Here is a 57671-nt window from a genome sequence, read left to right on the forward strand (position 1 = left end):
ACGGATTTGACGGTTGCTGCTGATGGGTCGGCGTCCTCGGATGCTGATGGGACGGTCGCCTCGTACAGCTGGAACTTCGGGGACGACACCCCTGCGACGACGGGTGCGACGGCGTCGCACACGTATGCTGCGGCGGGGACGTACTCGGTGGTGCTGACGGTGACTGATGACAAGGGTGCGACGAATGCTGTGACGAAGTCGGTCACGGTCACGGCGCCTCCGGTGCCGAACAAGGCTCCTGTGGCTGCTGCGTCGGTGACGGCGACGGATCTGACGGTTGCTGCTGATGGGTCGGCGTCCTCGGATGCTGATGGGACGGTCGCCTCGTACAGCTGGAACTTCGGGGACGACACCCCTGCGACGACGGGTGCGACGGCGTCGCACACGTATGGTGCGGCGGGGACGTACTCGGTGGTGCTGACGGTGACTGATGACAAGGGTGCGACGAATGCTGTGACGAAGTCGGTCACGGTCACGGCGCCTCCGGTGCCGAACAAGGCTCCTGTGGCTGCTGCGTCGGTGACGGCGACGGATCTGACGGTTGCTGCTGATGGGTCGGCGTCCTCGGATGCTGATGGGACGGTCGCCTCGTACAGCTGGAACTTCGGGGACGGTTCTGCTGCGACCACGGGTGCGACGGCGTCGCACACGTATGGTGCGGCGGGGACGTACTCGGTGGTGCTGACGGTGACTGATGACAAGGGTGCGACGAATGCTGTGACGAAGTCGGTCACGGTCACTGCGCCTCCCGCTCAGACGGTTGCGGCCAGGGACCTGTTCGACAGGACCACCGCGAATGCCTGGGGCACCGCGGAGGTCGGCGGCGTCTGGACCATCTCCTCGTGGGCGGCCGCCAAGTATTCGGTCGCTGCAGGATCCGGAATCATGGCGACGTCGGCCGGTGCCACCCTCGCCGCGCAGCTCAACGCCGTGTCGGTCCTGAATTCCACCACCACGAGCGTGTTCTCTGTCGACAAGGTGGCGGATTCCGGCGGGCTTCAGGTGAGCGTCATCCCCCGCAGGGTCCCGAATGCCGGCGAGTACAGGGCGAAGGCCCTGCTCCAGAGGAATGGGGCAGTGACGATCGAGCTGAAGAAGAAGGTCGGCACCACGGAGACGCTCATGCTGGCTCGTGCAGTCTCCGGTCTGACCTATGCGGCAGGCGACGTCCTGACCATGAAGGTGGACACGTCGGGCGCCGGCAGCACGACGGTCGCCGCGAAGATCTGGAAGGCCGGGACCCCTGAACCCGCCGCCTGGCAGATCGTGTCGAGCGACTCCACCGCAGCCCTCCAGGCACGTGGAAGCGTGGGTGTCGAAACCTATCTGTCGGCTTCGTCGACGAACGGTCCGGTCGCGTTCCGGCTGCAGGATCTGGTGACAGTTCCTTCGCCGTAACTGCACGATCACGACAGGGACTTCATCCCGGATATCCGGGGTGGGGTCCCTGTCCTGTGACACGGGGACCCTTCCCCTATATTTGAAGAGCCCGGACCATCGCTGGCCGGCGGAGCCGACAGGGTGGGACATGATCCGCAGGGACGACGTAGGCCAGACGAGAACTGTACTCATCGCTCATCCGAGCGCCGATCTCTACGGCTCCGACCGAGTGCTTCTGGAGACGATCGCAGGATTGACTGCCGCCGGCCTGCACGTCGTGCTCACCGTGCCGCACCACGGCCCCCTCGTGCCGGAGGCCGAGCAGAGGGGCGCTACCGTGCGGCTCTGTCCCACCCCGGTACTGCGTAAGGCTTTCCTCAGCCCGTCCGGGCTCATCAGGCTCGCCGGGGAATCGCTGGCGTCGCTTCTCGCCAGCGTCCGCCTGGTCCGCGAGACGCGTCCGGTCGGGGTGTATGTGAACACGATCACCATCCCGCTCTGGTCCTTCGTCGCTTCCCTGACGCGCACGCCGCTCCTGGTGCACATCCACGAGGCCGAGGGCACGGCATCCACGGTCGTGCGGAAGCTCCTGGCCTCGCCGCTGTTCCTGGCCGACTCCCTCATCACGAACAGTCGTTTCAGCGTCGATGTTCTCGCCTCCTCCTTCCCCCGCCTGGCGCGCAAGTGCCGAGTCGTTGCGAACGGCGTGGCCGGTCCACCCTCCGTCGATGCCGCCCGACCGGACATATCGGGACCTGTCCGCCTCGTCTATGTGGGGCGACTGTCCCACCGCAAGGGCCCGGATCTTGTGATCGAATCGCTGGCCGACCTCCGGAGCCGGGACATCGATGCGGACCTGCAGGTCGTGGGTGCCGTCTTTCCCGGGAACGAAGTCTACGAGGCCGACCTGCGTCGGAGGATCGATGAGCTCGGAGTGGGCGACCGCGTTCACCTGCAAGGCTTCCAGCCGTCCGTGTGGCCGTTCATCGCGCAATCAGACATCGTGGTGGTCCCCTCTCGCGTCGACGAACCGTTCGGGAACACGGCCGTCGAGGCGATGCTGGCCGCACGCCCAGCCGTCGTCAGTGATACGTCCGGTCTGCGTGAAGCGTCGGCAGGATTCGGTTCGGTGCTGCGGGTCTCTCCCGACTCGGCAGCGGGCATCGCCGACGCGGTGGCGGACATGGTGGCGTCCTGGGCGACCTACCGCGAGGCCGCCCTCGCCGATTCGGGCGTGGCCGAGAGCCGGAACGGAATTGCCGCCTACCGCGCTGAGATCGTCCGTGAGGTGGAGGCGCTGAGCCGAGGGAGGAAGCCTTGACGAACTGGGCCGGGAGCAGAGCCTTCACGCCCTCCCACCTCAGGGACTTGACGACGCACGACGACGTCGCGCGACGACAGGCCTGGAAATTCCTCGAGCGTCTCGTCGCAGCCACGGTACTCATCCTTCTCGGGTACCGTTTCAACCTGCCCTACGGCCTCACCATCGGATACGTCGCCGCGCTAGCACTCCTGCCGGTGTGGATCCGCGTCACCACAGCGCAGCGGTCCGGCGCGCTGGTCTACTTCCTCGGCGCGGTCACCGCGATCAGTGGTGTACTCCTGAGCGTCTACTCGTCCCGGGACCACGTCATCAGTCCGAATGCCGGCATGATCTCCCTCATGCTGCTCGTGGGGATCCTGGCCGGCGCAGGTGTCCTGCTGTGGGCCAGGACCCTCATGCGAACCGGCTGGGCCGTGGCGTTCTTCGGTCTCGGCATGCTGTTGCACGTCACCCCGGGAAGCGAGAGCTTTGCCCTCAATCCCTGGAAGTTCGGCTTCGGTCCTCCCGCCATGGTGATTGCGCTCGGACTGGCATCGCTCACCGGCAGGCGCTGGGCGGAGGCGCTGGCGTTGATCGCTCTGTGTGCGACCTCCGCCCTCAACGATTCACGGTCGGCTTTCGCCATCCTGATGCTCAGTCTGCTGGCGGTCGTGTGGCAGGGCCGTCCGCGTTCAGCGACCGGGAAGACCTCGTCGTTGGCGACGGTGATCGCTGTGGGCGCGATGGGGTACATCGTCTACGCCTTCGGGCAGGCCCTGATCCTCGACGGCTACCTCGGTGAGGACACCCAGGAGAGATCCCTCCGCCAGGTCGAGACCTCGGGGTCCATCCTGCTCGGTTCGCGTCCGGAACTCGGCGCCACAGCCGGCCTGATGGGGGATCGGGTCCTGGGCTTCGGACTCGGCGCCGTACCGACGCCCGGGGACATCCTCGCCGCGAAGGAGGGGATGACCCGTCTGGGGTATGACCCGAACAACGGTTACGTGGAGAGATACATGTTCGGGAGCAGGTTCGAACTGCATTCCGTCGTGGGCGATCTCTGGGCCGATTTCGGTATCCCCGGGCTGATCTTCGCCGCAGTGCTGATCGGAGTCATCATCGCCACGTTCAGTCGCCTGCTGACCGACGGCCGTGCCAGCGCGCTCCTCGTCTTCGTCGTCGTGCAGTCCGCCTGGAACCTGTTCTTCGCCCCGCTCTACAGCGCTGTACCGACGTTCATGCTCCTGCTGGGGCTGCTCCTGGCGCGGCAGGACACCGTGAGCCGTGATCGAAACACCTGATCGGATCAGGTCTTCCGGTACGGCCGCGCGAGACCACCGCGAAGCTGTACCCGACTCCTAGCGCGCGGGCCCCTGCTGGTCCTTGCTGCCGTAGTAGGCCGTCCGACTCGCGGCTTTCCCGCCGGTCAGGATGACTCCGAGCGCATCCGAGCCCACGCCCTCGAGGGATTGCAGTGTCTTGGCCAGCTGACCTCTCCGGGTGCGGTGCTGACGCGTGACGATGACGGCACCATCGGTCAGCCGGGCGAGCGGAAGGGCGTCCGCCACCAGAAGGATCGGGGGTGAGTCGATGACGATGAAGTCGTACACGTCCGACAGTTCCTTCACCAGATGGGCCATGCTGTCGGAGCTCAGGAGCTGATTGGGGTTGGGGGGCACGACGCCGCAGGGCAGGACATCGATCGATTCCCAGGGCTCGATGACGCTGGACAGGCTCGCACGGCTCGACAGGACCGTCGTCAGTCCCACACCGCCCTCGATGCTGCAGTACTCAGCCACGGACGGACGGCGGAGGTCAGCGTCGATGAGCAGGACCTTGTGGTTCCGCTCGGCCGCAGCGAGAGCGAGATTGATCGCCGTCGTACTCTTCCCTTCACCGGGAAGCGGTGACGAGACGACGATCGACCGCAGTGACTTGTCCGGATTCAGGAATTCGAGGTTCGTCGCCAGCAGCCGGTACGCCTCGGCGACATTTCCGTTCGGGTCCGACGTCAGGACGATCGATCCGGAGTCCGCCCCGCGCGTGCGCGGGATCGTACCGAGGACAGGGAGATCCGTCAGCCGCGCGACGTCCCCTGCGTCGTGGATCCTGGTGTCGAGGAGCTGTCGGGCCAGGGCCACGACGATACCGGCCACCAGACCGACCAGGGCTCCGGCGGCGATGAGGAGACGGGTGTTCGGGGCGAAGGCGAAGGTCGGCGCCTGAGCCGTCGCAACGGTGCTGATGCTGATGGTGGGGCTGCCCGACTCCGTCTTCGGGCTCATGTCCGTCACCACCCGAGCAAGCGAATCAGCGACGCCGTTCGCGATGTTCGCGGCCCCGGCCGGCGACTCACTGACGGCCGTGATGTTGATCAGAACCGTGTTGAGGGGTGTCTCCGCGCTCACGGCATCCTCCAGTTGAGCAGCGGAGGAGTCGAGGTCGAGTTCCTCGATGACGGGGTCGAGGACGACCGGCTTGGTGGCCAGTTGAGTGAATGATGCGACCAGATTCTGCGTGTAGGTCGACCCCTGCACGAGTTCGCCCGTGGTCTCGCCACGATTCGAACTCACGAAGACGCTGCTGACCGCGCGGTACTGCGGCGCCGAAAGACTCGCATAGGCGAAGGCGGCAAGGGCGCCGAGCAGGCAGAGCGCCACGATCGTCAACCAACGTTTCCTGAGGGCTGCAACGTAATCCCTGAGCTCCATGTATGTCGTCTCCCCTTCAACACCCCGGTCCGCGGGTGCACACATGCTCCCTACGTTGTACAACGTTCGATTCAGCTTGTCATACTTACCTAGCCTGCGGCCGAGACGCGTCTGTCATCATCCCGAGAGGAGTGATTCCTGCGTCACGTCGCCGCCCATCGCCACCACGAGGAAACCCTTGTTCACGATCCTTGTCGCCTGCACGGCGAACATCTGCCGCTCGCCGCTCGCCGCGTTCTCCCTCGAGCAGCGGCTGCGCCCGGCGGGGCCGGACGGGCTATTCGCCGTGACGAGTGCCGGGACACGAGCGCGCCCGGGAGACCGGATCTGTCCCTGCGTCGGCGAGGAGTTGGCGTCCGATCATGCAGGACGTCGGTACGCGCACGGCCACACCTCCCGGCGTGTCACTGAAGCAATGATCGAAGCAGCCGATCTGATCCTCCTACCGGATTTCGAGAACAGGACCCGCATCGCCCTCCTGGATCCCGTTGCTCGCCACCGGTCCTTCACCCTCCGTGAGGCCGACAGGCTGCTCGCGTCGCTGGCAGCGGAGGGGCTTCCACCCCTGCGGGACGTGGTGCCGGTGATGCACGCGATCAGGAGCCGAGCCGCGATGTCCGCGGGCAGTCGCCGGTGGCTCCAGCTCCGGAGGCCGTCCGACGGCCTGGACATCCTGGACGGCCACAATCTCGGTTCCCGTCGGCACCGGCGGACCGTTCGGGACGTCGGGCTGACGTCGTCCTCGATCGCTGCCCGGCTGGAGGAGTCAGCGCTGGTCGATCGGGTCTGATCGTCGCTGCCGTCGTTGAGCCGTCCGCTCCCGCGCGTGCAGCGCGAGGCCCGCGCACGTCCCGGTGACAGCCGCCCGCAGCGGAGCGGCAGATCGGAGGAGTTGCCTGCGCCCGCCCTGCAGCAGGACGTCCCACGCCGCGAGGGGACTGTTCAGGATCCACCGTCGGCGGTCCTTCGCCTCGAGGTGCTGCGCCGCGAAGAGCAGTCGGTTGCGGATGTTGTAGAAGTAGTAGACGGAGGACTTGCCTCTGGCCGATCCCTGGTGTTCCTCCCCATGGGTGCCACCCTCGTCGTGCACCGCACGCGCCTCCTCGAGCAGGGTCAGCCTCCCGCCGTTCCGCACAGCCCGCATCGACAGGTCGATGTCCTCCCAGTACAGGAAGTAGCGTTCGTCGAAGCCGCCGACACGGCTCCAGAGGTCGAGGGTGACCAGAAGACAGGCGCCACTCAACCAGGGCTCGAAGCGTTCCCCGGGGAAGCCGGCCCGGTGTCGTGTTGCTCTGCTCCGGCCGAACCCGAGATGGAGGTCCGCACCCGCGAACCATACCGCGCCGGACGACGTGACGATCGTCGGAGCGACCAGGGCGAGCGGGTCCGCATCCACCGCCGACACCATCAGCCCGACGCTCCGAGGATCGATCGTCGCGTCGGGATTGAGAAGGAGGAATCGTGTGTTGCCCCGCCGGGTGGCTTCCTCGACACCGTGGTTCATCCCGGCTCCGAAACCGGCGTTCACAGGGCTCGCCACCAGGGTCCAGTCGTGGTCCGCGCAGAGGGCGGAAACCGCCGCCTGTTCTGTCGCTGACGTGTAGTTGTCGACGACGACGACGTCGGCTTCGGGAACGGACCGCGAGACCTGCACGAGGTTCGACGCGAGCAGGAGGTGCGACCCGTAGTTCACGACGACGATGGCCAGCGCTCCGCTCTCGGCTGGAGATGTCATGGCCCAACCCTATAGCGGACCATGATCGGCACCGACGTCCCCGGATCATGTGCTAGCGCGAAGAACGCCGGGCCATCCGACGGGCGACGTCGAGGATCGCGAGTGCATCGCGTCGGAAGGGCGGGAGCGCGGCACAGACGACGGCGCACGCAAGGCCGGCAGTGAGCAGGGCAGCCAGGATGGACACGATCGCCGCCGCGTCCTGCAGCCACACGGTGGTCAGCCACGATGCGGCGACGGCCACCCCGGACAGGGCGACGATCCGGAGCGCGCCCAGGTACAGCCCACGGGTGGGGATGGTGGTGAAGCGCGACAGCCACCAGAAGGTAGCGGGCCAGGTCAGCGCCGGGGCGAGCGCATAAGCCACTGCGACGCCGATCACGCCCCACTGGCTGCCGAGGAGGATGAGGGCGAGCCGGACCGACGACGAGAAGATGGAGTCCTGCAGGAGCCGGAACGTGAGGGCCCGTGTGACGTACACCCAGTAGCCCACGAACGCGAGGATCTGGAACACACCGGCCACGGCCAGGAGAGCGAGAAGTGGTGCGACGCCGCTCCATTCCTCACCGCCCAGGAAGAGGACCGTGATCGGTGCCGCCGCTCCTGCGGCGACGCCGAGCACGAATCCGAGGCTGTGCCCCATCGCCACCTGTCCGCGGAGAAGAAAGGCTCCGTAGGCGGCGTCGTCGTCCTGGATCTTGGCGAGCACAGGTATCGCGACACGCGTGATGGGTGAGCGGACCTGGTTCAGAGGATTCATCAGCAGCTGGAACGCACGGCTGTAGTTGCCGAGAGCGACGGCGCCGGAGCGGAGACCGATGATGAAATAGTCGGCGTTGTTGCTCACATAGTTGATGAGCTGTGTGACGACGATGTTCCAGCCGAACCGGAGCATGCCGTCCATCGGCACGGAGGTTCGGGGAAGCCCCGGCAACCACCGTGCACCCCAGGCGACGATGACCAGCATGACGCTGTACTGGATGAGCTGCTGGCCGACGAGCGCCCACAGCCCGGCGCCGCTCAGGGCCAGCCAGACGGCTCCGCCGAGTGCGACGATCGGGCTGGCCACGTCCGCGACGGCGAGAGTGGAGAAGGCGAGCTTCCGGTTCAGATCCGCCCGGTACTGCGTGGCGACACCATTCAGCACGAACGTGACGGACAGTACCTGTGCGATGTCGACGAGGGCAGGCTGCCGGTAGATCGAGGCGATGACAGGGGCCAGGGCGAAGACGGCGATGGCCAGGATCAGCCCGATCCCGGAATTGATCCAGAACAGGTTGGTGCGTTGTGCTCGGGACAGCGTCTTCGCCTGGATGGCGGCGGTGGAGAGACCGAAGTCGCGGAAGATGTCTGCGACCCCGATGACTGCTGCGACCATGGCCAGGAGCCCGTAGTCGGTGGGGGACAGCAACCTGGCGAGAATCGCCACCGACAGGACCTGGACGGCGATGCGCAGGACCTGTCCGGTCATGGTGACGAGAATGCCGCTCGCTGCGCTCTGTGCCAGCGACTTGCCCTGACCTTCTTCTCTGTCGGACACGTCTAGAAGAATCCCCTCAGACCTGGAAGAACCGACGGACAGCTCGTCGCGGGCGGGCTCGGAGACATGGACGCTGAACATCCCTTCCTGGCTTCGGGCACCCCCGAGCCGCGCTCGAAGGGTTCGTTGCGTGCAGGCGAAGGACGTATCGGGCCGGGGCCTGCGTCTGCCTGTGCTCCGATCAGACTAGCCGACCGGCCGTGCGGGACCGGCTCGGGCAGCGGGGTCGGACGATGGACGGCTTCCAACGATGAACGAGAGGCCGCCGTCGTCCCGTCCATCGGCCGCATCACATTCTGGTAGGGTTCTGTCCGATCACTGGCTCTTCATGCGGTAGGAGGAGCAGTTAGCGAGTCTCCAGGTCCGTCCGGGCGCGTCATCCGGGTTGGCCGCAGTCAGTGACAGTCCGTCGCGGGAAACGATCGGGCACACAGTCCTCCACAGCACCGCACCACGTCATCATCGTCGTAACTAAGAACTGGGCTTAGTTGCTGCACGCGCGCCCGTACTCCGATCAGGGGACGGCCGCGCGATCGCATCTACTAAAGGGTTCTTATGCACAAGACAGCCACTGGCTTCATCAGTACGGTGTCCGCTCTTCTCCTGCTACCTCTCGGCGTCCCCACTGCCTCGGCGGCCACCTCGGCCGAGGTGTGTTCGGCCATGACACAGGCCACCTACCGGAGCGTCAACCCGACGTCGGGCGTCACCCTGCTCACGACGTCCCCGCGCGAGATCACCAATGCCGCCGAGAGATACGGCTTCACGGAGGATCGGCAGGTCGAATTCGAGGCAGCCACCCGCGCGGGTGACGGGCTCGTGCCCGTCTACCGCCTCTACCGGGACGGAGCGTTCACCTGGATGGCGGACCGCGAGGGTGAAGGTGAGTTCGAAAGCGCCCAGAGCAAATACGGCTACACGAGCCAGCAGATCGACTTCTACGCTTCTCCGACGGCGCTCGAGTGCACCGTTCCCGTTCATCGTCTGCTCAAGGGTGACATCCACCGTTTCGTCGCCGATGACGCTGACCGCGCGGCATTGACGGCGAACGGCTGGACGGACGAGGGCGCGAAATTCTGGGTGACCGACGCCGATGCTACTGCGGCGCCTGCCCCGGCACCCGCTCCGGCACCCGCACCCGCTCCGGCGCCCGCCCCTGCTCCTGCCCCTGCTCCTGCCCCTGCTCCTGCGCCGATCCCGTCCAATCAGATCGCCTGGGCCAGTGTGGCGCGGGCCGGGGACGACATCAACGACGTCCTCGCGAAGCCCGAACTGACAGGCAAGGTGCTCAGGCTGCCTGCCGGCGTCTTCGAGGTGTCGAACTTCCTCAACGGATCGCAGGCCATCGTCGTCCCACCAACGGTGAAGGGCATCGTCGGCGCGGGTCGCGACACGATTATTCGCATTCGGCCCAACACCTCGAGCTATGGTTGGACTGTCCCGGCCACAGGCTCCGGCATGACGAACCAACTTTATGTACTACGGATGACGGACGGGCATAATCAGGTCCTCTCCGATTTCTGGTTGCAGGGCACTGAGCAGGGTCATCTCTACAACGGGATCATGGTCGGGCGCTCAGGCCCTGGAACGCGCGTCGAGAACCTGCTCATCAGTGGAATTCCCGGTAACTCCGGATTCCCGCCCGGGGAGACCTTCGGCCTCAATTGGTGGCGAGGTTCCGATTCGGTCACACGCAACGTCGAGATCGATGGATACCGGTGGTCGGGCAATACGTTCGCCAGCCGCATCCGGGAAGCTCAGGTCGGTGCTTCGCCGATCGGCTACAACAATCACGACAACGCCCGGCTTTATGACGTCTACACGCATGATGCGGCCTTCGGCATGCCGACGTTCTGGATCTCGAACAATGCGGAAACCTGGAACCTCCAGTCCATTCGCAACGTGATCGGCATCAATCACGAGGAGAGCTTCGGGATCGTCCATCACCAACCGGTCATGTACGGATCGAAGACGCGGCGCCATATCAACTTCATGTCCAACAGGTCCGACGGTCGCCTGACGATCATCGGTTCCACGAATGACGAGTGGATCAACACCACCCAGTCGGGCCCGGTGGGCAAGGGGAAGAAGATGCTCATCCAGACGCCGACGAACTACACCGGCTTGAACACGAATCGCATCTTCACTCCGCCGAAGATCGTGCTCGACGACGGCGTGACGTCCCACCCCTATCTCTGGGCACACTAGCTCCGGGTCGGATGATCGACCGGAGGGCTCCGACCGCACTGCAGTCGGGGCCCTTCCGCATTTCCCGGGCTTCTTAGGCTCCACTGGGATGCCCCGCACCACCCCCGAGTGGCAGGATTAACGCAGACAATCCTTGCGTAATTGCCGCGAGGGTGCAGCGCATCCGAGGAGACCGACGTGCCCGTGATCGAAACCCCCGTCACGCTCACCCCGTCCGACGCCGGGCTGACGGACGCCGAGGTGCATCGCATCCGGAACGACTTCCCGATCCTCGGTACGGCGGTGAACGGCAGGCCACTCGTCTACCTCGATTCGGGCGCCACGTCGCAGAATCCCGTGAGCGTCATGGAGGCGGAGCAGGAGTTCTACGAGCAGCGCAACGCCGCCGTGCACCGCGGTGCCCACTCCCTCGCCGTCGACGCCACCGACGCGTACGAGGACGCGCGCGCCGCCGTCGCCCGGTTCATCGGAGCGCGCACGAACGAGCTGGTGTGGACCTCGAATGCCACCGAGGGGATCAACCTGGTGGCCTATGCGATGTCCAACGCCTCGCTCGGGCGTGGGGGAGACGCCGCGCGCCGGTTCGCCGTCGGGCCCGGGGACAGCATCGTGGTGACGGAGTTGGAGCACCACGCCAACCTGATCCCCTGGCAGGAACTCGCCGCGCGCACCGGCGCCGAGCTCCGCTTCATCCCGGTCGACGACGACGGTGCGCTGCGCCTCGACGAGGCACGGCGGGTCATCACCTCCTCGACGAGGATGGTCGCCTTCTCGCACGCCTCGAACGTCCTGGGGACGATCAGCCCTGTGGCGGAGATCGTGGGGCTCGCGCGCGAGGTCGGTGCCTTGACGCTCCTCGACGCCTGCCAGTCGGTGCCGCACCTGCCCGTGGACGTGAAGGCCCTCGACGTCGATTTCCTGGTGTTCTCCGGTCACAAGATGCTGGGACCCACCGGCATCGGCGCGCTCTACGGACGCGCCGACCTCCTGAACTCGATGCCGCCCTTCCTCACGGGCGGCTCCATGATCACCACCGTCACCATGCAGGGCGCCGAGTACCTGCCCTCACCGAACCGGTTCGAGGCCGGGACGCAGCGCATCTCGCAGGCGGTCGCCCTCGGGGCAGCGGCCAACTACCTGGCGGAGACGGGCATGGAGCGGATCGAGGCCTGGGAAGCCACGCTGGGCAGGCGTCTCGTCGAGGGTCTCGAGGCGATCGACGGGGTGCGGGTCCTCGGACCGCGGGCTGATCAGCCACGGATCGGACTGGCGGCCTTCGATGTCGATGGCGTGCACGCCCACGACGTGGGCCAGTTCCTCGACGACAAGGGCATCGCCGTCCGCGTCGGTCACCACTGCGCGCAGCCGCTGCACCGCAGGTTGGGTCTCACCGCCACGACCCGCGCCAGCACGTACCTCTATACGACGACGGACGAGGTGGACGCCTTCCTGGCGGCCGTCGCCCAGGTCCGCCCCTTCTTTGGAGCAGAGTAGATGAGCACCGGACTCGAACAGCTGTACCAGCAGATCATCCTCGACCACGCGAAGGCGCGGCACGGTTCGCCGCTGGCGGACTACGACGGCGACGGCAGGGTGGGGGAGTCCCACCAGCTGAACCCGGTGTGCGGGGACGAGATCACCCTCCGCGCCGCTGTGCTGGACGGCAGCGTTGCGGCGGTCACGTGGGACGGCGCCGGATGTGCCATCTCGATGGCGTCGGCGTCGGTGCTCACGGACCTCGTGCAGGGCGTGCCGCGCGACGAGGCGATCACGCTCGTCGATGCCTTCCGCGAGGTCATGCGGTCCCGCGGCCGAATCGAGGCGGACGAGGAGGTGCTCGGGGATGCCGCGGCCTTCTCGGGTGTCTCCCGGTTCCCTGCGCGCGTGAAGTGCGCCATGCTCGCCTGGGTCGCGCTCGAGGAATCCCTGCTCGCCGCCAACGGCTAGGTCCCGACGAGCCGACCGACGGTCGTGCGGGCAGCGGTGCGCTCACCGCGTGGGCTGCGGGATCACGATGGTGAAGCACGACCCACGGCCCGGCTCGCTGGCCACCGAGATCGAGCCGCCGTGCTCGCTGACGATGCTCTTGGTGATCAGCAGGCCCAGCCCGACGCCCGGTACGGCCGAGGTGCGCACCGACGGGGAGCGGAAGAAGCGGTCGAAGACCTGGTGCAGTTCCTCGGCCTCGATGCCTATGCCTGTGTCCTCCACCTCGATGACGAGGCCGTCGTCCCCGAGGGAGGCGTCCAGCGTGATGCTGCCGCCGCGCCTGTTGTACTTCACGGCATTGGTCAGCAGGTTGTCGACCGCCTGGGCGAGGCGGGCAGGGTCCGCGACCGCGTTCAGGGATGACGGCGCCCGGTTCACGAGGTGGACCCCGGCCCGGACGGCCCGCAGATGGCCGGAGGATGCCGCATCGGCCAGGATGCGGCCGACGTCGGTGGCGACGGGGATGACCTCGAAGGTGCCGGCGTTGATCGCGAGCAGGTCCTCGACCAGCTGTTCGAGCCGAAGGGCGTTCCGCCTGGCGATCTCGAGGTAGCCCTCCACACGCTCGGGTAGCGCGTCCGCCAGCTCCAGCGTCACGTCGAGGTAGCCGAGGATCGACGTGAGCGGGGTGCGGAACTCGTGCGAGACGTTCGACAGGAAGTCGTCCTTCGCCTGCAGGGCGAGGAGCAGTTCGGTGACGTCGTTGAAGGACACGACCGTCCCCGCGAAGGCGCCGTCGTCGTCGTACATGGACTGCGAGAAGATGCTGAGCGCCCGCTGGGATCGTCCGGTGCCCACCCACACCTGTTCACCCTGCAGGTCCTCGCCCATGATGGCCCGGCGCACCGGTCGCATCGTGGGCGGGATCGGCGTGGTCCTGTCCGCGCCGAAGATCAGCAGCTCGCTCTCGTCGGGATCGGGCGTGCCCGGCGGCGCGGCTGCCGCATGGCCCTCACGCTGGCGGGCGTTCATCAGGATGTCGTTGCCGTCACGGTCCACGGCCAGAAGCCCCACGCTCACGGTGTCCAGGACGGTCCCGAGGAGCCGTTCGCGGTCGCGGCCGGCGTCGATGCTCTCCTGCAGCGCGGCCTGGGATGCCCGGAGGGCGTCCTGCCGGCGCCGGTTGTCCTTCGCCAGCGCGCTCACGAACCCGGCCAGACCGGCGAGCATGATGGGCAGGAGGATGGGATCGATGAGGCCGCGAAGCGTCAGTACCTCGGTCCGGAGGAGGAACGGCAGCCAGATGACGAGGAGGGAGGCGACGACGGCGATCGTCACGGCGGTCGCGGTGCGGACCCTCGACGCGGCGATCCAGACCATGGGGAAGGCGGCGAGGAGCCCGACGCCCGTGAGGCTGTCGCCCGCGGCCGCCCGGGTGAGCGCGATGGCGACGAAGTCGACGAGCGGGACGATGATGACCCAGCGGCTGGGGATGCGCGACCACGGCAGCGTGCAGCACAGTGCGAGGACGGCTAGGTTCAGGATCCACCCCGCGACGAAGACGGGAACGGAGTAGAGCTCCTCGCTCTGCAGTAGCCCGAGCACGACCGTCATGGAGAAGGTGCTGCTGAGGGCCAGTTCGCTCAGGATGATGCGGCGCCGGTGACGGGCCCGGCGGGGACCCCGCACAGCCTCGACCGGACCATGCCCTGCCTGCACTACCCCCGGTTCGGCCATGGATCAGTCCGTGCGGTTCTCGAACACGTCGGGGACGCCGTCCGCATCGGTGTCGACCTTCTCCTCCTCCTCGATGCGGCGGTAGTGCTTGTTGCGCAGGCGCAGGACCACGCTCGCCAGGAGCGCCGCCAGGAGGGATGCCGTGAGGATGGCGACCTTCGCATGATCGTCGTGCTCGCTGCCCGCCCCGAAGCTGAGGTCGTTGACGAGCAGGGACACGGTGAAGCCGACCCCGGCGAGGATGCCGACGCCCAGCAGGTCCCACCAGCTCAGTCCCGGATCGAGGTCGGCCTTCGTGGTCCTCGTGACGATGAACGTGGTCAGGAGCACGCCGATCGGCTTGCCGAGGACGAGCCCGAGCACGACCCCGATCAGGACCGGATCCGTGAGCGCGGACACGAAGCCCTTCGCGCCGCCGATCGCCACGCCCGCGGAGAAGAAGGCGAAGACCGGGACGGCGAAGCCCGTCGAGAGTGGGCGGAAGCGATGCTCGAGGACCTCGGCCAGTCCCGGCTTGTTCGGGCGGGGCAGCAGGGGCTTGCCCTCCGACCTCCGCAGGACGGGCACACAGAACCCGAGGAGCACGCCGGCGACCGTCGCGTGCACGCCCGACGCGTGCATGAGCGCCCAGGTGGCGACGCCCAGCGGCAGGAGGATGAGCCACGGACCCCGCGTGGTGCTGCCGAAGAACTTCGGCCGCCGCTGGGCGAGCAGGGCGAAGAGGCCCAGGGGGAGCAGCATCCAGAGGAGGAAGACGAGGCTGACGTCCTCCGAGTAGAAGAACGCGATGATCGCAATGGCGATGAGGTCGTCGACGACGGCGAGCGTCAGGAGGAAGACGCGCAGTGCGCCGGGCAGGTGTGAGCTGATGACTGCGAGGACGGCCAGGGCGAAGGCGATGTCCGTCGCGGTGGGAATGGCCCAGCCGCGGAGCGTCTCGGGGGAGGACAGGTTCACGGCCGTGTAGATGAGCGCGGGAACGAGGACACCGCCGAAGGCGGCCGCGACGGGGACGATTGCACGGCTGAGGCGCCGCAGGTCCCCCGCCACGAACTCACGCTTGAGTTCGAGGCCCGTGAGGAAGAAGAAGACCGCGAGCAGACCGTCGGAGGCCCAGGCGCCCACCGACAGCTTCAGGTGCCATGGTTCGTAGCCGAACTCGAAGTCCCGGATCGCGAAGTAGGACGCGGAGAACGGCGAGTTGGCCCAGAGGATGGCAAGGGCGGCCGCGATGAGGAGCAGGATCCCCCCGACCGTCTCCTTGCGCAGGATCTCCGTGATGCGGAGGTGCTCCGCATAGCTCGAACGCTGGAGGATCACGGGGTGGGCGCCTGCCGGCTTCGCTCGATCGTCCTGGGTCATCGGGTCTCCTCGGGGATGCAGCGTGCAGGGGTGGTCCGGTCTCAGGCGATGAGGGCTCGCACCCCGATGACGGCAGTCGCCGCGCCGAGGATCATCGAGGTGGAGATCAGCATGAGGTGGACCGTGAGGAACCTGGTCGCCGCACCCTTCTCGTCCCGGGCGCGCGGGTCCTTGAGGATGCGCCGCAGGAACGGCGGCCAGACGATCAGGGTCCAGACGCCGGACAGGATGAGGATCAGGGCAAGGGGTGTGGGCAGCTGCATGGTGGTCGCGGAACTCTCGGGTGGGGTGGTGAGGGGCTTGTCAGCGGTTCTCGAGCCAGGTGCGGGCCTCGGTCGCCTGCACGTTGAGGGCCTTGCCGATCATCGGCTCGGCGGCACCGGCGATCTTCCCGCCGAGGAACGGGATGGTCGAGGAGACGGTGCCCTGGAGGTCGACGACGGTCCCGCCGCCCTGGGCCGTGAGGCGTTGCACCGCCGCCACGGAGAGGGGGACGCCCGCGACGGTCATCTGCAGTGTCGCCTCGCGGGAGCCGTCGGCGGTCGGCGCCGCCCACTGCTCGGTCTGGGTGACGGACAGCGTCTCGCCGACGAACTTGCGGGCCATGTCGGGGAGGCGATCGGTCGGCATGGTGCGGACCGCCGTGAGCGTGAACGCGCCGGTGGTGTCCCCGTCCACCGTGAGCGACTCGAGGGTTCCACCGACGTGCTCGCTCATATGGCGGACGAAGCCTTCGTCGGTGAACACCCCGAGTACCGTCGCCGGGTCGTAGGGGAGCGTGGTCGATGCGTTCAGGGCCATGGGTTCTCCTGGGGTCGTCGAGATGCCGCGCGGGCGGGGTCTGCCAGCAATCCTACGGCCTGCCGGTCGGGAGCCGGGCGGATCAGGGGGCGCCGGACGGGCCCCGAAAGCGTCAGGACCCCTTGGTAGTGTGGGAGCATCCCCGGGAACGATTCGTCTTCCCGGGCTTTCGTGCTGTCCCAGCCCCCCGGCAGCCGCGTCGAGCCGGCGCGGACCGGGGGCCGGTGGCGGAGGAGACCACGCCTGAGGAGCCCCAGACAGATGAGCCTGAACGGATTGCGCGCGGCGCTCGCCGAGGACGCGTCCTACGCGCGTGTACGCACCAACGCCTCGCGCCCGGTCGACCAGCGCAGCGCCGACCTGCAGATCGGAGCGCCCGCGGGACTGCGCGCGCCCCTGATCGCGGAGATGGTCGACGGCCTGGCAGGCTTGTCGGCACCCGACGCGGACGCCGGCACCGGCACCGGCACAGTCCCCGATACCGGCGCAGCAGTGCCCGTGGTGCTCGCGATCACCGCGACCGGCCGGGAGGCCGAGGACCTGGCCCAGGCGCTCCGCAGCTACCTGCCCGAGAGTGCCATCGAGGAGTTCCCCAGCTGGGAGACCCTGCCGCACGAACGCCTGTCGCCACGTTCGGACACGGTGGGCCGCAGGCTCTCGGTCCTCCGGCGGCTCGCCCACCCGGGCGCGTCGCCGATCAGGGTCATCACCGCGCCCATCCGCGCGGTCGTGCAGCCGCTCGTCGCCGGTCTCGGCGACCTGGAGCCCGTTGCGCTGAAGGTGGGCGACGAGATCGCCTTCTCCGACGTGGTCAAGGCGCTGGCCGACGCAGCGTACGCGAGGGTCGACATGGTCACGCACCGGGGCGAATTCGCCGTGCGCGGGGGCATCATCGACGTCTTCCCACCGACCGAGGACCACCCGGTCCGCATCGACTTCTTCCGCGACGAGGTGGACCAGATGCGCTGGTTCGCGGTCGCCGACCAGCGCTCGCTGGCCACGGGGGAACCTCCGGTGGCGCTGTATGCGCCGCCCTGCCGCGAGATCCTCATCACGCCGTCGGTCATGTCCCGTGCGGCGAAGCTGCAGTTCGAGCTCCCTGCCGCGGCGGCGATGCTGGAGAAGATCGCCGGAGGCATCGCCGTCGAGGGCATGGAGTCCCTCGCCCCGGTGCTGGTGGACGCCATGGTGCCCTTCGCAGGCGAACTGCCCGCGGGGTCCATCGCCGTCGTGATCGAGCCGGAGAAGGTCCGCGCCCGCGCGCACGACCTCGCCGCCACGAACGAGGAGTTCCTCGCCGCCGCGTGGTCCACGGCATCCGAGGGCGGTGCCGCGCCGCTCGACCTCGGCGGCGGCCTCGGCACGGACCTGCAGGAGGCGAGCTTCCGCTCGCTGACGGAGACACGGTCGACGGCGCTCGCCCACGAGGTGGCCTGGTGGGGCATCACCTCCTTCGGTGCGGACGAGGAGCTCGCCGACGTCGACAGTTTCACGCTGCACGCACGCGAGCCGCGTGGGTACCAGGGCGATGTCGCCGAGATGATGGACTTCATCGGCGGTCGTGTCCGGGACCAGTGGCGCGTCGTGGTCGCGACCGAGGGACCCGGGCCCGCCCAGCGCCTCGCGGAGCTGTTCCATGACAACGACATCCCCACGAGCCGCGTCGAGTCCCTGGATGCCCCGCCCCAGGCCGGGATCATCGAGATCACGACGGCGTGCGCCGGGCGCGGGTTCGTGGTGGACGGCCTGAAGATCGGGCTGCTCACGGAGGCCGACCTCCTGGGCCGCACCAGTGCCTCGGGCACGCGCGACATGCGGAAGATGCCCTCACGCCGAAGGAATGCCGTCGACCCCCTGCAGCTGAAGGAGGGCGACTTCGTGGTGCATGAGCAGCACGGTGTGGCCCGCTTCGTCGAGCTGATGCAGCGCTCCACGGGCGCGGGCCCCACGCGGACCACCCGCGAGTACCTGGTCCTCGAGTACGCGCCGTCGAAGCGCGGCGCCCCGGGGGACCGGCTGTTCGTGCCGACGGACCAGCTGGACCAGGTGACGCGCTACGTCGGCGGTGACGCCCCGGCGCTGAGCAAGATGGGCGGCTCGGACTGGAGCAAGACCAAGAATCAGGCCCGGAAGGCCGTCAAGGAGATCGCGGGCGAGCTGATTCGCCTGTACTCGGCGCGCATGGCCTCCCGCGGTCATGCCTTCGGTGCCGACACGCCCTGGCAGCGCGAGCTCGAGGAGGCGTTCCCCTACGTCGAGACGCCGGACCAGCTGACCACCATCAACGAGGTCAAGGCGGACATGGAGCGGGAGGTGCCGATGGACCGGCTCGTCTCGGGGGACGTCGGCTACGGCAAGACCGAGATCGCCGTCCGTGCCGCGTTCAAGGCCGTGCAGGACGGCAAGCAGGTGGCCGTGCTCGTGCCGACCACCCTGCTGGTGCAGCAGCACTTCGAGACGTTCTCCGAGCGCTTCTCCGGCTTCCCGGTCCGTGTCCGCGCCCTGTCGCGCTTCCAGACGGCGAAGGAGTCGCGGGAGACCGCCGAGGGGCTCACCTCGGGCGCCGTCGACGTCGTCATCGGCACGCACCGCCTGCTGTCCAAGGAGATCACCTTCAAGGACCTCGGGCTCGTGATCGTCGACGAGGAGCAGCGCTTCGGCGTGGAGCACAAGGAGGCCCTCAAGAAGATGCGCACCAACGTGGACGTCCTCGCCATGAGTGCGACGCCGATCCCCAGGACGCTCGAGATGTCCCTCACGGGCATCCGGGAGACCTCGACGCTCGCGACCCCACCGGAGGAGCGCCACCCGGTGCTCACGTACGTGGGCCCGTACACGGACAAACAGGCCTCCGCCGCGATACGGCGTGAACTCATGCGCGAGGGCCAGGTGTTCTTCGTGCACAACCGGGTCTCGTCGATCGACCGGACCGCGGCGCACCTCAAGGAACTCGTGCCCGAGGCGCGGGTCGCGGTCGCGCACGGGCAGATGACGGAGTCCCGCCTGGAGCAGATCATCGTGGACTTCTGGGAGAAGCGGTTCGATGTCCTCGTGTGCACCACGATCATCGAGACGGGCCTCGACATCTCCAATGCCAACACGCTGATCGTGGACCGCGCGGACTCCTACGGTCTCTCGCAGCTGCACCAGCTGCGCGGGCGCGTGGGGCGGGGCAGGGAGCGGGCCTACGCCTACTTCCTCTACCCGTCGGAGAAACCGCTCGGGGAGGTGGCGCTCGAGCGACTGAAGGCCGTGGCGTCCCACAACGAACTCGGCGCGGGCATGCAGCTGGCCATGAAGGACCTCGAGATCCGGGGCGCCGGGAACCTGCTCGGCGGGGAGCAGTCGGGCCACATCCAGGGTGTGGGATTCGATCTGTACATTCGCCTGGTCGGTGAGGCGGTGGCGTCCTTCCGCGGCGAGGCCGAGGAGAAGGCGGCGGAGATGAAGATCGAGCTGCCGGTCAACGCCCATTTGCCGCACGAATACGTCCCGGGGGAGAGGCTCCGCCTCGAGGCCTACCGGAAGCTGGCTGCCGCCGTCACGGACGAGGCGATCGACGCAGTGGTCGCCGAACTCGAGGACCGCTACGGGGAGCAGCCCGCCGCGGTCGTGAACCTGATCTCGGTGGCCCGCTTCCGGGTCGCGGCACGGGCCCTCGGACTCACCGACGTGGCGCTGCAGGGCAACTTCATCAAGTTCGCCCCGGCCGAGCTGCCGGAGTCCAAGCAGATGCGGCTCACCCGCATGTACCCGGGTGCCACGGTGAAGCCCGCCATGAATGCGGTGCTGGTGCCCAAGCCGAAGACGGCGCGGATCGGCGGTCGGGACCTCGTGGATGCAGAGATCCTCGACTGGGCGAAGAACGTGCTGGAGGCGGTCTTCACGCCCTAGGTATCCGGACAGACGCGAACAGGCCGTCCCCCTCGGGGGACGGCCTCTTCGCGTCGTTCAGGTCGGTCGGGCCGCCGTCTGCGCGGCGTGACCGGAGGTCAGGAGCTGACGCCCGCCGACGTCTCCTTCTCGTCGGTCCGGTTGCCCTCTGCGAGGTTGTACCCGGTGTCCGCGCGGCCCAGGATGCCCTGCGGGATGAAGAAGACCAGGAACGCGACGACGACGATCACGGCCATGGGCCAGATGTCCTGCGGCGTGAACCAGGTCAGCAGGTACATGCTCAGCAGGAAGGCGCCGAAGATGACCACGAACCATACGATGTTGCTGACGAGGTGGCCCTTGCCCGCGTGGGCGGGCTGGCTCTCGGCGTTGACCTGGTGTGACATGAGTTCTCCTAGCGTGCTGTGACGGCCGGTTCCGCGCTGTCCTGGCTGGTTCGCCGTCAGTAGCCTGCGGCGCCCTGTTCTCCCTTAACGATAGCGACTCCGGAGCTCGCTCCGATACGGGTTGCGCCGGCGCCGATCATCGCGCGGGCGTCCTCGAGCGAGCGGACCCCGCCCGAGGCCTTCACGCCGAGGCCCGGGCCGACCGTCCTCCGCATGAGGGCGATGTCCTCAACTGTCGCCCCGCCGCCGTTGAACCCGGTGGAGGTCTTCACGAAGTCTGCTCCTGCCTCGACGGCGGCCTCGCAGGCCAGCACCTTCTGCTCGTCCGAGAGAAGGGCGGTCTCGATGATGACCTTGAGGATGGCACCGTTCTCGTGCACGGCGTCCGCGACGGCCCGGATGTCCTGGACCAGGACGTCGCGTTCACCGGCCCGTGCAGCGGCGATGTCGATGACCATGTCGATCTCGTCGGCGCCGTCGGCCACGGCGCCGCGGGCCTCGACGACCTTGACCTCGGTGGTGCTGGCCCCGAGGGGGAACCCTATGACCGAGCAGGTGAGGACGCCGGTGTCCTTCACTGCGGTGCGGACGGTACTGACCCAGAGGGGATTGACGCAGACGGACTTGAAGGAGTATTCGACCGCTTCCCGGCAGACGGTGAGGATCTGCTCACGGCTGGCTTCGGGCTTGAGCAGGGTGTGGTCGATGAAGGACGCGAGGGAGGCATCGGTAGACATGGCGTCCATCTTTCCATGCCGCCGCCCGGCCCGCGGACGGCTGCCGCCCTCGCGGCGGGAGAGGATCAGAGCCCGAGCGCCTCGCCGACATCGCGCCGTACGGCCTGCAGCCGGAGGCGGGCCGCCTCCTTGGCAGCCGAGAGCTCGGCCGCTGAGCCGACCGGCTCGACGACCTCGAGATAGCACTTGAGTTTCGGTTCGGTGCCGCTCGGCCGGATGATCACGCGCGTCTCGTCCTGCGTGACATAGAGCAGTCCGTCGGTGGGAGGCAGATGGGCCGAGCCCTGCGCGAGATCCTCGGCGGTGGTCACCGGCGATTCGGCGAAGGACGACGGCTGGTTCTCGCGCAGCCGGTTCATCATGGCACCCAGCAGTCCGAGGCTGCCGACGCGGACGGACAGCTGGTCCGAGGAATGTAGGCCGTGCACCAGGAAGGCGTCGTCGAGCAGGTCGAAGAGCGTGCGGCCGTCGGCCTTGGTGGCCGCGGCGAGTTCGGCGAGCAGGAGGCCGGCGGAGATGCCGTCCTTGTCCCGCACGAGTTCGGGAGCCACGCAGTAGCCCAGCGCCTCCTCGTAGCCGAAGGAGAGCCCGTGCACGCGCGCGATCCACTTGAAGCCGGTCAGCGTCTGGGCATGGTCGATCCCCGAGACGGCCGCGATCCGCCCGAGCAGGCGGGAGGACACGATCGAGTTCGCGAAGACCCCGCGTGCGCCGGCTCCGGCCGACGGGGTGTCCCGGCCGCCGGAGGTGAGGCGGGCGGCGAGATGCAGGCCGAGCAGGGACCCCACCTCGTCGCCGCGCAGCATGCGCCAGACACCGGTGGACGGCTCCCGTGCGGCGAGGGCCACGCGGTCGGCATCGGGGTCGTTGGCGATCACGAGGTCCGCCCCGGTCTCCTGGGCCAGCTCGAGGGCGAGATCCAGTGCGCCCGGCTCCTCGGGATTCGGGAACGCGACGGTGGGGAAGTCGGGGTCCGGCTCGGCCTGGCGGTGGACGACGGTGACGTCGTCGAACCCGGCTTCCGACAGGACGGCCTGCGCCGTGCGGCCACCCACGCCGTGCAGCGGCGTGAGGACGATCCTGAGCTTGCGCGCCGTCGACGCCGGATCGGCGAGGGCCGCGACGGCGGAGACGTAGTCGGCCTCGATGCTTCCGGGCAGGACCGTCCAGCCGGCCGGGGCCAGGGCGATGTCCGAGAGCGTGCCGACGGCTTCGATGTGCGCCGCGATACCGGAGTCGTGCGGTGCGACGATCTGGACGCCCCGGGCGTCCTCCTCCACGGCGCGTCCGCCGAGGTACACCTTGTAGCCGTTGTCCTGCGGCGGGTTGTGGCTCGCCGTGACCATGATGCCGACCTCGCACGCCAGCGTGCGGATCGCGTACGCGAGCACCGGCGTCGGCAGTTCGGTCGGCATGAGGAAGGTCTCGATCCCCGCCGCCGTGAGGATCGCAGCCGTCTCCTCGGCGAACACCCTGGAGTTGTGCCGGGCATCGAAGCCGACGACGGCGCGCGGGACGTAGGAGCCGGCCGCCAGGTCGAGGACGTGGGCGGCGACACCCGCGGCCGCACGGCGCACCACGACCCGGTTCATCCGGTTCGGACCCGCGCCGAGTGCTGCCCGCAGTCCGGCCGTGCCGAAGGCGAGCGGACCGGAGAAGCGGTCGCGGAGGTCCTGTTCGGCGGCTGCCGCCGCCGCTCCGCCGTCCCGCACCTGCCCCACCAGGGTCCGCAGCTCGTCCGCCGTCCGCGGATCGGGGTCGGCGGCGGCCCAGTCATCGGCCGTGCTGAGGAGGGTGTCCAATTCCGGGGTGGTCATGCGGGTCCCTAACGGTGGATCGTCGACGGCGGCCCGACGGGCGCCGGCCGTGCTGCGGTGGTCCGGCTGCCATACCCTCCAGCGGGCGGGCGGACGGGGAGCGGTCAGATGGTCGCGACGATGTCGGCGAGCAGGCGCGAGATCCGCGGGCCGGCCGCCTGGCCCGCTTCGAGGACCTCGGTGTGGCTGAGCGGGACGGGGCTGATGCCGGCGGCGAGGTTCGTGACCAGCGAGATGCCGAAGACCTCCATACCGGCATGCCGGGCGGCGATGGCCTCGAGGGCCGTGGACATGCCCACGAGATCGGCGCCGATGCGCTTGGCGTACTGCACCTCGGCCGGGGTCTCGTAGTGCGGTCCGGTGAACTGCGCGTAGACCCCCTCGTCGAGGGTCGGATCCACGGTGCGGGCGAGGTCACGCAGGCGGGTCGAGTAGAGGTCGGTGAGGTCCACGAAGGTGGCTCCCTCGAGGGGCGACGACGCCGTGAGGTTGATGTGGTCGCTGATCAGCACGGGGGTTCCGGGCTGCCACTGCTCCTGCAGACCGCCGCAGCCGTTGGTCAGGATCATCGTCGTCGCGCCCGTCGCCGCTGCCGTCCGCACGCCGTGGACGACGGCGCGGACGCCCTTGCCCTCGTAGTAGTGGGTGCGCGCACCCAGGACCAGTGCCCGCTTGCCGTTGGGGGTGAGGATGGAGCGGATGGTGCCGGTGTGGCCCACCACGGCGGGGGCGGAGAAGCCGGGGATGTCCGCGGCGTCCAGCGTGTGGGTGGTCTCACCGATGAGCTCGGCCGCCTCGCCCCAGCCGGAGCCGAGGACGAGGGCCGTGTCATGCCGGTCGATGCCGGTTGCTCGGGCGATGTGGCCGGCAGCGTCGCGGGCCAGGTCGAAAGGGTCGGGGGAGGAGTCGGAAGTCACCGCTACAACTTACCCTCTGCCCATCGGCCGCACTCACAGGCACAGGGTGTCGCCACCGGGCGGGGACACCGTTTGCTGTTCCGACGTGTCGGTGGCATGCGCGATGATTGATGTGTGACCAATCAACTCGATCTCAGCTCACTGCGCCTGGCGATCCTGGGCGGCGGACCCGGCGGTTACGAAGCGGCGATGGTGGCGTCCTCGCTCGGCGCACAGGTGACCATCGTCGAGAGCCAGGGACTCGGTGGTTCCGCTGTCCTGACAGACGTGGTCCCCTCGAAGACGCTCATCGCCACGGCCGACACCATGACCCGTTTCACGGACGCGAGCGGGCTCGGTGTGCGCTTCTCCGCCGACAGCGCGGTCTCGGCGGACCTGGACAAGGTCAACCAGCGCCTGCTCAAGCTCGCGGTCGAGCAGTCCTCGGACATCCGCGCGACGCTCGAGCGCCTCGGCGTGCGCGTCATCATCGGCACCGGGAAGCTGCTGGACAACCACCGCCTCGAGGTGGAGTCGGAGGGAGACACCCTGATCGTCGAGGCCGACGCCGTCCTCCTCGCGGTCGGTGCGACGCCCCGTGAGCTCCCCACCGCCATGCCCGACGGCGAGCGCATCTTCAACTGGACCCAGCTCTACAACCTCCGCGAGATCCCCGAGCACCTCATCGTCGTGGGTTCCGGAGTCACCGGGGCGGAGTTCGCCAGCGCCTACAACGGCCTGGGTTCGAAGGTCACGCTCATCTCGAGCCGCGACCGCGTGCTGCCCGGCGAGGACGCGGACGCCGCGGAGGTCCTCGAGGGAGTCTTCAAGGACCGCGGCATGACCGTCCTCTCGCAGTCACGCGCCAACGCCGTCGACAGGACGGACGACGGCGTGGTGGTCCACCTCGCGGACGGCCGGACGGTCGAGGGGAGCCACTGCCTCGTGGCGGTGGGGGCCGTTCCGCGGACGGCCGGGATCGGGCTCGAGGAGGCCGGCGTGGCGGTCAGCGAGTCCGGACACATCCAGGTGGACGGCGTCTCGCGCACCACGGCACCCAATGTCTATGCGGCCGGGGACTGCACGGGCGTGTTCGCCCTGGCGTCGGTCGCGGCGATGCAGGGCCGCATCGCCATCGCCCACCTCATGGGCGATTCGGTCAGTCCGATCAAGCTGAAGCAGGTCGCCTCCAACATCTTCACGTCACCCGAGATCGCCACGGTCGGCGTGACGGAGGAGGACATCGCCTCGGGCCGGTACCAGGGTGACGTCGTGAAGCTGTCCCTGCACACCAATGCGCGGGCGAAGATGATGAACGTCAAGGACGGGTTCGTGAAGGTGATCTCCCGCAAGGGCTCGGGCACCGTGATCGGCGGTGTCGTCGTCGGGCCCCGTGCCTCGGAGCTCATCTTCCCGCTGGCGCTCGCCGTGACGAAGAAGCTGCACGTGGACGACGTCGCCAATACCTTCACGGTCTACCCCTCGCTCACGGGGTCCATCTCGGAGGCCGCGCGCCGCCTGCACGTCCGCATCTAGGGCGCGCGGCGGCCCGCGATCGGAGCGCAGGGAATAGTTCCCTTGGTCCAGAGTGTGGACACACTTATCCACCACGTGGACACCGGTGGTCTGATGTCCGGGTACTCCTGAAGCACGGGCTCCGGGCTGCGCCGCCCCTCGGGGCGCCTGCGGTCCGGCGTCCAGCCCGAGAAAGCCGACTCCATGACCTCCTCCACAGCCGCTGACCGAAGCGGGACCACGAAGCCCCTGAACTCACGGGGGCGGGTGATCTTCGCCAGCCTCATCGGCACCACCATCGAGTTCTACGACTTCTACATCTATGCGACAGCCGCCGTCCTGGTGTTCCCGGCCCTGTTCTTCCCGAACCAGACGTCGGCGAACCAGCTGCTCAGCTCCTTCGCCGTCTTCGGTGTCGCGTTCGTCGCCCGGCCCCTCGGCTCCATCCTCTTCGGTCACTTCGGTGACAAGATCGGCAGAAAGGCGACGCTGGTCGCCTCACTGCTGACGATGGGTATCGCGACCTTCCTCATCGGTGTGCTGCCCACCGCCGAGGGTGCGGGCTGGATCTTCTGGGCGCCGTTCCTGCTCGTGGTGCTCCGCTTCCTGCAGGGCCTGGCGCTCGGTGGCGAGTGGAGCGGTGCCGCCCTCCTGGCCACCGAGAACGCGCCCGAGGGCAAGCGGGCCATCTTCGGTACCTTCCCGCAGCTGGGCGCACCGATCGGCTTCATCCTCGCCAACCTGCTGTTCGTGCTGCTGAGCACCACGCTCTCGGCGGAGGACTTCATGGCCTGGGGCTGGCGCGTACCGTTCCTGCTGAGTGCGGTCATGGTGATCATCGGCCTGTACGTCCGGTTGAAGCTCATCGAGAGCGCCTCGTTCCAGAAGGTCCAGACCGAGGGCAAGGTGGTCAAGCTCCCGCTCGGTACCGTGTTCCGCTCCCACTGGCGTCCGCTCCTGCTCGGCACCTTCATCATGTTCGCCACCTACGTGCTCTTCTACTTCATGACCGCCTTCACGCTGACGTACGGCACGGCGCCGTCCTCGCTCGAGCAGGCGCAGGCCCGCGCCGAGGCCGCCGGCAAGACGCTGACGCAGGCGCAGATCGACTCCTTCGTGCCCGGCCTCGGTATGAGCCGACCCGACTTCCTGTGGATGCTGATCATCGGCGTGGTGTTCTTCGGGATCTTCACCATCATCTCCGGCCCGCTGGCCGAGCGCTTCGGCCGCCGGAAGATGCTGCTCGCCACCACAGTGGGCATCGGGGTCTTCGGACTGCTCTGGGCGCCGCTGTTCGCCGCAGGCACTGCGGGCGCCATGGTGCTGCTGATCGTCGGCTTCACCCTCATGGGCCTGACCTTCGGGCCGATGGCCGCCGTCCTCCCCGAACTGTTCCCGGCCAACGTCCGGTACACGGGCTCCGCCGTCGCCTACAACGTCTCGAGCATGATCGGCGCAGCGCCGGCCTCGTTCATCGCCGTGGCACTCTGGCAGGCCGCGGGCGGCAGCACCGTACTCGTCGGCGCCTACCTCAGCGTGGCCGCCGTGGCCACGTTCATCGCCCTCTTCGTCTCCCGCGAGACCCGCGACCACGACTACGAGAACAACGTCGCCTAGCTCCCACCGCATCGCTTGACGGCGCCGTACCCACCCGGGTGCGGCGCCGTCGTCGTTCCGGGCTCGTGAGCCGACGGGTCGGCTTGCCCGTGGTGGCCGTGCTTGCGCGCCGCCGCCACGGCCCCCCTACACTGGAAGCACAGCAGGCTTAGCACCTGCCCGGACGCAGCCGATGCGCGCCCGGAGGCGGAAGACGGGGTAGTAGGAACGGGCGACATGGAACAGCAGGCTCTGGCCGGGCGGTACGCGCTGGGTAAGCGCGTCGGCACCGGCGGCATGGCGGACGTCTTCACGGCCCGGGACACGCGCCTCGGCCGGGACGTGGCCGTCAAGCTGTTCAGGCCCGGTACCGCCGACGGCCTGGAACGCGGATCAGCGGAGGCGCGCATGCTGGCGCGACTCGATCACCCCGGGCTGGTGCGGGTCCTCGACATGGACAACGGTGAGGACGCGCGGAACGGCGCCTACCTCGTGATGGAACTCGTGGACGGCCCGGATCTCGGCGTCCGGCTCCGGACCTCCGGCCCGCTCGGCCGTGAGGAGGTCCGCCGGATGGCCCTCGATCTTGCCCGGACGCTGCAATACATCCACGGCCAGGGCATCGTGCACCGCGACCTGAAGCCTTCCAACATCCTGACGCGCGAGGCCGATCCCCACAGCGGGCTCTTCGGCTACCTGCTCACGGATTTCGGGATCGCCCGGTTCTTCGACGGAGGGCGTATGACGGCGACCGGGCAGGTCATCGGCAGCGCCGCCTACTTCAGCCCGGAACAGGCACGCGGCGACGGCGTGGGCCGGCCCTCGGACATCTACTCGCTGGGGCTCGTGCTGATCGAGGCCCTCACGGGTGAACGTGCCTTCCCCGGCACCGGCATCGAGAGCGCCCTGGCCCGGCTCCAGCGGAGCCCGTCCATCCCGCACGCCGCCGGGCCCGCCCTCTCGGCCCTCCTCGTCTCGATGACCCTGGACGACCCCGACGATCGACCGGATGCCGCCGGCGTCGTCCGTGCACTCACCGTCATGGGCCCGCAGCGCGGATCCGGGGGGCCCGGCCCGTTGCAGGGGACGGGCGGCTCGTCGTCGACCGGAGCGCCCGCAGTGACCGGGACGGCGCACCGTCCGCGGGCCGAGGCCTCCCCGGAGCCGCACACCGCGGCGATGCCCGCCGCCGCCGAGTCCTCGGCGTGGCTCGACCCGCACACCGCGGTCCTCCCTCCTGCCGCCGAGCACGCGCCGTCGCCCGATCCGCACACCGCGGTGATGCCTGCTGCCGAGCGCCCGTCGTCACCACCCCTGCCGTCGATGGCGATCCCGGCACGGCCTGCAACGGCGGTGACAGCATCACGGGCGCCGTCGGACAGCGTCTCGGGCCCGCGTCGCGTCAGCGCTGCGGAGCGCCCCTTGAGCGACGGTGCCACCGACACCGCGCAGCAGGCGCCGGGTGTCGCCGCGACCACTGTGTCGGACGGCGTGGATCGGAACCACGACGACGGCGCCGGCAGAACCCGGGATCCACGTCCACGTCCACCGTCCCGTCCGGTCCGCCGTCGTTCCGCCCTGCCGTGGGTCCTCGGTCTCCTCGCCGTGGTGGCTCTGGCGGCCGCAGGACTCTGGATCATGATGACGATGGCCGCGAACGGATCCCCTCCCGGGATCGAGCCCCTGCCGGCGGTGCCGGGCGAACCGGGTGAACGGCTCGAGGAACTCTACGAAAGCGTGCAGTGATGACCCGCTACAGGATCCGCGCCCTTCCGGTGCTCGCTGCTGCGGCACTGCTTCTCAGCGGGTGCGGCGCCCAGCCGATCGACCCCGCGACGGCGGGAGATCTCCAGGCGGAGGTGCGCACGATCGCTGCCACGGCAGCCGGAGGCGACACCATCGGGGCGATCGCCCTGGCCGAACGCCTCCGGGCGGAGGTGGACGGCGCCCGCGAGGCGGGAACGGTGAACGAGGACCGTGCCTCGCTCATCGGCATACACATCGACGCCGTGATCGCCTCCCTCCGGGCCGCGGCGGAGCCGACCGACGGTGCTACCGCGGGGAACCCACCGCCCGAGCCGGCCCCGGCAGGGACTTCGGGCCCTCCGGCCCCGGCCGAGACGATTCCGACCCCGGCCGACGTAGCGCCGGAGTCACCGGAGCCGGCACCGGTCCCGGAGGTGCCGGCTGCACCTGCACCCGGCGAGGCGGACGAGAACGAAGCCGATGAGAACGAACCGGACGAGGATGCTGGGGGCGGGGGAGCGGCTGATCAGGGGGGAGTGACGCCGGGTAACGGCGGCCAAGGGGCTGACAAGGCCGCCGAGCAGCAGCGGAAGGCCGCGGAGAAGGCCGCCGAACAGGCCAGGAAGGAGGCCGAGAGGGCCGCCGAGAAAGCTGCGGACGACGCCGGAGGCAAGGGTAACGGCGGCTGACGGTCAGGGACGGACCGACTCAATCGCCGATGGTGGCGATCACCGATCCCGCCGAGACGGTGTCCCCGGGTACCGCGGAGAGACCGGACAGGGTGCCCGACTTGTGGGCGGTCAGGGGTTGCTCCATCTTCATGGCCTCGAGTACGACGATCAGGTCACCCTCGCGCACCGCATCACCGTCGCTGGCGGCGACCTTCACGATCGTCCCCTGCATGGGCGAGGTCAGCTCGTCCCCGCTGACGGCCGTCTTCCCGGCCCGGGCGCGGGCGGACTTCTTCGATTTGGCCGGCGTACCGGTCCGGCCGTTCGGGGATGCCCCGAGGCCGGAGGGAAGGACCACGTCGAGGCGACGACCGCCGACCTCGACGGTGACGCGCTGGCGGGTGTCCTCCTCCGGCGTCGGCTCCGCCGGGCCGGTCCAGGGCTCGATGGTGTTGGTGAAGCCCGTCTCGATCCAGCGGGTGTGCACGGAGAACGGCCCGCTCGCCGGGGCGAAGGCCGGATCGGCGACGACGGCGGCGTGGAAGGGGAGCACGGTCGGCATGCCCTCGATCACCATCTCGCCGATGGCCCGCCGTGCGCGCTGGAGCGCCTGCTCGCGGGTGGCGCCGGTGACGATGAGCTTGGCCAGCATGGAGTCGAAGTTGCCGCCGATGACCTCTCCGGCCTCGATCCCGGAGTCCACGCGGACACCCGGTCCGCTCGGGAGCGTGAACGTCTGGACCGTGCCGGGAGCCGGCATGAAGCCACGGCCGGCGTCCTCCCCGTTGATCCGGAACTCGAAGGAGTGGCCGCGGACGGCCGGATCCCCGTAGCCGAGTTCCTCACCGCGGGCGATCCTGAACTGTTCCCGCACGAGGTCGAGCCCGGTGACCTCCTCCGAGACGGGGTGCTCCACCTGCAGGCGGGTGTTGACCTCGAGGAAGGAGATGGTGCCGTCCTGTCCCACGAGGAACTCGCAGGTGCCGGCGCCCTGGTAGCCCGCCTCCCGGAGGATGGCCTTGGACGCCTCGTACAGTCGGGTATTCTGCTCATCCGACAGGAACGGAGCCGGGGCCTCCTCCACGAGCTTCTGGTTGCGGCGCTGGAGTGAGCAGTCACGCGTCGAGACGACGACGACCGAGCCGTACGCGTCGGCGAGGCACTGCGTCTCGACGTGCCGGGGTGCGTCCAGGAAACGCTCCACGAAGCACTCGCCACGGCCGAAGGCCGCTGTCGCCTCACGGACCGCGGAGTCGAACAGCTCGGGGATCTCCTCGTGACTGCGCACCACCTTGATGCCGCGTCCGCCGCCACCGAAGGCCGCCTTGATGGCCAGGGGCAGCCCGAACTCCTGCGCGAAGTCGACGACCTCCTGCACGGATTCGACCGGGTCCTTGGTTCCCGGGACCAGGGGGGCGCCCACGCGCTCGGCGATGTGCCGGGCCTGCACCTTGTCGCCGAGCTGCGAGATGGACTCGGGCGACGGCCCGATCCAGGTGATCCCGGCGTCGATCACACGCTGCGCGAACTCGGCGTTCTCGGAGAGGAAGCCGTACCCGGGATGAATGGCGTCGGCTCCGCTGCGCCGTGCGGCGTCGAGGATGCTGTCCATGACGAGGTACGACTCCGCCGCGGTCTCGCCGCCCAGAGCGAAGGCCTCGTCGGCCATCCGGACGTGGAGGGCGTCCCGATCCGGATCGGCGTAGACGGCGACCGAGGCGAGGCCCTCGTCCCGTGCCGCCCGGATCACGCGCACCGCGATCTCCCCGCGGTTGGCCACCAGCACCTTCGTCATGGGCCTGAGTTCCCGCGAGCGGCCGGCGGGGCTGCTCGGGGTACCGGCATCGGACGAGTCGGACGGGGCTGCGGGGGACTGGCTCATGGGGGGATGAACTCCTTCTTCTCAGATCGGAGCCTAGCCCGCCTTTGTCGCTTCTGCCCATGGATCGTGGTCCGAGGGAGTGTTGTGTGCCGATCCTTTGTAGGGAACCTACAACGCCGGCGTGTCGCGCCACAGGGCGGTGATGGACACGCCGGCAGAGTGGAGCAACGTTCGCAGGGTGGAGATGCTGAGCCCGACGACGGCGTGCGGGTCCCCGTCGACGCGGTCGATGAACGCACCTCCGAGGCCGTCGATGGTGAAGGATCCCGCGCACTGCAGCGGTTCCCCGCTGGCCACGTACTGCCGCACCTCGTCGTCGGTCATCGCCCCGAAGTGCACCGTTGCCGAGGACACCGCGCCGATGGTCGCACCCGAACCGCCGTCACGCGTGTCCACGAGCCAGTGGCCCGTGTGGAGGACGCCCGACCGTCCGCGCATGCGGCTGATGCGCTCGATGGCCACGGCGGGCTCGTAGGGCTTGCCGTGGGCCTCGCCGTCGAACTCGAAGACGGAATCGCAGCCGATCACGAGTGCGCCATCGGCGTCGGGCAGTGACGCGACCGCTTCCGCCTTCGCGCGGGCGAGGAGCAGTGATGTGTCGTGGGGGTCGAGCTCACCGTAGGCGGCGACGACGGCGGGTTCGTCGACGTCCGAGACGAGGACGCCGTGCTCGATACCCGCGTCGGCGAGGAGCTTGGTGCGGGCAGGCGATTTGGACGCGAGGATCAGGCGTGCGGTCATGCCCCAAGCCTAGGGCCGGGGACGCCGCAGCCGAGCGCCGTCCACGTCCCTGCCCGGTCCCGGCGCGATGCTGCGCCGGGACCGGCAGGAGTCCTCACCACTGGTGCGCGACGTCGACCACCACCCTCGAACCGGCGCCCGGGCCGGCCAGGACCATGACGCGGACGGGAAGCCGCGCCCGAACGCCGAGGCCGAGTGTCGTCTGGCCCTCGTAGCTGCCGGCCAGAGCCACCTGCCGGAACGTGGAGTAGCCCGACACGTTCGCGAGCTCCGTCCGGTTCGCGGGGGAGTAGGTGGCCCGTCCTGCCGCGTCGTAGGCCGGCGCGAGGACGGTGAGGGAGATGCGTGCACCACCCCTGAGGGGGACGGTGGCGCCCGAGCCCGGCTGGGCCACCTGGTCCACGTAGGCCACGCGGTACCCGGAGACGGGACCGCGGGCATCGATGACGAGCCGGTCGAAGCACGTGTGCCGGCCGGAGCGCACATCGGTGATGGGAGCGGAGGAGTAGGTGGGGGCGGTCTTGGCCGTCGAGCCCCACGTGATGCCGCAGTATGCGGCGGATGCCGGCGGCGCCCCCGCGAGGCCGAGGCCTGCGGTCAGGGCGAGGACGGCGAGTGCGGCGGGGATCTTCCCCGTCGTGCGCGATCGGTTCATGGCGCACCACCTTGTCGAGCTGGATAGGTGAGTCCATGGTCCGCCTACCGGGAGACGAAAGCGCCGCCGTGCCGTGGAACGGCGCCGAATCGTTAGCGGGGACGGCGACGGCCCGCCCCGGAGGACCGGGACGGGCCGCGTCAGCGCTCGGAGGGTATCCGCGGTCAGCGGGCCACCGAGATGCCGTCGTTCGAGGCGGAGGCGGCGGTCTCCGCGTCGACCTCGTCGATCGTGCTGTCGTCGGCGAAAGGATCACCGTTGCGCGGCGCGTCGTAGAGACGGGTGTCCAGGATGCCCTCGCGCTTGGCGACGAGCGTGGGGATGAGGGCCTGGCCCGCGACGTTGACGGCGGTGCGCCCCATGTCGAGGATCGGGTCGACGGCGAGGAGCAGGCCGACGCCGGCGAGGGGGAGTCCCAGGGTGGAGAGCGTGAGGGTCAGCATGACGACGGCGCCCGTGGTCCCGGCGGTCGCGGCCGAGCCGAGGACCGACACGAGGGCGATCAGCAGATACTGCGTGAGCGTCAGGTCGATGCCGAAGAACTGGGCCACGAAGATCGCCGAGATGGCGGGGTAGATGGCCGCGCAGCCGTCCATCTTCGTCGTCGCGCCGAGGGGGACGGCGAAGGATGCGTAGGCGCGGGGGACGCCCAGGTTGCGCTCCGTCACGCGTTGGGTCAGCGGGAGGGTGCCCACCGAGGAGCGCGACACGAAGGCGAGCTGGATGGCCGGCCAGGCGCCGGAGAAGTACTGGCGGACGGACAGCCCGTGTGTCTTGACCAGCACCGGGTACACAGCGAACAGCACGAGGGCCAGGCCCACGTAGATGGCGAGGGTGAACTTGCCCAGCGAGCCGATGGTGTCCCAGCCGTAGACCGCGACCGCGTTGCCGATGAGGCCCACCGTGCCGAGGGGTGCGATGCGGATGATCCACCAGAGCACCTTCTGGATGACGGCGAGGGCGGACGCATTGAAGGTCAGGAAGGGTTCGGCCTGCTTGCCGACCTTCAGCGCGGCGATGCCGACGGCGACGGCGACCACGAGCACCTGCAGGACGTTGAAGTTCAGTGCCGTGGTGACAGCACCCGATTCGGCGACGTTGGAGGACGCCTGGAGCCCGAGGAAGTTCGCCGGGATGAGCCCGGTGAGGAACGCCCACCAGCTGCCGGTGGTCCCCGTGTACTCGTCCGGCTGGGTGGCCCCCGTGCCGGCGCCGGGCTGGAAGACGACTCCCAGCGCAATCCCGATGACCACGGAGATCAGGGCCGTGATGGCGAACCACAGCAGGGTCTGGCCGGCGAGGCGCGCGGCGTTGTTCACCGCCCGCAGGTTGGCGATCGAGCTGACCACGGCGGTGAAGATGAGGGGGACGACGGCGGCGCGCAGCAGGGCCACGTAGCTCGATCCGAGGGTGGCGAGCGTGGTGCCGAGGCCGTTGGGCGTCTCGGCCGTATGGCCGGTGTTCTTCGCGAGGAGGCCGAGGGCCAGGCCCACGACGAGGGCGGCGATGATCTGCGGACCGAACGAGGTCACCCAGCGGGGCAACGGTCGCCGCGTGGGCACGGAGGTGGTTTCAGTAGACACGCCGGAAACACTAGGTGGCGGCGTATACCGGTACGAAGCGGGAGTTGCGAAATGTTACGCACCGTCCGTCCGCCGCCGGACGAGGCCGGACCGGCGGCTGCCGCGATCACGGGCGGGCGGGCCTCCCGACCCGCCCGCGTGTGACGAAGCTCGCGCTACCCGACCAGCGCTCGCCGCAGGGTGTCGAGTCCCACCGAGCCGAGATTGAGGGCCCGGGTGTGGAAGGCGCGGAGGTCGAAGGAGTCGCCTTCGGCGTCGCGCACCTCGTCCCGGACCTGCTCCCAGAGGCGCTGGCCGATCTTGTAGGCGGGGGCCTGGCCGGGCCAGCCGAGGTAGCGGGTGAACTCGAAGGCCAGCTGTCCCTCGCTGATGGCGATGTTCTCCTTCAGGAAGGCGTACCCCTTGTCCGGCGTCCAGGTGCCCTCGCCCCAGCGCTCCGGCATCTCGAGTTCGAGGTGCACACCGATGTCGAACACGACCCGCGCCGCCCGCATGCGCTGCGCGTCGAGCATGCCGAGGCGGTCACCGGGATCGGACAGGAAGCCGAGTTCCTGCATCAGGCGCTCCGCGTACAGCGCCCAGCCCTCGCCCTGGCCCGAGACCCAGATCGCGTTGCGGCGCCACGGGTTGAGCAGGGCCCGCTGGTAGGTGGCGGTCGCGATCTGGAGGTGGTGACCCGGGACGCCTTCGTGGTACACCGTGGTGGTCTCCTTCCAGGTGGTGAAGGAGTCCTCGCCCTCGGGCACGGACCACCACATCCGGCCCGGTCGCGAGAAGTCGTCGCTCGGGCCGGTGTAGTAGATGCCGCCCTCGTTGGTGGGCGCGATCCTGCATTCGAGGCGCCGCATGATGTCAGGGATGTCGAAGTGCACGCCGGCCATCGCGTCCACGGCTTTGTCCGAGAGGCCCTGCATCCAGGCCTGCAGGGCATCGGTGCCCTGGAGCTGGCGGGCCGGATCGGCGTCGAGGATGTCCATGGCCTCGCGGATGGTCGCGCCCGCTCTGATCTCCTCGGCCACCGCCTCCTGTTCGGCGATGACGCGGTCGAGCTCCTCGACACCCCATCGGTAGGTCTCCTCGAGGTCCACGGCCGAGCCGAGGAAGCGACGTGACATGAGGGCGTAGTGTTCGCGTCCGACGGCGTCCTTCTCGGGCGCGTCCGGGAGCAGATCGTCCTGCAGGAAGGCGGCGAGGGCGCGGTAGGCGCCGCGGGCTGCATCGGCACCGGTTCGGAGCTGCACCCGGAGCGACTCCGGCAGCTGGCCGTCGTCGGCCCGGCCCGTCGCGCCGAGCGCGTCGAAGAAGCCGCCGTCCTCCGCGTACTTCGTGGACTGCTCGATCACGATCTCGACCTGGCGGCGGGCGGCGACGAGCCCGCGCTCGCGGCCCGTGCGCAGCGACGAGATGTAGCCGTCGATGGCGGCAGGGACGGCGGACATCCGGCCCGCGATGTGGCCCCACTGCTCCGCGGTCGCGGTGGGCATGAGGTCGAAGATGGCACGGATGCTCTGGGCCGGGCAGGCGATGTTGTTCAGCTCGGAGTAGTCGAGCCCGGCCTCGTGGATCTCGAGGTCGAGGCCGAGCCGTTCGCGCATGGCGTCGAGGGTCACGGCGTCGACGTCGTCCGACGGTGCGAGGTCCTCGAGCAGGCGCAGCGTGGTGCGGGTGGCCTCGGTGAGGGCCTCGATGCCGGCCGGTGAGTAGTCGCGGTACTCCGCCTCGCGACCCGGTAGTCCCAGTTCGGTGGCGAAGTCGGGCATGAGTTCCAGGAGGGTCTCGTAGTACGAGGTGGCCACGGCGTCGATGGCGGTGGACGGGCGGTCGGGCTGCTCGCCCGTGGTGGGGGCTGGGGTGGTGTGGGTCACGCTCCGAGCCTACTGCCGACCGATTGCCGGAGGCCACCAAGCCCCGGCCGGAATCACCGCGGGTAGGTTCGAGGGGCGTGGCCGACCGGCTCGGCAGATCAGGGGCAGGTGGAGCGGCAGGGTCACCCACCTGTAAGTTTGCTTCGAGCAGCTGTCGGATCGCGCCGACGACAGCGATGCCTTGTTCCGTGCGCAGTGGAGATCGTCGACGGCGTGTACAGGTTCACTCGCTGCCGGAACGGGGGAAGGTCCTGGATGAGCGGCACGTTGAGGGTACTGCAGGTGTTCCCTGCAGGGAGAAGCACCACGAACCCCTACCTGGTGATGCTGGCGGACGCGCTGCGTGGTCATGACGGCGTGGAGGTCAGCAACTTCACGTGGCGCTCCTCGCTGCTGTCCTCCTACGACGTCGTCCACCTGCACTGGCCCGAGAACCTGGGCTCGGGGCACAGCCCCCTGAAGCGGGTGGTGCGCCAGGTCCTCACCCTCCTCCTCGTCGTGAAGTGGCGCCTCAGCCGGACCGCCGTTGTGAGGACCCTGCACAATGTGCACCCGCCCACCGGCATCTCGCGGAGGGAGAGGGGCCTGCTCCGCCTGATCGATCGCGTGACCGACCACTTCATCATCCTGAACGTCCATACCCCGGTGACACGCGGCCGTCCGGCGACGCTCGTACCGCACGGCCATTACCGCGGGTGGTTCGACCGTCATGCCCGGTCCGAACTGGTGCGGGGGCAGTTCGGCTTCGCCGGGCTCATCCGCGGGTACAAGGGCGTCGAACAGCTCGTCACGGCCTTCAGATCCGTGGCGCAGGCGGAGACGTCGCTGCTGGTGGCAGGGAATCCCAGTTCCCCCGACCTGGCACGGGATCTGCGGGAACTCGCGGGCGGGGCCGGGAATATCCGTTTCGATCTGCGATTCCTTCCGGACGAGGATCTCGTCCGGGTGATCGGGACGTCCGAACTGGTGGTCCTGCCATACCGGTTCATGCACAATTCGGGCGGTCTCCTCGCTGCCCTGTCTCTGGAACGGCCCGTCCTGGTACCTCGCAACGAGGTGACCACCGACATGGCCGTCGAGGTCGGTCCGGGGTGGGTCCACCTCTTCGACGGCGATCTCAGTGCTCAGGACCTCGAGTCGGCCCTGCGCAGCGTCCGGGACACACCGCCGACTGGTGCTCCGGACCTCAGCGCACGCGGGTGGCGCGAAGCCGGCTCGTTGCACGTCCAGGCCTATCGATCCGCGCTCGCGCTCGTCCGAGGACGCCGGGCGAACGCACGCGGGACCGGTACGCGATGAGAACGCGCCTCGATGTCGTCGTCGGAGTCCTGACCTTCAAGCGGCCCGCAGCGCTCGATCTCACCCTCGAACGGATCCTTGCCCAGGTGACGGAACTCGATCAGGTCGGCGGTGTGGACATCGGTGTCCGGGTCGTCGTCGTCGACAACGACCCCCAGGCCTCCGCTCGGGGCGTGACCGAGAAGTACCCGTCCATCACCTACGTCGTCGAACCGGTCCCCGGTATCTCCGCCGGCCGGAACCGTGCGCTGGACGAGGCCGCCGACGGTGACGTGCTCGTCTTCATCGACGACGACGAAACACCGCTCGAGAAGTGGTTGTCGTCGCTGATCGAGACCTGGCAGTCGACCGGCGCGACCGCCGTCATGGGGCGCGTGGTCTCCGTCTTCGAGACGACGCTCGACCCCTGGATCGCAGCGGGAGGCTTCTTCGTGCGGCGCACCATGCCGTCGGGAACGCCGATCACCGTTGCGGCAGCAGGTAACCTCCTGCTGGACCTGCACCAGATGAGCCGCATCGGTGCCCGGTTCGACCCTGCCATGGGGCTCACAGGAGGCGAGGACACTCTGCTGAGCAGGCACATCATCGAGGGTGGCGGAACGATCGTCTGGTGTGACGAATCGGCCGCCCTCGATCACGTGCCCGCGTCGCGGACCACGAAGAAGTGGGTGCTGACCCGGGCCTGGAGCCACGGCAACACGGCGACCCTGGTGGACCTCAAGATGAGCGCGACGCCCGGCTCCCGTTCACGGGTGCGGGCGAAGGCCCTGGTCAAGGGGAGCACCAGGATCGCCGGCGGTACGGCTCGCTGCGCGTGGGGGGTGCTTCGCGGGAACCTGCGCGATCGTGCGCGCGGCCGTCGGGCGGTCTACCGCGGTGCAGGCCTGATGTCAGGAGCCCTCGGCATCGCCTACCTCGAATACGCGCGGGGTTCGCGCTGGAGATGGCGGCGTGACGTGGAGAGCGGATCCGGATCGTGACTGCATTCGGTGCGGTGCGCGGGTCACTCGTGGCGACCGCCAAGCGGCACTCGAGAGTGATCGGATCCACGGTGGCCGTCTCCACCGTGGCCCCGGAGATCGTCCTCACGTTCGACGACGGGCCGGCGCCACCCGTCACGGAGCAGTTGTCGGCGGTCCTCGCCGGCGCCGGAGCGACGGCGACGTTCTTCGTCCTCATGACGAGGGTCCCCGCGCACGTGCCCGTGCTGCAGGAACTCGTGACGCAGGGTCATGAGGTGGCCCTGCACGGAGTCGATCATCGCCGGATCACCGGGCGCCCGTACCGGGAGCTGACGGAGGAGTTCCGCCGCAGCAAGGGGGACCTCGAGGACATCACCGGGGTTGCCGTCCGCTGGTTCAGGCCGCCCTACGGCGCGCAGGGACCGCGAGCCTGGCTTGCTGCGCGCAGGAGCGGACTCGAGCCGGTGATGTGGAATCGCAGTACGCGCGACTCGGCGCACGTCGATGATGCGGAACGCTTCAGGGCCGCGACGGCCGGAGCGCGCGCGGGCGACATCCTTCTGGCTCATGACGGCTTCGCCTCGCTCCAGGACGGGGTGGACGACGGTCCCGAACCCCACCTCGACCGGTCCGACCTGCTGGCCCGGGTGCTCGGTGAGTACCAGAGCCTCGGTCTCGCGGGCCGCTCGATGAGCGATGCCCTCCTGCAGGGCACACCCGTACGTCGAGCATGGTTCAGCGCAGCTCTCTGACCCGGACTCCACACCTGAAAGGCCGCTCATGCCCGTCATCCATCCGCTCCTCGAGAACGACCACATGTCCGCCTGGCTCGGGGTGTCCGTCGAGGCGGCGGAGCCCGGGAGGGCGCGCATCTCGATGGTGCTCCGCCGGGACATGGTGAACGGCTTCGGAATGGCGCACGGCGGTGTGCTCTTCGCTTTCGCCGATACGTGCTTCGCCCTGGCGTGCAATGACCCTGCGGGCACACCCGGGGTCATCACCGTCGCGTCCGGCGCCGACGTCACGTTCCTCGCGCCGGCCTACGAGGGCCAGACCCTGACCGCGGTCGGGTCGGTCCTGTCGAGTACCGGGCGGAGCGGCCTGTACGACGTCCACGTCACCTCGGGGACCGGGTCGGTCGCGGAGTTCCGCGGTCGGAGCCGCACCATCCCGGCGCCGTGACCTGATCCAGCCCACGGTATCCCCGGCGGGGCCGCGGCCCCGGAACGGGTCCCAGCCAGGGCCGCGCCCGACGCCGTGCACGCCCTCCGACGTCCGCTCGGCGGCCGGCCGGGCGGGCCGGTCGCCGTCAGCGGACGCTGCGCCGCCAGGAGCCGGGGCCTGGGGTCGGCCCGAGCCGCAGCAGCGCGCGGCGCAGCCAGGACCGCCCGTGGTCCGGGACGTCCTCCGCCTCGCCGGCATCCCGGAGGGCGAGGACGACGGCGGTGAGCGCCGCCAGCTCCTCGTCCGTCGGCGCACCCGAGACCACGGAGAGCACGGGGCCCTCGGCGGTGGCGTCGTCGACGGGATCGGCCGAGTCCGCCGCATCGCCGTCGTGCCCGTCCTGGCGGCCGCTCACAGCGGGATGTTCCCGTGCTTCTTGGCGGGGTTGGACGCCCGCTTGTCGCGCAGCGCCCGGAGGCCGCGGACGATGTGGAGCCGGGTGTCCGACGGTGCGATGACGGCGTCCACGTACCCGAGTTCCGCTGCCTGGTACGGGTTGAGCAGCTCCTCCTCGTACTGCTGGACGACGTCCGCGCGAGCCGCCTCGACGTCACCCCCGGCGTCGGCCACGGCCTTCAGCTGGCCGCGGTACAGGATGTTCACCGCGCCCTGCGCGCCCATCACGCCGATCTGCGCGGTGGGCCAGGCGAGGTTCAGATCCGCGCCGAGCTTCTTGGAGCCCATGACGATGTACGCGCCGCCGTAGGCCTTGCGCGTGATCACCGTCAGCTTCGGCACCGTGGCCTCCGCATAGGCGTAGAGCAGCTTGGCTCCGCGGCGGATGATGCCCTGGAACTCCTGGTCCTTGCCGGGGAGGAAGCCGGGCACGTCCACCAGGGTCAGGATGGGGATGTTGAAGGCGTCGCAGTGACGGACGAAGCGGGCCGCCTTCTCGGAGGCGTTGATGTCGAGTGTGCCGGCGAACTGCAGCGGCTGGTTGGCGACGATCCCGATGGTGTGGCCCTCCACGCGGGCGTACCCGGTGACGACGTTCGGTGCATAGAGCGCCTGCAGCTCGAGGAAGTGGCCGTCGTCCACCACCGCGGCGATGACGGCGTGCATGTCGTACGGCTGGTTGGCGGCGTCGGGGATGAGCGCATCGAGGGCGAGGTCCTCCTCGGTGGTGTCCGGCTCCTCGACGAACTCCGTCAGCGGGGCCTCCGCGAGGTTGTTCGAGGGCAGGAAGTCGAGGAGCTCGCGCACGAAGCCGATGGCGTCGGCCTCGTCGGTGGCGAGGTAGGCGGAGGTCCCCGTCGTCGTGTTGTGCTGCCGGGCGCCGCCGAGGGTCTCCATGTCGACATCCTCGCCGGTGACGGTCTTGATGACATCGGGCCCGGTGATGAACATGTGCGAGGTCTTGTCCACCATGACCACGAAATCGGTGAGCGCGGGGGAGTAGGCCGCACCACCGGCGCAGGGACCCATGATGAGGGAGATCTGCGGGACCACGCCCGAGGCGTGCACGTTGTTGCGGAAGATGTCCGCGAACATCGCCAGCGAGGCCACGCCCTCCTGGATGCGCGCCCCACCGCCGTCGTTGATGCCGATGACCGGGCAGCCGTTGCGGAGGGCGAACTCCTGCACCTTGACGATCTTCTCGCCGTTGACCTGGCTGAGGGATCCGCCGTAGACGGTGAAGTCCTGGCTGTAGACGGCGATCAGCCGTCCGTCCACCGTCGCGTAGCCGGAGACCACGCCGTCGCCCAGTGGCTTCTTCCGCTCCATGCCGAAGGCCGTCGAGCGGTGGACGGCGAGGGCATCGAACTCGACGAAGGAGCCTTCGTCGACCAGCAGGTCGATGCGCTCGCGCGCCGTGTTCTTGCCGCGCGCGTGCTGCTTCTCGATGGCCTCGGGACCTGAGGGCTGCTCCGAGAGCGCGGTGCGCCTCCGGAAGTCGGCGAGCTTCCCGGCCGTCGTGGTGAGGTCGGGCTGCAGGTCCTGGTGCATTGGTACTCCGGTCGGCGGGTGGCGGGGGTATGCGCTGCGTCACTGGAGGTTTCCGACAACGTCCGGCGCAATCCACCCAGTCTAGTGACGCCCACGGCGCCCGCTGTTGTAGGAGCCCTACAGTTTCCCTCCCCATCGCTTAGCCGGCCGAGCGATGTTACCCGCCGGTAACATCGGTGCGTCGCAGGCCGGTCCCGCTGGGGCGAGTGCTTAGGCTGGTCCCATGACTGCACGCGACGAAGCTCAGGAATCACCGGCCACGGATGCCGGGGCGGGCCGTGTCCCCACCCTCGCCGGACGCACCATCATCATGTCGGGCGGAAGCCGCGGCATCGGCCTCGCCATCGCCCTGAGGGCGGCCCGCGACGGCGCGAACGTCGCCATCATGGCCAAGACCGGCGAGCCGCACCCCAAGCTCGAGGGCACCGTGTACTCCGCCGCGGAGCAGATCGAGGCGGCCGGCGGGGCCGCGCTGCCGTTCGTCGGCGACGTCCGGAACGACGACGACGTCCGCGCCGCCGTGGACGCCACCGTGGGGCGCTTCGGCGGGATCGACATCGTGGTCAACAACGCCTCGGCGATCGACCTCTCGAAGACCCCCGACGTCGACATGAAGCGCTACGACCTCATGGCGGACATCAACGTGCGCGGCACCTTCATGCTGAGCAAGTTCGCCCTCGACGCCCTGAAACGGTCGGCCAACCCCCACATCCTGACCCTCTCGCCCCCGCTGAACCTCGCCCCGAGGTGGGCGGGCCTGCACCTGGCCTACACCATGGCCAAGTACGGCATGAGCCTCACCACCCTGGGGCTCGCGGAGGAACTGAAGGACGACGGCGTCGCCGTGAACTCCCTCTGGCCCGCGACGCTGATCGACACGGCAGCCATCCGCAACATGCCCGGCGGGACCCGCATGGTGCAGGCCGCCCGCAGTGCCGACATCGTCGCCGACGCCGCGCACGCCGTGCTCGTGCGGACCTCACGCGGCTGCACCGGCAACTTCTACACGGACGAGCAGGTCCTCCGCGACGAGGGCGTCACGGACCTCACGAGGTACAGCCTGGGGGCGGCCGAGGACCAGCTGGTCCCGGACATCTTCCTCTGATCCCCCCGATCCCCCCCCCCCCCCCGGACGCCCCGCTCCGGTGGGGAGGGCGCCCGGCCGGATAGGATCGAGGGCATGTCCTCCCGCTACTCCAATCTCGAGCGCCCCGGCCTCGACCTCGGTGCGCTGAGGACAGCCCTGTGCATGCCCGCCGGGCCGTTCCCGCGCCTCGACATCATCGAGCGGACCGGCTCCACCAACACGGACCTCGTGGACCATGCCCAGCGGGCGACTGCTGGATGGCCGGATCTCAGCGTCCTGTGCGCGGAGGTACAGACCGCCGGCCGCGGGCGGCTCGACCGCAGCTGGATCGCGCCCGAGCGCTCCTCGCTCTTCGTCAGCATCCTGCTGCGCCCGTTCAACCGGCATGGACGCCCCGTGCCGACCGCCGCCTACGCGTGGCTCTCCCTGCTGGCCGCGCTGGCCCTCGCCGAGAGTGTGGAGGACCGGACGGAGATCGCACCGCAGCTCAAGTGGCCCAACGACGTGACCGTCGACGGCCGCAAGCTCGCCGGTGTCCTCGCGCAGTTCGTCCCGGGCGCGGGCGCCGAGCCCCCCGCCGTCGTCGTCGGGGTGGGCCTCAACGTGAGTCTCACCGATGACGAGCTGCCCGTCCCGACCGCCACGAGCCTCCTGCTCGAGTACGCCGGCACCACCGACCGCAACATCCTGCTGAAGTCCTTCCTCCGCACCTTCGCCGACCGGTACCGGGCCTTCTGCGACGTGGACGGCGACGCCGAGGCGAGCTGGGACAGCGGACCCTCCCTGCAGGCCCGCGTCGCCGCCCGCATGGCGACACTCGGCCAGGACGTCCGCGCGGACCTGCCCGGCGGGTCCCTGACGGGCCGCGCCCTGCACCTCGACGGCCACGGCGCCCTGGTGATCCGGGACGACGACGGCGAGCGGCACACCGTCTCGGCGGGCGACGTCGTGCACCTCCGCCCGCAGGTGTAGCGGTGCGCATCAAGCTGCTGCCGGGGGAGCGGGTCCTCGTCCGGACCCGGCCATCGCCCCTGCCGCTCGTGGGACCGGTGATCCTCGGCTTCGTGCTCCTCGCGCTCGGCGGGTTCGGGCTCGGCTTCCTCATGCGCCGCGATGTCGCGGGTCTCGGGGACTGGCAGCCGGTGCTCCTGCTGGTGCTCCTCGCGGTCGTGGTCCTGCTGCTGCTCCGGGTGCTCGTCCGTCCGCTGCTCCGGTGGTCCAGCAACCGGTTCGTGCTCACGAGCATGCGCCTGATCCACCGCCGGGGTGCGGCCCGGCGGTCGGAGCACCAGATCAACCTCTCCGCCATCTCGCAGCTGCAGACCGAGCAGGGCCTCGTCCAGCGCATGGTGGGCAGCGGGACCCTGATCGCCGACCTCGGGTTCGACAGGGCGCACGCCTACCGGGACGTGCCGCAGATCGCCCGGTTCAAGGAGTTCGTGGTGCAGGCGATCAGCGACCTGCCGTTGACGCGTATGTTCGATGGTGTAGACATGGAAATCGATCCGCAGTACGCCCGGGGCGGGGCGGGGCGGAACCAGGACGGTCGGGCGCGCCAGGAATGGCCGCACCACGAGGGCAGGAGCGAGCGAGCGTGACAGTCGAGGACCGCCACGGCCCGGGCGCCGCCCCCGGCGCATCGGACCGTGCGCCGGTGGAGGCAGCGGACAGCGTGCTGGACAGCGCCCCGGCGAAGGATCCGGCCCCCCCACCGGGGGACACGCGGGACAGCGCCCCGGCGACGGATCCGGCCCCCGCACCTGCTGTCCCGACGGAGGCCCTGACGGACACGAGCCGCCTCGACGACGCCCCCGAGGCCGCGGCCTCGACGGCGTCGAAGGCGGTCTGGCAGCTGCAGCCGGACATGGCGACCGCCGGTCCGGACGAGGCGGCGCCGGTCGGCCCCATCGAGCTCGACCGCGAGACCATCCGCCGGCTGGAGCGTGAACTGCTGGGAGCCGAGCGCACGCTGAAACGCCGCGACATCGCCGCCGGCGCAGGGGTCTCCCTCCTCTCGGCGCGGAAGCTGTGGCGGGCCATGGGCTTCCCGAACATCGGCGACGACGACATCGCCTTCACGGAGAAGGACCTCGGCGCCCTGACCACCATCATCGACATGGTGCGCCAGGAGCAGCTCACCGAGGACGCGGCGATCTCCATCACCCGGGCGGTCGGCCAGATGACGGACCGCATGGTCGTGTGGCAGATCGAGGCGATCGTCGAGGAGATGGTGGCCCAGCGCGGCCTCACCGACGCCGACGCGCGCAAGACCCTCGTCTCCGAGCTCCCGGACCTGATCGACCCGCTGGAGAGGACCCTCGTCTACGCGTGGCGGCGCCAGATGAACGCCGCCGTGCAGCGGCTGGCCCTGCGCGCCGAGTCGGGGCTCGCGTCCAGCGAGGCGGGCCGCGACGGCGACGAGCAGGACGCCCCGCTGCCCCTGGCCCGCGCCGTCGGCTTCGCGGACCTCGTGTCCTACACGAGCCTGTCCCGCCAGATGAACGAGCGCACCCTGGCCCAGCTGGTGCAGCGCTTCGAGAACAAGAGTGCAGAGATCATCTCCGTGGGCGGCGGGCGCCTCGTGAAGACCATCGGTGACGAGGTCCTCTACATCGCCGAGTCACCCGAGGCCGGTGCGGAGATCTCGCTGGCGCTCGCCAAGGCGTTCACCGAGGACGAGTTCCTGCCCTCGGCGCGCTGCTCCCTCGTCTGGGGGCGGGTACTCTCCCGGCTCGGCGACATCTACGGACCGACGGTCAATCTCGCGGCGCGCCTCACCGCGCTCGCGGAACCGGGGGAGGTCCTCGTGGACGGGTCCACCGCCGCCACGCTCGACACCAACGAGAAGTTCGTCCTCACGCCCCACGCGCCCCGCCAGGTGCGCGGCTTCGGGGAGGTGCGGCCGGTCACCCTGGCGCGCGGGACCGGCAGCGGACTCATCCTCGACTGAGCACCGACCGTCTCCTCGGCCGAGCGTCAGCGTGCAGCCGGCGGGCCGGCGGGCCGGCGGGCCGGCGGGAGCGGACGCCGGCGTAGGGGTGACCGGACGCCACGCTTCGGACCTCTCCGTTCCCACCGGACGCCCCGCGTTGGCACAACCCGCACGCCGTGCGACACTGCTAGCGACCACCCATGCGCCCGGCGCCCGTCCTCCGGGGCGTGCTCGCCGCGCGTCGGTGGCCCGCAGTACCGATCAAGTGGGGCACAAGAGTGAAGTTCGTAGGTCTCAGACGCGCGCAGGCGAAGCATCGCCGTGCCCTCTCGACGGCGGTCGCCACCGCCGTCACGGGCGGCGTCGTCGCCGGTGCGCTCCTCTATCCGGGTTTCGCGACCGCCGATGTCGACCTGAACGACGGCGGCGTGTGGGTCACCAACGAGAACCTCGGCATGGTGGGCCACCTCAACTACCAGTCACGCCTCCTCGACGGCGGGTACGCGGCCAACAGCGACGCCTTCGACCTCCGCCAGCAGGCGTCGACGGTCTTCAACATCAACACCGACCAGTCGAAGGTCAGCCCCGTCGACATCGCCGACGTGGTGCGCGGCACGGAGGTGCAGCTGCCGGGAGCGGCCGAGGTGGCCATGGGCGGCACCACGGTCGCCGTCACCGACCAGACATCCGGGACCATCTGGATCACCACCGCCGCCGACCTCGCAGGCTTCGACGACCAGGAGGAGGAACCCGTGTCCTCCGGGCCCGGCTCGGTGGCCGCCGTCTCCCCGACCGGTCGCGTGGTGGTCGCGAACCCGGAGGACGCCACCGTCACCACCTACGATGTCCGGCAGGACGGTTCATGGGAGGAGCCCGACGTCCGCGAGGTCCCTGAGCTCGCCGACTCCGGAGACCTGCAGGTCGCCGTGATCGGGCAGGACGCGGTGGTCTTCGACCCGGCGTCCGGGCAGGTCCTCCTCCCGGACGGGACGCTGGTGGCTTTCGACGACACCGAGCGGGCCGAGCTGCAGCAGAGCGGGCCCGCGGCGGATGCCGTCGCGATCGCCACCGAGACCTCGCTCATCCAGCAGCCGCTCGACGGCGGCGACGCCGTGGTGACGGACATCGGCAACGGCCGGCCCGCAGCGCCCGTGGTGCAGGGGACGTGCCTGCACGCCGCGTGGGCCGGAGCCGCCACCTACCTCCGCGACTGCCGCGACGACGCCGACGACCAGCGCCAGGACATCCCGAACATCGGGGCGGAGTCGGAGCTGGTCTTCCGCGTCAACCGCGAGGTGGTGGTGCTCAACGACACTGCGGCCGGGGACGTCTGGCTCGTCCAGCAGAACCTCGAGCTGGTGGACAACTGGGGTGACATCATCCCGCCGAAGGACGAGTCCGACGAGCAGGACGAGGAGTCCGCGAGCGAGAACCCTGTCAACACGCTGCCCGACCGCTCGGGGGAGAACCGCCCGCCCGTCGCCACCGACGACAGCTTCGGGGCGCGGGCCGGCCGGACCACCATCCTCAACGTCCTCGACAACGACACCGATCCCGACGGGGACCTGCTGACGGCCACCCTGGCGGGCGAGCAGCCGGCGTCGGGCACGGTGCAGAGCATCTACGACGGCGCCGGCATGCAGATCGTGGTGCCCGAGGACGCGCCGCAGGGCAGGAGCACCTACCGGTACGAGATCGAGGACGGAGGTGGCGGGACTGCCGGCGCGTCGGTCACGGTGGACGTCCGCGGCCCCGACACCAACGAGGCGCCGCGCGCGAAGCGGCCCACGACCATCCTCATGGAGCAGGGCCGGAGCGTCAGCCAGAACATCCTGAACACCTGGGAGGACCCCGACGGCGATGACCTGTTCCTGGTCAGCGCCGCGCCCACGCCCGACGGCGACCAGGTCCGGACCCGCTCCGACGGGCTCCTGACCTTCCGCGACGTCGGCAAGAGCCAGGGCGTCAAGGAGGTCGACATCGTGGTCTCGGACGGTGCCGAGCAGGTCGAGGGCACGATCGTCTTCGACGTCCGTGCCAACGGCGTCCTGCCCCCGGTCGCCAACTTCGACCACTTCACCGCCGTCGTGGGCCAGGAGGTGCAGCTCTCACCGCTGCAGAACGACCTCGACCCGGCCGGCGGGCAACTGAGCCTGGCGCGGGCGGAGGCCACGGGCGGGGACGCCCCGATCGCCCCTGATTACGAGACCGGGACGATCGCCTTCACACCCTCGGCCGCGGGCACCGCCTACGTCGAGTACCTGGTGACGAACGGCCCGCAGACTGCCACCGGCCTCATCCGGGTGGATGCCCGGACCAGCGGGATCGAGGGAGCGCCGGTGGCCGTCCGCGACGTCGCGCTCCTGCCCCGCAACGGCGACGTCCTGGTGGACGTCCTGGCCAACGACACCGACCCGACCGGCGGCGTGATGGTGGTGCAGTCCGTCAGCACCCCGGACGGGTCACCGCTGGACGTCGCCCTGCTGGACCACGACATCCTCCGCATCCATGACGTCCGCAGCCTCAACCAGCAGACCACCCTGACGTACACGGTCTCCAACGGCACCGTGTCCGCGACGGGCGAGGTCAGCGTGCTGTCCGTCGCAGGACCGGAGACCCTGCTCCCGCCGCAGGCCACGCCCGACACCGCCGCGGTGCGCGTGGGCGACGTCGTGAACATCCCGGTACTCGACAACGACACGCACCCCAACGGGGACGCCCTCACGCTCGATCCGGTGCTGGCCCAGTCCGTGGACCCCGCCGACGGCCGCATCTTCGCGTCGGAGAACGTGCTCCGCTTCGTCGCAGGTGAGACCGCCAAGACCGTCTACGCGATCTACGACGTCAAGGACAGCACGGGGCAGGTCGACTCCGCGGAAGTGCGGATCACCATCAAGGCGCGCGACGACGCGAAGAACGCCCAGCCCGTCCCGCGGAACCTGGAGGGCCGCGTGATCGCGGGGTCCACCATCCGTATCCCCGTACCGCTGGACGGCATCGACGCCGACGGCGACTCGGTGTTCCTCACCGGGATCGACAGCGCGCCGCGCCAGGGGGCCGCCGTCCCCGGCACCAACTACATCGACTTCACCGCTTCCGCGACGGGCGCCGGGACCGACTCCTTCACCTACCGCGTGCGGGACCGCTTCGGCCTGGAGAACACGGGGACGGTGCAGGTGGGCATCGCGCCGGCGGCGGAGTCCAACCAGCAGCCGGTCGCGGTCGACGACGGCGTCCTGCTGCGGCCCGGGCGGGCCATCGCGGTCGAGGCCCTGCGCAACGACTCCGACCCCGACGGAGATCCCCTGCGCCTGGTCCCGGAGGCGCTCTCCGCGGAGCCTGCCGGGATGGCGCCGGAGATCCGCGACGGCCGCATCCTGTTCACGGCGCCGGAGGAGCAGGGCACCTTCACGGTGCGGTACCGGGTCACCGACGGCCGGGGCGGGAGCGCCGACGCGGCGATCACCGTCACGGTCGACCAGAACGCCGAGCTGCTCCTGCCGATCGCCCGGGACGACCGCGTGGAGCCGTCCGAGACCAGGGGGGAGACCGCCGTCGTCGTCCCCGTCCTCGACAACGACGAGGATCCCGACGGCGTCCGCGAGGACCTCGAGGTGACCGTCGACCCCGCCTACGAGGGCGTCACGGTAGGCCGGGACGACGTGGTGACGGTCGATCTCACGGCCGAGGACCAGCTCATCCCGTACGAGGTCGAGGACATCGACGGCGGAGTTGCCCGCGCCGTGATCTGGGTTCCCCGTCTGGGCGAGCAGTACCCCACGCTGCTCTCCGACGCACCCCTCGACGTCACGGCCGGTGAGGACCTCGTCCTCGACCTCGGTGCCCTCGTCGAGGTACGCGAGGGGCGCACTCCACGCGTCACCGTCGCCGAGAAGGTCGTGGCCATCGGGGTCGACAACCAGGCCGAGCTGATCCGGGACCCGGGCACGCTCGTGTACGGTGCGGACCTCGACTACGCGGGTCGCGGTTCGATCACCTTCGAGGTGACGGACGGCAGCGGACCCGACGACCCCGAGGGTCTCAGCAGCACGCTGACCGTCCTGACGAACGTCATCCCCGCCGCGGAACGGAACATCCCCCCGACGCTGACGTCCGGGTCGCTCGAACCTGCGATCGCGGAGCCGGCGGTACCCCTGGACCTCCGGCAGCTGGCCGGCGACGCCAACCCCGAGGACGTCGACGCACTCGCCTTCGCGCTCGAGGGCGAGGTCCCGCCGGGGTTCGATGCCACGCTCGACGGGTCCGTGCTCGAGGTCCGCGCCACGGACGCGGCGCGCCCCGGGACGGTCGGCCGCCTCGGCATCTCGGTCACCGACGGCGAGGAGACGGCCATCAACGTCGTGGAACTCACCGTCCTCGCGTCCAGCCGCCCGCTCGCCGTCGCGAACACCGACGTAGTCCCCAAGGCCATCCAGGGTGAGCCCGTCACGGTGCCGGTCCTCGAGAACGATGCCAACCCGTTCGAGGACACGCCGCTGACCGTCGTGGACGCCACCGCCGACGCGAACGGCACCGCCACCCTGCAGGGCGACGCCGTCGTCGTGACTCCCGCAGCGGACTTCGTGGGCAGCATGACGGTGCAGTACACCGTGGGGGACAAGACCGAGGACAGCAACCGGTACGCGACCGGGCAGATCCGCCTCACCGTCGAGGGCACGCCGGGTGCGCCGGGCACGCCCACCGTCGAGTCCGTCCGCAGCAGGACCGCCGTCATGTCCTGGGATCCGCCGGCCAGCAACGGCTCACCGATCACCGGCTACACCGTGACCGGCACCAGCGGCGTGACGCAGCAGTGCCCGACGACCACGTGCACCATCACGGGACTGACCAACAACGTCGAGTACGTCTTCCAGGTCACGGCCACCAACGCGAACGGTACCTCCGACCCCTCTCCCGCGAGTGCCCCGGCCCGGCCGGACACCAAACCGGACCAGCCGGCCCCACCCACGCTGGTGTTCGGTGACCGCTCGCTGACGGTCGACTTCACGCCGCCCTCGAACGAGGGGTCCCCGATCGAGGGCTACGATCTGCAGATCTCACCCGCCCCGCCCGGCGGAGCGACCCAGCGCTCCGCCGCGGGCAGCCCCGTGGTCTGGGAGGGCCTCGAGAACGGGACGGCCTACCGCGTCCGCGTCCAGGCGCGCAACGCCGCCCCCGATCCCTCCGACTGGAGCGACTACTCCGCCGCCGAGACGCCCGCCGGACTGCCCGGGGTGCCACAGGCGCCGACCACGACGCGCGCGCAGTCCGTCGGTGCGCAGAGCCAGCTGTCCGTGGACTGGAACGACGCCGACCCCAACGGCGCCCCGGTGACGAAGTACCAGGTGCAGGAATTCCGCGGAGGCGCCCTCGTACGGACGCTCCCCGAGGCTCCCGCCTCCCAGCAGACCATCACCGTGGACAACGCGGAAGCCGACTACTCCTACGCGGTGCGCTCCTTCAACAGGGCCGGCTGGTCGGAGTACGGTGCGCCGTCCGCGCCACGGCGCGCGGTCGGCAATCCGGCACCACCGGCCCCGCCGCAACTGGTCGAGGCCGAGACCGGTGGAGCAGGCCGCGCCGTGACCATCACCTTCACCCCGCTCTCCGCCGCCCAGCGCAACGGCGCCCGCGAGGGCGAGGTCTCCTACGAGGCGAGCTTCAATGGTGGCGGCTGGCGGCCCCTGAGCCAGAACCAGACCGTCGGCGGCTTCGCCAACGGCGAGAATGTGACCGCGACCGTCCGGGCGCTCGTCACCAGCGACGGCTCGAGCTACACGAGCGACCCGGGCGCGCCCTCCGCCGCCGTGCGGCCGTACGGCTCACCCGGTGCGGCGACGGCGTCCGGGCGGGACGCACCGGAGGGTGACACCAGTGTCGACCTGAGCTGGGCTGCGCCGGACACGTCCCGGCACGACGTCGCTCGGGTGGAGATACGTGTTGACGGAGGCGGGTGGGAACAGGTCGGGGCCAGCGGGACGCGCAGCGTCGATGGTGGCTACGAGGAGGAGCATGTGCTCCGCGTCCGAGCGGTGAACTCGCGAGGTACGGCTGGTCCGGAGGCGTCGGCACGTGCCCGGGCCGGAGCCGAAAGGCGTCCCGACCAGGTGCCCACGACCCTTCACGGACAGATGGACCGAAGCTGCACTGATACTGCCAACAAAGCCAGCTACGATCCGAAGAAATTCACGTGTGACGGGATCAGTGCTGACCGCGAACCGTGGTTCTACGCCGGACAGAACTTCACCGTCGGGTGCTACATCCGTCATACCGACGGATACGGAACCACGGGCAACTGGTACCGGATCGTCAGTTCCCGCAACAGCGGACGATACGTCGATGCCGGGCACACGACGATCGGCCAGCCGAGCAAGACGAGTCCGGGCCCTTGCTGATGCCACGCTGGTGATCACGGCGTCCGGGTCGCACTGCGGACGACCCACCCGGCGGCGCCCGCAACCGGTGCCACCCGCTCCACCACCCGCTCCACCGCCAGACCCACCGACCGATCCACCGACTGATCCACCGACCGCCCCACCTATTCCATCCGAGGACGCACCACATGACCATGACCGCAGAACAGGCCACCTGGTTCGCCGGCACCTTCGACAAGCTCGTGGAGAACGTGGGCGAGGCCGTGCTCGGCAAGACGTTCGTGGTCCGCCTCGTCCTCACGGCCCTGCTGACCGAGGGTCATGTGCTCCTCGAGGACGCGCCGGGTACCGGCAAGACCATGCTGGCCCGCTCCCTAGCCGCGACGGTGCGGGGCAGCCACTCCCGCATCCAGTTCACCCCCGACCTCCTGCCCTCGGACGTCACCGGCGTGACGATCTACGACCAGAAGACGCAGAACTTCGAGTACCACCGGGGTCCCGTCTTCGCGAACATCGTCCTCGCCGACGAGATCAACCGGGCCTCGCCTAAGACGCAGTCCGCGCTCCTGGAGGTCATGGAGGAGTCGCGGGTGACGGTCGACGGCGTCAGCTACACCAACGAGCGGCCCTTCATGGTCATCGCCACCCAGAACCCGATCGAGCAGGCCGGGACGTACCGGCTACCGGAGGCGCAGCTGGACCGCTTCCTCATCAAGACCGAGATCGGCTACCCCGACCACGCCTCCACCGTGAAGCTGCTGAGCGGCGCGGCCACCCGGGACCGTTCGCTGGCGCTCACGCCGATCATCACCACGTCCGCCGTCGTGGAGATGGCGGACCTCGCCGCCGGCACCCACGTGGACCCCGCTGTGCTCGACTACATCTCGCGACTGACCGAGCAGACCCGCAGCGCGCCCGAGACACGGCTCGGCGTGAGCGTGCGCGGAGCCCTCGCGATGGTGCGCGCGGCGAAGGTCTGGGCCGCGGGGCAGGGCAGGCACTACGTGCTCCCGGACGACGTCAAGGAGCTGGCCCCCTTCGTGTGGACGCACCGCTTCGTCATGGACCCCGAGGCGGAGTTCGCGGGGGCGACGGCGGAAGCCGTCCTCCGCCGCGTGCTCGACGACGTCCCCGCGCCTCAGCAGCGCCTGTCCGCCTGACGGCTGCACCGACCGGATGAGGACAGCATGAGCTCCACCACGGCCCGCCGACCCCGCCCTCCCCGTGCGGCGGCGGACGGGACGACGCCGCAGCGGGCAGCGGCCGACCGAGGGAAGGACCGGGGGGCACGTGGACGGCCGGCTGCCGGTCGAGGCGCGGTTCGGGTACCAGCCGGACGGACCACCGCCGGCCTCGTCGCGGCCTCCCGCGTCGCTGCGCTCCTGCGACGAGCCCGAGAGCGCATCCGGCACGCCTCGGCACCGGTGACCGACGTCGTCGGGCCGCTCGGATGGTTGCTGCTCGGACTCGTCGCGCTCCTCGCCACGCTCGGGACGGCCCTCGGCTGGGACGAGGCCGTCATCGCGGCGGTGCTCGGAGCCGTGCTGCTGCTCCTCGCCGTGGCCTTCATCCTGGGCCGCTCCGCCTACGAGGTGGAGCTGGACCTCGCCCGCACCCGTGTGGCCGTCGGCGACCGTGCCGTCGGCGGTGTCACCGTTGCGAACGCCTCGGACCGCACCCTGCTCCCGGCGGCGCTGGAGCTGCCTGTCGGCGCCTCCACCGCGCTGTTCCACCTGCCCCGGCTGCGGCCGGGGCAGGAGCACGAGGACCTCTTCAGCATCCCGACCCAGCGACGCGCGGTGATCGTCGTCGGGCCCGTCCGCTCGGTGCGCCAGGATCCGCTCGGACTGCTCCGCCGGCAGGTGACCTGGACGGACCCGACGGACCTCTACGTCCACCCGCGCACCACCCCGCTCACCGGCTCGGCGGCCGGTTTCATCAAGGACCTCGAGGGGCTCCCCACCAGGGAGCTCTCGAATGCCGACGTCTCCTTCCACGCGCTGCGCGAGTACGTGCCGGGCGACGACCGCCGTCACATCCACTGGAAGACCACCGCGCGCACCAACACCCTCATGGTCCGCCAGTTCGAGGAGACCCGGCGCTCGCACCTGGCGGTCGCCCTGTCGGTCACCACTGCCGAGTACGACGGCGAGGCGGCCTTCGAACTCGCGGTCTCGGTCGCCGCGTCGATCGGCCTGCAGGCGCTGCGCGAGCAGCGGAACCTGAGTGTCCTGACGCAGGACGGCCCACTGCGCTCCGAGACCGGCCGTGCCCTGCTGGATGCCGTCACGCGCATCGAGGGCAGGGTCCTCCGCGCCACCGCCGTCGACCTCGCACGCACCACGGCCGACGCCGTCCCCAACGCCTCCGTGGTGTTCCTGGTGGTCGGCGCGTCGGTCACGCCGTCGCAGCTGCGCTCGGCCGCGGCCTCGATCCCGCCCGGCATCCGCTGCCTGGCGATCCGGTGTATCGACGGAGCGCCCGCCGCACGGGCGTCCATCGGCGACCTGACGGTGCTGACCCTCGGGGACCTCGATGATCTGGCCCTCGTCCTGCGGAAGGCCGCGGCGTGAGTACCGTGCGGCCTGCCGGCCGCGCGGGGACGGACCTGCCCACCGACGTCAGGATCGAGGCCGGACGCGGCACGCCGGAGGGACGTCCGGCCGGCGGGCGATCCCCTGTCCCGCCCCTGCAGGGGATCGTCGACGCCCTCGTGCTCCTCGTGCTCCTGGGTCTCGGTGTCCTCGCCTTCGGGCCCGCCTTCGGTGACGACCCGCGCTACCTGGTCGCCGGCGTCGGGGGCGTGGTGCTCGGCCTCGCACTGGCGTGGGAAGGCGCCCGCCGGGGCTGGCGCGCCTGGCGCATGGCCAATGGTGCGGCGCTGACCTACCTCGTGGCAGGTAGCGCGCTGGCCGCACCCCAGGAAGCCCTGGGGGGTGTCCTGCCGACCCTGCAGTCGCTCCGGGTGATCGTGCTCGGCGTCGTCCTGTCCTGGAAGGACCTGCTCACCGTCGCGCCGCCGGTCGGGACGGCGAGCGGCATGCTCGTGGTGCCCTTCCTGGCGGCGCTCGTGTGTGCGGTCGTGGCGGGCACACTGGCGTGGCGAGATCGCGGGGCGGGCTGGACCCTCGTCCCGGTCCTCGTCTTGTTCGGCGGGTGCATCGCCCTCGGGACGGATCGGGTGTCCCTGCCGGCCGTCCGCGGCACGTTGCTCCTCCTGGTGGCCCTCGTCTGGCTCGCCTACCGGCGGGACCTCCAGCGGGTCGGCGCCACGCGCTCCCTCGTCCCCGCGGATCCGGTGGACCCGACCGTAACAACCGTGGGGCGGAACAGGCGCCTCGCGCTCGGCGCCGGCATGCTCGCCGTGGGGACGCTGCTGACCCTCGCCGTCACGCCGCTCGTGACGGGCGGCTCCGATCGCCAGGTCCTCCGGGACGTCGTCGAGCCTCCCGTGGACCTCTATGCCTACCCGAGCCCGCTGACGAGTTTCCGCACCTATGTGAAGGACAGCACCGACGACGTCCTCTTCACCGTCGAGGGGCTCCCCGAGGGCGAACGCCTCCGCCTGGCCGCCCTGGACACCTACGACGGCGTGGTCTACAACGTGGACCCGCAGGCCGCCGGGAGCTTCTCGCGCGTGGGTGACGCAGCCCGGCTGAGCGGGGCCGGCGGTGACCCGGCGAGCGGCACACGTGCGCGGCTGGCCATCACGGTGGGTGAGTACTCCGGTGTCTGGTTGCCAGCCGCCGGCGACGTCGAGGGCGTGCGCCTCGGGGGACCGCGCGGAGAGGACCTGGGCCGCGCGCTGTACTACAACGACGACGCGCGGACGGCGCTGTCCACCATCGGCGTCCAGGAGGGGGATGCCTACGAGGTCGACGCCGTCTTCCCCGAGAAGCTGAGCGACGAACAGCTCGCCCAGTACGACTTCGCCCAGCTCTCCCTGCCGCGCGTCGTGAACGATCCGCCGGTGATCGCGACGAAGTCCGCCGAGTACATCGGATCGGCCGCGGAACCGCTCGAGCGCGCCCGCAGCCTCGAGCAGGTGCTCAGCGCCCAGGGGTACTTCAGCAACGGGAAGGACGACGAGGCACGGTCCCTGCCCGGTCATGGGGCGGCGCGCATGCTGTCCCTGCTCGACGCCGACGAGATGGTGGGTGACGACGAGCAGTACGCCGTCGCCATGGCCCTGATGGCGCGCAAGGCGGACATCCCGGCCCGTGTGGTCATGGGCTTCTACCCGGACTGGAACGAGGTCCAGGACCCCTCGGCCCCCCTCCAGATCACCGGTGAGGACGTGCACGCGTGGGTGGAGATCGCGTTCGACGGCGCCGGGTGGGTCCCCTTCGACCCCACGCCCCCGGAGGACAACGAACCGGTGCCGCCGCAGCAGCAGCCGAAATCCTCGCCGAAGCCGCAGGTCCTGCAGCCCCCGCCGCCACCGCAGGAACCGGCCGAACTGCCGCCGGACTCCGCCCCCGAGGCCCAGGACGCGGAGGACCGCGAGAAGGACCTCCTCGACGAGCTGGCCCCGGTGCTGACACTGATCGGCCTCGCCGCGATCCCCGTCGTCCTGCTGGTGCTGCCCCTCGTGGTCGTCGCAGCGCTCAAGGCACGACGCCGCAGGCGGCGCCGATTCACGGGCGAGCCCGCCCAGCGGGTCGGCGGCGGCTGGAGCGAGGTCCTGAGTCTCGCGACGGATCTCGGTGCCGAGCTGGATCCACGGGCGACCCGACGGGAGAGCGCCGCCGCCCTCGGCGCCTCCTTCCCGTCCGGCCGGTCCGGCACGGCGGTCCTCGCCCGGCGGGCCGACGCGGGGATCTTCGGGTCCGGGCAGCCCTCCGATGAGGAGGTCGAGGACTACTGGCGATCGGTCGACGCTTCCCTCGGCGAGCTCCGGGGATCCGTCGGGTACTGGAAGCGGCAGCGCGCCCGCTACTCGCCCCGATCGCTGCGCCGGGAGCGGCGACTGCGCGCCGACGCGCGCCGGCGTGACGCGAAGGGTGCTGACGGCCCGCCGACGTCCTCCGCGGCGGGCCGACGGGCAGAGGGCAGAATGGGGTCATGACCGACCATCGAGCCCGCCCTGCCGCGACACCCCCTCCGCTTCGCCGGCCCGCTCCCGGGAACCACCATGAGTGAGCCGCAGGCCCACG

General features: G+C 69.8%; 43 protein-coding genes (1 of these 43 running past the window's edge). 25 read left to right on the forward strand and 18 right to left on the reverse strand.

Features of this window, described 5'->3' with window-relative positions:
* From FNH21_RS13310 to FNH21_RS13320, 3 genes are all read left to right on the forward strand, one after another.
* A partial coding sequence (locus FNH21_RS13310; protein ID WP_152816512.1) for a PKD domain-containing protein occupies positions 1-1398 on the forward strand: 1398 nt, incomplete at its 5' end.
* A gap of 130 nt (positions 1399-1528) precedes the next feature.
* On the forward strand, positions 1529-2701 hold the full coding sequence (locus tag FNH21_RS13315) for a glycosyltransferase family 4 protein (protein WP_152816514.1): 1173 nt from the start codon (positions 1529-1531) through the stop codon (positions 2699-2701).
* Positions 2698-3984 carry a hypothetical protein gene (locus FNH21_RS13320; protein WP_152816516.1) on the forward strand — a complete coding sequence of 429 codons (1287 nt, stop codon included), beginning with the start codon at positions 2698-2700 and terminating at the stop codon, positions 3982-3984. Before FNH21_RS13315 ends, FNH21_RS13320 begins: the two co-directional genes overlap by 4 nt.
* Positions 3985-4041: 57 nt before the next feature.
* Here the strand turns inward: FNH21_RS13320 and FNH21_RS13325 are convergent, their stop codons facing one another.
* Positions 4042-5439, reverse strand: coding sequence for a polysaccharide biosynthesis tyrosine autokinase (locus FNH21_RS13325; protein WP_152816518.1), 1398 nt, complete (start codon positions 5437-5439; stop codon positions 4042-4044).
* Positions 5440-5572: 133 nt separating this feature from the next.
* On the opposite strand from FNH21_RS13325, the gene FNH21_RS13330 reads away from it, so the two are divergent.
* Positions 5573-6184 (forward strand): arsenate reductase/protein-tyrosine-phosphatase family protein, encoded by a 612-nt coding sequence (locus tag FNH21_RS13330; RefSeq protein WP_191931973.1) that lies wholly within the window; start codon positions 5573-5575, stop codon positions 6182-6184.
* Here the strand turns inward: FNH21_RS13330 and FNH21_RS13335 are convergent.
* Together FNH21_RS13335 and FNH21_RS13340 are read right to left on the reverse strand one after the other, a co-directional pair.
* Positions 6161-7129, reverse strand: a complete 969-nt coding sequence (locus FNH21_RS13335) for a glycosyltransferase family 2 protein (RefSeq protein ID WP_152816522.1) — start codon at positions 7127-7129, stop codon at positions 6161-6163. The genes FNH21_RS13330 and FNH21_RS13335 overlap by 24 nt on opposite strands.
* Before the next feature lie 52 nt (positions 7130-7181).
* Positions 7182-8669: an oligosaccharide flippase family protein gene (locus tag FNH21_RS13340; RefSeq protein WP_191931974.1), complete on the reverse strand. Its 1488-nt coding sequence runs from the start codon at positions 8667-8669 to the stop codon at positions 7182-7184.
* A 663-nt stretch (positions 8670-9332) separates the two neighbouring features.
* Between FNH21_RS13340 and FNH21_RS13345 the strand changes: the two genes are divergently transcribed.
* The 3 genes from FNH21_RS13345 (at position 9333) to sufU (ending at position 12824) form a co-directional block, all read left to right on the forward strand.
* The gene (locus tag FNH21_RS13345; RefSeq protein ID WP_152816526.1) at positions 9333-10877 is read left to right on the forward strand and encodes a hypothetical protein; all 1545 of its coding nucleotides are present in this window, start codon (positions 9333-9335) and stop codon (positions 10875-10877) included.
* A 177-nt stretch (positions 10878-11054) separates the two neighbouring features.
* Complete coding sequence (locus FNH21_RS13350) at positions 11055-12371, forward strand: cysteine desulfurase (RefSeq protein WP_422108783.1); 1317 nt, start codon at positions 11055-11057, stop codon at positions 12369-12371.
* Positions 12372-12824, forward strand: a complete 453-nt coding sequence (sufU, locus tag FNH21_RS13355; RefSeq protein WP_152816528.1) for a Fe-S cluster assembly sulfur transfer protein SufU — start codon at positions 12372-12374, stop codon at positions 12822-12824.
* 42 nt (positions 12825-12866) lie between these two features.
* Here the strand turns inward: sufU and FNH21_RS13360 are convergent, their stop codons facing one another.
* The 4 genes from FNH21_RS13360 to FNH21_RS13375 are packed head-to-tail and all read right to left on the reverse strand — an operon-like array spanning position 12867 to position 16706.
* Positions 12867-14543, reverse strand: coding sequence for a sensor histidine kinase (locus tag FNH21_RS13360; protein ID WP_191931975.1), 1677 nt, complete (start codon positions 14541-14543; stop codon positions 12867-12869).
* Positions 14544-14546: 3 nt separating this feature from the next.
* Positions 14547-15905, reverse strand: a complete 1359-nt coding sequence (gene nhaA / locus FNH21_RS13365; protein WP_152816532.1) for a Na+/H+ antiporter NhaA — start codon at positions 15903-15905, stop codon at positions 14547-14549.
* 41 nt (positions 15906-15946) lie between these two features.
* Entirely contained in the window at positions 15947-16168 is a 222-nt protein-coding gene (locus FNH21_RS13370) for an SCO4848 family membrane protein (protein WP_055770337.1), read from the reverse strand.
* Positions 16169-16208: 40 nt separating this feature from the next.
* Positions 16209-16706 (reverse strand): DUF2505 domain-containing protein, encoded by a 498-nt coding sequence (locus tag FNH21_RS13375; protein WP_152816534.1) that lies wholly within the window; start codon positions 16704-16706, stop codon positions 16209-16211.
* A 261-nt stretch (positions 16707-16967) separates the two neighbouring features.
* Here FNH21_RS13375 and mfd point away from each other — a divergent pair, with 261 nt between their 5' ends.
* Complete coding sequence (mfd, locus tag FNH21_RS13380; RefSeq protein ID WP_152816536.1) at positions 16968-20600, forward strand: transcription-repair coupling factor; 3633 nt, start codon at positions 16968-16970, stop codon at positions 20598-20600.
* A gap of 98 nt (positions 20601-20698) precedes the next feature.
* Here mfd and FNH21_RS13385 read toward each other — a convergent pair whose 3' ends face one another.
* The 4 genes from FNH21_RS13385 to FNH21_RS13400 all read right to left on the reverse strand — a co-directional run bounded on the left by FNH21_RS13385 (position 20699) and on the right by FNH21_RS13400 (position 24457).
* Positions 20699-20986 carry a hypothetical protein gene (locus FNH21_RS13385; protein WP_152816538.1) on the reverse strand — a complete coding sequence of 96 codons (288 nt, stop codon included), beginning with the start codon at positions 20984-20986 and terminating at the stop codon, positions 20699-20701.
* Positions 20987-21042: 56 nt separating this feature from the next.
* The gene (gene deoC / locus FNH21_RS13390; RefSeq protein WP_152816540.1) at positions 21043-21723 is read right to left on the reverse strand and encodes a deoxyribose-phosphate aldolase; all 681 of its coding nucleotides are present in this window, start codon (positions 21721-21723) and stop codon (positions 21043-21045) included.
* A gap of 65 nt (positions 21724-21788) precedes the next feature.
* The gene (locus tag FNH21_RS13395; protein ID WP_152816542.1) at positions 21789-23540 is read right to left on the reverse strand and encodes a phospho-sugar mutase; all 1752 of its coding nucleotides are present in this window, start codon (positions 23538-23540) and stop codon (positions 21789-21791) included.
* 104 nt (positions 23541-23644) lie between these two features.
* Positions 23645-24457, reverse strand: a complete 813-nt coding sequence (locus FNH21_RS13400; protein ID WP_191931976.1) for a purine-nucleoside phosphorylase — start codon at positions 24455-24457, stop codon at positions 23645-23647.
* A gap of 114 nt (positions 24458-24571) precedes the next feature.
* Here FNH21_RS13400 and FNH21_RS13405 point away from each other — a divergent pair, with 114 nt between their 5' ends.
* From FNH21_RS13405 to FNH21_RS13420, 4 genes are all read left to right on the forward strand, one after another.
* A complete protein-coding gene (locus FNH21_RS13405) occupies positions 24572-25972 on the forward strand; it encodes an NAD(P)H-quinone dehydrogenase (protein WP_191931977.1) in 1401 nt (466 codons plus the stop codon).
* A gap of 183 nt (positions 25973-26155) precedes the next feature.
* Complete coding sequence (locus FNH21_RS13410; RefSeq protein ID WP_055770354.1) at positions 26156-27568, forward strand: MFS transporter; 1413 nt, start codon at positions 26156-26158, stop codon at positions 27566-27568.
* Between the two features lie 216 nt (positions 27569-27784).
* A complete protein-coding gene (locus FNH21_RS13415) occupies positions 27785-29293 on the forward strand; it encodes a serine/threonine-protein kinase (RefSeq protein ID WP_152816544.1) in 1509 nt (502 codons plus the stop codon).
* The gene (locus FNH21_RS13420) at positions 29293-29982 is read left to right on the forward strand and encodes a hypothetical protein (protein WP_152816546.1); all 690 of its coding nucleotides are present in this window, start codon (positions 29293-29295) and stop codon (positions 29980-29982) included. The genes FNH21_RS13415 and FNH21_RS13420 overlap by 1 nt, the downstream gene beginning before the upstream one ends.
* A 19-nt stretch (positions 29983-30001) precedes the next feature.
* Here the strand turns inward: FNH21_RS13420 and FNH21_RS13425 are convergent, their stop codons facing one another.
* The 5 genes from FNH21_RS13425 to FNH21_RS13445 form a co-directional block, all read right to left on the reverse strand.
* Complete coding sequence (locus FNH21_RS13425) at positions 30002-31759, reverse strand: acetyl/propionyl/methylcrotonyl-CoA carboxylase subunit alpha (RefSeq protein WP_241743272.1); 1758 nt, start codon at positions 31757-31759, stop codon at positions 30002-30004.
* 195 nt (positions 31760-31954) lie between these two features.
* The gene (locus tag FNH21_RS13430; protein WP_152816550.1) at positions 31955-32587 is read right to left on the reverse strand and encodes a Maf family protein; all 633 of its coding nucleotides are present in this window, start codon (positions 32585-32587) and stop codon (positions 31955-31957) included.
* A 94-nt stretch (positions 32588-32681) separates the two neighbouring features.
* The gene (locus tag FNH21_RS13435; RefSeq protein ID WP_152816552.1) at positions 32682-33242 is read right to left on the reverse strand and encodes an AMIN-like domain-containing (lipo)protein; all 561 of its coding nucleotides are present in this window, start codon (positions 33240-33242) and stop codon (positions 32682-32684) included.
* Positions 33243-33406: 164 nt separating this feature from the next.
* A complete protein-coding gene (locus FNH21_RS13440; protein ID WP_338403285.1) occupies positions 33407-34825 on the reverse strand; it encodes a dicarboxylate/amino acid:cation symporter in 1419 nt (472 codons plus the stop codon).
* A 155-nt stretch (positions 34826-34980) separates the two neighbouring features.
* Positions 34981-36690 (reverse strand): DUF885 domain-containing protein, encoded by a 1710-nt coding sequence (locus FNH21_RS13445; RefSeq protein WP_338403286.1) that lies wholly within the window; start codon positions 36688-36690, stop codon positions 34981-34983.
* Positions 36691-36945: 255 nt separating this feature from the next.
* Here FNH21_RS13445 and FNH21_RS13450 point away from each other — a divergent pair, with 255 nt between their 5' ends.
* The 4 genes from FNH21_RS13450 to FNH21_RS13465 are packed head-to-tail and all read left to right on the forward strand — an operon-like array spanning position 36946 to position 40133.
* Positions 36946-37989: a glycosyltransferase gene (locus FNH21_RS13450; RefSeq protein ID WP_152816554.1), complete on the forward strand. Its 1044-nt coding sequence runs from the start codon at positions 36946-36948 to the stop codon at positions 37987-37989.
* Positions 37986-38969 carry a glycosyltransferase family 2 protein gene (locus FNH21_RS13455; RefSeq protein ID WP_152816556.1) on the forward strand — a complete coding sequence of 328 codons (984 nt, stop codon included), beginning with the start codon at positions 37986-37988 and terminating at the stop codon, positions 38967-38969. Before FNH21_RS13450 ends, FNH21_RS13455 begins: the two co-directional genes overlap by 4 nt.
* A complete protein-coding gene (locus FNH21_RS13460) occupies positions 38966-39703 on the forward strand; it encodes a polysaccharide deacetylase family protein (RefSeq protein WP_152816558.1) in 738 nt (245 codons plus the stop codon). Before FNH21_RS13455 ends, FNH21_RS13460 begins: the two co-directional genes overlap by 4 nt.
* 28 nt (positions 39704-39731) lie before the next feature.
* Positions 39732-40133, forward strand: coding sequence for a hotdog fold thioesterase (locus FNH21_RS13465; RefSeq protein ID WP_152816560.1), 402 nt, complete (start codon positions 39732-39734; stop codon positions 40131-40133).
* Positions 40134-40260: 127 nt separating this feature from the next.
* Here FNH21_RS13465 and FNH21_RS16855 read toward each other — a convergent pair whose 3' ends face one another.
* Positions 40261-40530 (reverse strand): acyl-CoA carboxylase subunit epsilon, encoded by a 270-nt coding sequence (locus FNH21_RS16855; RefSeq protein ID WP_191931978.1) that lies wholly within the window; start codon positions 40528-40530, stop codon positions 40261-40263.
* Positions 40527-42110, reverse strand: coding sequence for an acyl-CoA carboxylase subunit beta (locus FNH21_RS13475; RefSeq protein ID WP_152816749.1), 1584 nt, complete (start codon positions 42108-42110; stop codon positions 40527-40529). The genes FNH21_RS16855 and FNH21_RS13475 overlap by 4 nt, the downstream gene beginning before the upstream one ends.
* 235 nt (positions 42111-42345) lie before the next feature.
* Here FNH21_RS13475 and FNH21_RS13480 point away from each other — a divergent pair, with 235 nt between their 5' ends.
* From FNH21_RS13480 to FNH21_RS13520, 9 genes are all read left to right on the forward strand, one after another.
* Entirely contained in the window at positions 42346-43227 is an 882-nt protein-coding gene (locus tag FNH21_RS13480) for an SDR family oxidoreductase (protein WP_152816562.1), read from the forward strand.
* Positions 43228-43302: 75 nt separating this feature from the next.
* Positions 43303-44181, forward strand: a complete 879-nt coding sequence (locus FNH21_RS13485; RefSeq protein WP_152816564.1) for a biotin--[acetyl-CoA-carboxylase] ligase — start codon at positions 43303-43305, stop codon at positions 44179-44181.
* Positions 44182-44183: 2 nt separating this feature from the next.
* Positions 44184-44807 carry a PH domain-containing protein gene (locus tag FNH21_RS17150; RefSeq protein ID WP_152816566.1) on the forward strand — a complete coding sequence of 208 codons (624 nt, stop codon included), beginning with the start codon at positions 44184-44186 and terminating at the stop codon, positions 44805-44807.
* Entirely contained in the window at positions 44804-46159 is a 1356-nt protein-coding gene (locus FNH21_RS13495; protein ID WP_422108784.1) for an adenylate/guanylate cyclase domain-containing protein, read from the forward strand. Before FNH21_RS17150 ends, FNH21_RS13495 begins: the two co-directional genes overlap by 4 nt.
* Positions 46160-46341: 182 nt before the next feature.
* Positions 46342-52536: an Ig-like domain-containing protein gene (locus FNH21_RS13500; RefSeq protein ID WP_152816568.1), complete on the forward strand. Its 6195-nt coding sequence runs from the start codon at positions 46342-46344 to the stop codon at positions 52534-52536.
* 167 nt (positions 52537-52703) lie between these two features.
* On the forward strand, positions 52704-53675 hold the full coding sequence (locus FNH21_RS13505; RefSeq protein ID WP_152816570.1) for an AAA family ATPase: 972 nt from the start codon (positions 52704-52706) through the stop codon (positions 53673-53675).
* A 27-nt stretch (positions 53676-53702) separates the two neighbouring features.
* Positions 53703-55088 carry a DUF58 domain-containing protein gene (locus tag FNH21_RS13510; protein ID WP_152816572.1) on the forward strand — a complete coding sequence of 462 codons (1386 nt, stop codon included), beginning with the start codon at positions 53703-53705 and terminating at the stop codon, positions 55086-55088.
* Positions 55085-57583 (forward strand): transglutaminase TgpA family protein, encoded by a 2499-nt coding sequence (locus FNH21_RS13515; protein ID WP_338403287.1) that lies wholly within the window; start codon positions 55085-55087, stop codon positions 57581-57583. Before FNH21_RS13510 ends, FNH21_RS13515 begins: the two co-directional genes overlap by 4 nt.
* Positions 57584-57649: 66 nt before the next feature.
* On the forward strand, positions 57650-57671 hold the start of the coding sequence (locus tag FNH21_RS13520; protein ID WP_152816574.1) for a PP2C family protein-serine/threonine phosphatase. 974 nt of this gene lie beyond the right edge of the window; only the first 22 of its 996 coding nucleotides appear in the window; it begins with the start codon at positions 57650-57652; its stop codon lies off the right edge, out of view.

It is taken from the genome of Arthrobacter bussei (assembly GCF_009377195.2).
Lineage (GTDB): Bacteria > Actinomycetota > Actinomycetes > Actinomycetales > Micrococcaceae > Arthrobacter_D > Arthrobacter_D bussei.

Bases quoted from the DNA above. Each gene is read 5' to 3' on its own strand.
- FNH21_RS13315 (WP_152816514.1), top strand. From the start codon at position 1,529: ATGATCCGCAGGGACGACGTAGGCCAGACGAGAACTGTACTCATCGCT.
- FNH21_RS13325 (WP_152816518.1), bottom strand. From the start codon at position 5,439: ATGTGTGCACCCGCGGACCGGGGTGTTGAAGGGGAGACGACATACATG.
- FNH21_RS13335 (WP_152816522.1), bottom strand. From the start codon at position 7,129: ATGACATCTCCAGCCGAGAGCGGAGCGCTGGCCATCGTCGTCGTGAAC.
- FNH21_RS13345 (WP_152816526.1), top strand. From the start codon at position 9,333: ATGACACAGGCCACCTACCGGAGCGTCAACCCGACGTCGGGCGTCACC.
- sufU (WP_152816528.1), top strand. From the start codon at position 12,372: ATGAGCACCGGACTCGAACAGCTGTACCAGCAGATCATCCTCGACCAC.
- FNH21_RS13360 (WP_191931975.1), bottom strand. From the start codon at position 14,543: ATGGCCGAACCGGGGGTAGTGCAGGCAGGGCATGGTCCGGTCGAGGCT.
- nhaA (WP_152816532.1), bottom strand. From the start codon at position 15,905: ATGACCCAGGACGATCGAGCGAAGCCGGCAGGCGCCCACCCCGTGATC.
- FNH21_RS13370 (WP_055770337.1), bottom strand. From the start codon at position 16,168: ATGCAGCTGCCCACACCCCTTGCCCTGATCCTCATCCTGTCCGGCGTC.
- FNH21_RS13375 (WP_152816534.1), bottom strand. From the start codon at position 16,706: ATGGCCCTGAACGCATCGACCACGCTCCCCTACGACCCGGCGACGGTA.
- mfd (WP_152816536.1), top strand. From the start codon at position 16,968: ATGAGCCTGAACGGATTGCGCGCGGCGCTCGCCGAGGACGCGTCCTAC.
- FNH21_RS13385 (WP_152816538.1), bottom strand. From the start codon at position 20,986: ATGTCACACCAGGTCAACGCCGAGAGCCAGCCCGCCCACGCGGGCAAG.
- deoC (WP_152816540.1), bottom strand. From the start codon at position 21,723: ATGTCTACCGATGCCTCCCTCGCGTCCTTCATCGACCACACCCTGCTC.
- FNH21_RS13395 (WP_152816542.1), bottom strand. From the start codon at position 23,540: ATGACCACCCCGGAATTGGACACCCTCCTCAGCACGGCCGATGACTGG.
- FNH21_RS13410 (WP_055770354.1), top strand. From the start codon at position 26,156: ATGACCTCCTCCACAGCCGCTGACCGAAGCGGGACCACGAAGCCCCTG.
- FNH21_RS13415 (WP_152816544.1), top strand. From the start codon at position 27,785: ATGGAACAGCAGGCTCTGGCCGGGCGGTACGCGCTGGGTAAGCGCGTC.
- FNH21_RS13420 (WP_152816546.1), top strand. From the start codon at position 29,293: ATGACCCGCTACAGGATCCGCGCCCTTCCGGTGCTCGCTGCTGCGGCA.
- FNH21_RS13425 (WP_241743272.1), bottom strand. From the start codon at position 31,759: ATGACGAAGGTGCTGGTGGCCAACCGCGGGGAGATCGCGGTGCGCGTG.
- FNH21_RS13430 (WP_152816550.1), bottom strand. From the start codon at position 32,587: ATGACCGCACGCCTGATCCTCGCGTCCAAATCGCCTGCCCGCACCAAG.
- FNH21_RS13435 (WP_152816552.1), bottom strand. From the start codon at position 33,242: ATGAACCGATCGCGCACGACGGGGAAGATCCCCGCCGCACTCGCCGTC.
- FNH21_RS13450 (WP_152816554.1), top strand. From the start codon at position 36,946: ATGAGCGGCACGTTGAGGGTACTGCAGGTGTTCCCTGCAGGGAGAAGC.
- FNH21_RS13455 (WP_152816556.1), top strand. From the start codon at position 37,986: ATGAGAACGCGCCTCGATGTCGTCGTCGGAGTCCTGACCTTCAAGCGG.
- FNH21_RS13465 (WP_152816560.1), top strand. From the start codon at position 39,732: ATGCCCGTCATCCATCCGCTCCTCGAGAACGACCACATGTCCGCCTGG.
- FNH21_RS13480 (WP_152816562.1), top strand. From the start codon at position 42,346: ATGACTGCACGCGACGAAGCTCAGGAATCACCGGCCACGGATGCCGGG.
- FNH21_RS13485 (WP_152816564.1), top strand. From the start codon at position 43,303: ATGTCCTCCCGCTACTCCAATCTCGAGCGCCCCGGCCTCGACCTCGGT.
- FNH21_RS13500 (WP_152816568.1), top strand. From the start codon at position 46,342: ATGCGCCCGGCGCCCGTCCTCCGGGGCGTGCTCGCCGCGCGTCGGTGG.
- FNH21_RS13505 (WP_152816570.1), top strand. From the start codon at position 52,704: ATGACCATGACCGCAGAACAGGCCACCTGGTTCGCCGGCACCTTCGAC.
- FNH21_RS13510 (WP_152816572.1), top strand. From the start codon at position 53,703: ATGAGCTCCACCACGGCCCGCCGACCCCGCCCTCCCCGTGCGGCGGCG.